The sequence below is a fragment of the Thermosynechococcus sp. QKsg1 genome, assembly GCF_031586415.1.
GTDB lineage: Bacteria > Cyanobacteriota > Cyanobacteriia > Thermosynechococcales > Thermosynechococcaceae > Thermosynechococcus.
Window position 1 is genome coordinate 342,003 of record NZ_CP134200.1, and the last position, 53,829, is coordinate 395,831.

The following is a 53,829-nucleotide window of genomic DNA, read 5'->3' on the forward strand; positions in this document are numbered from 1 at the left end:
GAGCCAGTATGAGTTTATGCCCTGCTATTACTCCTACTGGTTTGCCATTCAGGATACGGGCATCGGCATTTCGCCAACGGGCATGGCTCGCCTCTTTCAGCCTTTTATGCAAGTGGATGCCTCAACCACTCGCCACTACGGCGGCACAGGTTTGGGCCTTGTCATTTGTCAACGCCTTGTGGAGCATATGGGGGGGCAAATTTGGGTAGAAAGTAAAACGGCTACAGATCCTTTGGCCGTTGGCGGCACACCCCCAGCCAACTATGAATCGATCCCAATTGAAGAAAGTGGCTCTGTTTTTTACTTTACTGTCAAATTTCTCGTCAATCCGCGGGCCATTGCCAAAGAGAGCAGGGGGGTCGGCCATCTTGAAAATCGGCGCGTGCTCATTGTGGATGACAATGCCACCAACCGTCAAATTTTGGCCCTACAAACCAAAAACTGGAAAATGCACCCCCTTGTGGCTGAGAGTGGCCCCAAGGCCCTTGTGCTTCTTCAACAACAAGCCCTGCCGGATGTGGCCATTTTAGATCTGCAAATGCCGGAGATGGATGGCATTTCCCTTGCTCGTAAAATTCGCGCCACCTACACGCAATTGCCCCTGATTCTGCTGACCTCCCTGGGCAATACACTGCCAGAGTCGGAAACTGCTTTATTCTCTGCCCTGATCAGCAAGCCGGTCAAACAGTCCACACTGTACAATGTCTTTAACCATTTATTTGGCCAAGAGCCGACAACGGTATCGCCTAAGCCAGCGGCTGCCCTATCCTTTGAAGACTTAAAAGCTGGTCTGCCGCCGCTGCGGATTCTCATTGCCGAGGACAACAAAGTCAATCAAATGGTGGCACTGCGCATCTTAGAAAAATTGGGCTATCGCGGTGATATTGCTGCCAATGGTTTGGAGGTGCTGGATGCGGTGCAACGGCAGCCCTACGATGTGATTTTGATGGATATGCAGATGCCGGAGATGGATGGGATAACGGCTACCCGTGAGGTGATTAATCTGTTTCAACAGCTGAACCAACCCCGTCCGCGAATTATTGCCATGACCGCCAATGCCATGGAGAGCGATCGCCAGCTTTGCTTGGATGCAGGTATGGACGACTATGTGAGCAAGCCCATTAACCTTGAAGACTTGGTGCGTGCCCTCCGTCAGTGCCATCCCCTCCAGACCTCAACAACTTAACATTTAGCGATAGACTAAAGAGATAGATTAACGGGTTCTTAATTCCAGCTAGGAATAAATAATTATCTATGGTTACCCCTGAACAACTGACCACCTTAATTCAATCCAGCTTGCCCGATGCCTTTGTGCAAGTGCAAGATTTGACCGGGGGTGGCGATCATTACGAAGCTGTAGTGGTCTCTGCCGCCTTTGAGGGTAAGCGACTGGTGCAGCAGCACCAATTGGTCTATAGCAGCCTTAAGGATCTCATGGCCAGCAATGAACTCCACGCCCTTGCCCTCAAGACCTATACCCCCCAGCAATGGGCACAACGCCAGTGATTTAGAATGCAATCTATTGCTGTTCTTTTGTAACTTGTGAACTCAAGAGGGAAAGCCAACGATGACACCCGAACTCCACGCCAAAATTGATCACCTCGTCAAAAGCAACAAAATCATTGTCTTTATGAAGGGCAGCAAGCTCATGCCCCAATGCGGGTTTTCCAACAATGCGGTGCAAATCCTGAATGCCCTCGGTGTTCCCTATGAAACGGTGGATGTCCTTGAGGATTTTGAGATTCGCCAAGGGATTAAGGAGTATTCCAACTGGCCAACGATTCCCCAAGTGTTTATCAATGGTGAGTTTATTGGTGGCTCGGACATTCTCATTGAGCTATACCAAAGTGGTGAGTTGCAACAACTGGTTGAGGTGGCCTTCGCTTCATAGTTTTTGCTCACCTTCACTGACGCCCAAAATAAATCCCCCATTGCTGGGGGAGCTTCATCATCTGTTCAACAACCTTGACCGTTTGGCCGAGAGAATGGCGGATTAGCCAAGGTTCACTTTGACGACGCGGTTTTTCTCTTCTTCCGCTTTCGGCAGGGTCAGGTGCAAGATGCCATCTTTGTATTCGGCCTTGACATCGGTGTTTTGAATCCGCACTGGCAGAGGAATGACCCGTTGGAATTTACCGTAGCGGAATTCGGTGCGTTTGATACCATTGCTTTCGCTTTGGCTTTCAGATTTGCGTTCGCCACTGACAGAGACCGCATCCGCCGTCACTTGAATGTCGAGGTCTTTGGCCTCCATGCCGGGCAGTTCAATTTTTAGAAGCAAAGCATCAGGGGTTTCTTCGAGTTCGGCTGCCGGCAGGAAGCTGAGATCGCTGCGACGTTCGGTCAAGGGAATCAATTCATCAAATAGACGGTTCATTTGGCGTTGTAGCGCATCGATTTCGCGGAACGGTTCCCAACGAACGAGTGCCATACGCTTATCCTCCTGTATTCCTTAAGGTTTTAGATTGCCCACGGGATGATTTACAGAGAGAACAGCACCAACAATTAACTTTGTTTTTGTTTCCCTTGGTATTGCTTGGGCTTATTCCCTCTGCCTACCTTCACTATAGAGGATGCAAGTCTTGATCCAAGTGGGGTTTAACGATCTCTCCAAGTTCCTTTTCCCGAACCTGTATTATCCTGATGGGGAAATTAAGGAAACATTAAACCTTGTTAGCCAAAAGGTTATCAACAGGGATTTCTTGCAGAATGGCTTGGGCATTGGCGATCGCCAGTGTCCCCCGCAGAAAACCAATATTTGCCCCCGGACAGAGATAACTCAGGGACTTCTGCCGACAAAAGGCTTTTAATGTCTCAACACTGCGCAGTTGTCGAGGCCAGTGGAAGGTGGTCGCCGTTTTCATCGGTGCCAGTTCTCCCGTCGGCGTAGGGAGTAGGTGACGACCGCTAAAGAGAACACCCCCTTGGCCAGACCAATAGACACAGGCGCTGCCGGGGGAGTGACCGGGTGTCCAGAGGATTTCGAGGGTTTCACTGACTTGCAGATGGTTCCCAAAGGTGGTCACGGCCACTTGGGGCAGCAGGTAGGCCTCTTGGGCATGGATGATCACTTCACAGTTAAAGGTGCGCTGCAGCTCACGAACGCGGGCGATCGCCCCTCGATGGGTAAGGATGAGGCGCTGAACGCCACCCTGCTCCCTGAGCCAATTTTGGCTGCTCTCTGTCCAAGGGGGGGAATCAATAAGGGTATTGCCATCATTTTCTACAATGAGATAAGCAGTGCCTCCCAGCGTCTCGCGGTTTGGTGGAAACCCGTAAACCATGGGCAATACAAGGCGGGGCGGTTTCTGTTGTTGAGCCACAGGTATCGAAATCATGACATGGATTTCCCTTATTGTATTGGGTTTGATCTTGGTGTTTATTGTCCGCCAGAGTGCTGCCCGTGTCAGTCAAACCCCTTGGTGGCTCCTATGGCTGGTGCTGATGTTGCCAGCATTTTTTATTGGGGGTTGGATGCTGCTTTTAGGGAATACCCCTGTGCCGTCGGGATGGTTGATCCTTGTTTTTGTCACCAGTTCGGTGCTCTATCTTGTGCTTTTGCGCCGAGGCCAGCCCTCCTTACCAGCGGCACCACCCACACCCCCACCGCCCACACCGACGGAAAATGGCAAGCTCCTCAATCAGGATGAAGAAACGCAATTGCAGAGCTGTTTCCCTTGGGGCATGTACTATCTGCAACAAATTGAGTATCGTCCGCAGGCGGTGATCTGCCGGGGGCAAATGCGCGGGGATGCCAACCAAGTCTATGAAACCGTGGAGCGCAATATTGCCCAACGCTTTGGCGATCGCTTTCTGGTCATGTTTCAAATGGGTTTGAGTAATAAGCCCTTTTTTGCCTTGATTCCTCGCGATCGCCTGCCCCAGCCCCAACAGCTTTTTCGTCCCGGTCTTAGCCTTGGCCTACTTGCCTTAACCTTTCTCACCACCACCGTTGCTGGCTTGGCACTCGTGGCGCCTGATCTGACGGCGGCGGAACTGCGACTCAATCCCAGTTTGCTCTGGCAGGGGTTGCCCTACAGTGTCAGTCTGCTGTTGATTTTGGGCATCCATGAACTGGGACACTTTGCCACTGCGTGGTATTACCGCGTCAAAGCAACGCTGCCCTACTTTATTCCTCTCCCCTTTGCCATGGGCACACTGGGGGCCTTTATCCAGATGCGATCGCCCGTTCCCCATCGCCGTGCCCTCTTTGACATCAGTATGGCGGGTCCCCTTGCGGGATTGCTCGTGACGCTACCGATTCTAGTTTGGGGACTACAGCAGTCCGAGGTGGTACAACTGCCCGCCAATGCTTCCGAGCAGCCCCTCAATCCCCAAGTGTTTAGTCCCCGCATTTCGCTTCTCTTTGCCCTGATTGCCAAAGCCATTTTTGGCGCTGCCCTCAAGAGTGATAGTGCGCTACACCTCCATCCGATGGCAGTGGCGGGGGTGCTGGGCTTGGTGGTGACGGCTTTGAACTTGATGCCGGTGGGTCAATTGGATGGGGGGCACATTGTCCATGCGATGTATGGTCATCGGGCGGGGGCAGTCATTGGCCAAGTCAGCCGTTTACTGGTGCTGATTCTCTCCTTTATTCAACCGTGGCTCTTTGTCTGGGCCTTGATCCTCTTCTTTATGCCTGCCTTTGATGAACCTGCCCTCAATGATGTCAGTGAATTGGATAACTGGCGCGATGCCCTTGGCTTGATGGCACTGGTGTTGCTATTGCTCATTATTTTGCCGGTGCCGGCACCTCTGGGGGATTTGCTACTGCCGACACACCCAATGCCATAGGGGATGGCGTTGCCCCTGTTGACGAATGCGCAGGACTTGTTTTTCTAGGCGTTGCTGCCACTTGGGGGATCTGCCCCAGAAAATGTTGCGGGTCTGCCAGTAGAGAACGCTCAGGGTCATGCCAATGCACAGCGCCAAACCGATCGCCGGCAGCCGATTGAAGAGAATGCCATAACGCAACGCTGCCCACGTAAAATGCTCCCGCATCAGGCTAATTTCATAACGGAAGCCCCAGAGACTCAATGTGCCAACCGTCAGCCAAAGAAAGAGCACCACACTCCAGCGCATGAGAACGGTAAAGCGATGCAGGCGATCCACCTGCTGCCGAAATTCTGACTCAAGGCCTTGGGGCATTCGCGATCGCTCGTTAGCAGACATTTCTCTTCTCTATCGTATCTTTTTGCAGCTTTCTCATCATCTAATGTTGGTTTGAGAGGATCATTGGGCAGGGATTGCAAAGCCTCAATTTTATCTTTGTGGCACACTGTTGAGAAACAATGCCAGTGACAAGGAGCCTCCGATGCCAAGCGTGAGTTTACTGCGGGCAACATCCTATGACCTTGACCGTCTCAGTGCATCCCTTGAGGAACTCCTAGCGCCCTTGGGGGGAATGGCGGCGATCGTCAAACCGGGCGATCGCGTGCTGCTCAAGCCGAATTTACTCACCGGCGCACGACCAAAACACGAATGCGTCACTCGCCCAGAACTGGTCTATTGCGTTGCCAAAATGGTGCAGGCGGTGGGGGGACAACCCTTCCTAGGGGATGGACCTGCCTTTGGCTCGGCATTGGGGGTCGCCCGCAACAATGGCTATTTGCCCTTTATTCAGGAATTGAATTTACCGGTCATTGAATTCCATGGCGATCGCTATGCCACCGCCAATCCTGAATTTGCTCACCTGCGCCTGAGCAAAGAAGCGATGGCCGCCGATGTCGTCATTAACCTACCCAAGGTCAAATCCCATGTGCAACTCACCCTCACCCTTGGGGTCAAGAATCTCTTTGGCTGTGTCCCCGGCAAAATGAAGGCATGGTGGCATATGGAAGCCGGCAAGGATGCCGATCGCTTTGGCCGCATGCTCGTGGAAACTGCACGGGCGATCGCCCCCGACCTCACGATTGTGGATGGCATTATCGGCCATGAAGGCAATGGCCCCAGTGGGGGAACGCCGCGCCCCCTGAATATTTTGGGTGCCAGTCGCGATGTCTTTGCCCTCGATCGCGCTCTTGTGGCGGTTCTGAATGTTGATCCGGATCGCGTTCCCACCCAGCGTGCCGCCACCGCCCTTGGCTACAACTATGACCTCAGTGAGATTGACTTTCCCTTGGCACAGCCCCATGAATTGGCGATTCGGGATTGGCAACTGCCGCAGCAGATGATGCCCATTGACTTTGGCGCGCCGCGTGTCCTCAAATCCACCTTCAAACATCTCTATATTCGTTGGATCAAAGAACCCCTAACCGCCTATAGCCAAAAGGTCTAAGTTCTCAGGGGGGACGGCCTTTGATAAGCTAGGAAAATGCTGTTGGGGAGAACCGTCCTTGAGCTTTGACTACGATCTCGTCATTATCGGTGCGGGTGTGGGGGGACATGGGGCTGCCCTGCATGCCGTGAGTGTCGGTCTGAAAACGGCCATTGTTGAAGCCGCAGAAATGGGGGGCACCTGCGTCAATCGCGGCTGTATTCCCTCAAAGGCACTCCTTGCGGCAGCCGGACGGGTACGGGAACTGCGTCAAACCAATCATTGGCAAGCCTTAGGGATTCAACTGGGGCAGGTGAATGTGGATCGCGCGGGTGTGGCTGCCCATGCCGCCAATTTGGTACAAAAAATCCGCAGTGATCTGACAAACAGCCTCAAGCGTCTCGGTGTGGATACGCTCATTGGCCGCGGGAAAGTGGCGGGTTCCCAAAAAGTGAGCATCAGCACCCCCACAGGGGAAAAAATTGTTACCGCCAAGGACATTATCATTGCCACGGGGTCAGTGCCTTGGGTTCCCCCCGGCATTGAAGTGGATGGCAAGACCGTTTATACCAGTGATGATGCCATTAAGCTGGATTGGTTGCCGCAGTGGGTAGCCATCATTGGCAGTGGCTATATTGGCCTAGAGTTTGCCGATATTTACACCGCCTTGGGTTGCGAAGTGACCATGATTGAGGCACTGGATCAACTCATGCCCACCTTTGATCCAGATATTGCCAAACAGGCACAGCGGGTCTTGATTGCCCCTCGCGACATTGAAACCTACAGCGGTACCTTAGCCAAGCGGGTGATTCCCGGTAGTCCGGTGGTCATTGAATTGGCGGATGCCAAAACCAACGAAGTGGTGGAGGTTCTAGAGGTGGATGCCTGCCTTGTGGCCACCGGTCGCATTCCCGCCACTCAAGATATTGGCCTAGAGAGTGTGGGCGTCAACACCGATAAGCGTGGCTTTATCCCCGTCAATGAGTATTTGGCAGTAACGAAAAAAGGGAAACCCGTTCCCCACCTGTGGGCGATCGGTGACGCCACGGGGAAAATGATGCTTGCCCATGCCGCTTCGGCGCAGGGAATTGCTGTCGTGGAAACCATTGTTGGCCGACCACGCCAAGTGGATTATCGCAGTATTCCTGCAGCGGCGTTTACCCATCCAGAAATCAGTTTTGTTGGCCTGACGGAACCCCAAGCCCGCGAATTGGCGGAAAAAGAAGGTTTTGAAGTCCAAGTGGCACGCACCTATTTCAAGAGCAACTCAAAAGCGCTGGCGGAAACCGAAACCGATGGCCTTGCCAAGGTGATCTTCCGTGCGGATACCGGCGAGCTACTGGGGGCGCATATCTTTGGTCTCCATGCTTCGGATTTAATTCAAGAGGCCGCCAATGCCATTCGCGATCGCCAAACCGTGAGCCACTTAGCCTTTAATGTCCACACCCATCCCACCCTCTCGGAGGTCCTTGACGAAGCCTTTAAGCGTGCCCACGAGATGGTGAGCCACCGCTGAACTTGCTACGATAAAGTTTGGAGTCTTTCAGGAGTGGGTGATGACACAGGCCACACAGCCCGCCAAGGGAATCATGATGACCGAAGCTGCTCTCAAGCACGTGCTTGAACTCCGCGATAAGCACGGCAAAGACCTATGTTTGCGGGTCGGCGTCAAAGGAGGTGGTTGCTCCGGCATGTCCTACACGATGGACTTTGAAGACCCCGCCAATATCCGTCCCGATGATGAAGTCTTTGACTATGATGGCTTCAAAGTGGTCTCCGATCCCAAGAGTATGCTCTACATCTATGGCTTGGTGCTCGACTACAGCAACGCCCTCATTGGTGGCGGCTTTAAGTTTACGAATCCCAATGCCACCCAAACCTGTGGCTGTGGTACCTCATTTTCTGCCTAAGGAGTCCTGCCCTTGACCACATCTCAACCGGTGAGTGACGTTGAACGTCAATTTGAGGCGGCGATCGCCCGCTACAAAGAAGGGGCACCGCCGGCGGAACTGATTCCCACCTTCAAAGAGATTTGCCAGCGTGCTCAAAAAAGTAGCGCCGCTTGGACGTGCTTAGCGTGGCTCTATCTCCTCGATGACAAGCCCCAATCTGCCCTGAAGGCTGCCCAAAAAGCGGTCAAGCTAAATCCTGAAGACCCCCAAGCCCGCATTAACCTTGCGGTAGCGATGCTAGAAACAGGCCAAAAGGGGGTTCGTCCCCACATCGAATTGGCGCAAACCGTTGTTGCTGCTGTCGCTGAGCTGCGCCAAGAGGTCATCGATAACTTTGCCGACGGCCTGCAGCGCAAACCCAATTGGGAGAGCCTTGCCCGCGTCAAACAGTGGGTATTGGGGGGATAGCTATGGCACGGCTGCGGGACGTGATCAATTGGCTCTTGGTGGCGGATACCTTCTTTGTCTTGGCTAGCTTTGGCTGGTTTGTGGTTGCCCTTGTGGGGCGCTCCTTGGAGCTACCCCTTGGCTTTGAACTCTGGATCAGCCTCTGGGAACCCCTCTTTATGCCCGCGATTGGCATCTTAATGGCCGCCGCACTCATTAACGGTGGCCTGAGTTATGTGCAAAACCGCTGGCTGCTGCGCTCTGTTGGCAGTGACTTGCGATCGCGGGATTAATCCCTAAACTTGCTCTGCTTCCACATCTACGGTCGTGGTGAGGTTGGGCGATCGCCGGCTTTTAATCCGCTCCACCAGCAATTGCGTTAGCTCACTGGCAAGGATCACCATGACCGTGACATCATCCAATTGACCAACGATTGGCACTAGGTCTGGTGAAATATCCAGAGGACTGAGCAAATAGATCAAGCTGGCGGCAATGATAAACCAGCGATATTTAGGATGCCGCAACACATTCCGATACCAGTTGTAGAAGCCGCTCATGGCGTATCAACCTTGAACCCTGCTCCTATTCTGGCATAGGGACTCAATGGCCCTAGGTGGGGAAAACCGTCCGCGGTTAATCAAAGTAAAAGAGCGTCACCACCTTATGCTGCTCTTCCGCCAGTTCACAGGTTTGCAGCAGTGTGTGGCTATCGTGAAAAGCAAAACAAATCAGTTGCTGGCAGCGGGAAATAATTTCCTGATTGCAGAGGGAACTGGCTTCTGCGAGGGGCAGGTGATCGTTTTCGGGCTTCTCCACCAAGTGCATCACCTTATCCAGTTGTTGGCGGGACTCACGAGGCTGGCGCTCAAGACTTTGGGGCAAGATCACCGTTAGCAAATTGGGGTCTGCCCGCATGGCTCCCCGAATCGCAGCCGCATTGGTTCCAACGGCACCTGAGGTCATCAAGCGGTTACCCGCCAGCACGAGGGCATAGCTCATCATTTCAATGAGGTGCTGATGCGTAATCGGGACGTGACGCGAGCCAAGGAGCGCAATCCGCTTCGGACCAGAGTCTTGGATTGTCGCTAATTCCTGCAAAAACTCATCAATTTGGGGGGAATCAATGCCCGGAAGATTCGTCGCCTGCGTCAAGAGCGTGTCTCATGTGCTACGGAACGACGCTATTTTAGCATTTTGGCCTTCAATTCTAGTAGGGGTGAATCCAGTTACCAACTGCCCGAAGCCCCCCCACCTGAGGAATGCCCACCCTCATCATCACTGCGGCTCGAGTAACTGTCGTCATAGCTGGAGTAACTGTGGTAGCGATCGTCATCATCGTCGTAGGAGGGGCGAGAGCGATCCTGAGGCTGCGGCCAGTTGCCAAAAAAGAAATTGAAAATAAACTTGACGATCGCAGAAATGATGCTGGAAGGAATAAGAATGATCAGACCAACAATGATAAAGATGCCCGTAATAATGTTCCCCCCGGCAGTGCTGGTGTAAGTTGAGGGGACAGAGCTACTGGAGGTGGTCAACTGATTGGTCCCCAGTTCATTGAGCAGAGCACGCACCCCATTCATGATGCCCTGCGCCATCTGGCCCCGGCGAAAGTCCGGCAGCATATAGCGATCAATCACGGTTTGCATGCGTGGGTTCCAACCACTGCCATAGGCACTGCCCAATTCAATCCGCACCTTGCGATCGCCAGGGGCAACCAACATCATCACGCCATCATTGCGCCAACGGCTACCCACGCCCCGATGGTTAAATAAATCCGTGGCAAAGGCTTCAAAACTCGGGTGTTGGTTGCTGTAGTCGCGATAGGAAGGAATCGTTACCAGCAGGACTTGCTGATTCGTGCGTTGATGAAATGCTTGAAGTTCGGAGCGAACCTGTTCCCGCTGGGGATCCTCTAACACCTTCACTAGATCGTTGATGTAGGTATCGGGTAAATCAGGGAAGCGCACATAGGCTTGAATCGGCGACGGCGCCAGCGTCAACATCAAACCGGCCACCACAGAAAGGATCAGCAACAAAGGGCGGTTTCGCCAGCGCAAAGTCATCATTTTTCTGAAAGGAGTGCATCTTGGCTCACAGTATAGCTTTTCTGCTCAAAAACATTCACAAAATGTGTGTATTGATGACTAATTTATGACTAAGTTTCGTTTAAGAATAGATTAATTGTTTCTGATAGATAATTGACGCAGGCACTGGTCTGAGAGCATTAGAGAAATTGACAGGGTTGACGAATTGCCTGTGCCAATAACTGCCGATACTCGCGATCGCTGACAACATATGCCCCAAAGCGCTCAAGATGGGGATTTTGCAGTTGGGCATCAAACAGCAGAAAGCCGCGACGCCGCAGATACTCCACCAGTTTCACCATCGCCACTTTCGAGCCGTCGGGGATGCGATAGAACATGGACTCACCAATAAATGCGCCGCCAATCACAATACCGAGAATGCCCCCTGCCAGTTCATCCCCCTGCCACGTTTCAAAACTTACTGCCCAACCCGTGGCGTAAAGCAGATGGTACACCTCCTTGAGACGGGGTGTTATCCATGTACTCGGGCGATCGGCACACCCCTCAACCACAGCAGCAAAGTCCCGGTTAATCGCTACTTGAAAGCGATTTTGATTGAGCACCCGCTGCAAAGACTTCGGATAGCGAAACCGCTCATCGAGGGGAATCAATGCCCGCTGGCGGCTGGTGTACCACTCTAGGTGATCGCCTTCCCCCATGAGAAAGTAGCCTTCGGCATAGCCATCATCAATAAAGGTATCGCGTACCCACTCGGCCTCAGAAATCTCCATGCTGATAATCTGAACAATAGACACTTCACATTAACTCTAGTGTTGCCTATGCTACTCTCATCCTCAGCTGTCACGACAACCATTAGCCGTTACTGGCGCTGGTGTGTAGCATTGCTATTGGCCATCCTGTGGATTCTGCTCACCCCTACGGGGGCGATCGCCGAAGATTACACGAAAGAAGCCCTGATCAATATGGATTTTTCCGGGCGGGATCTGCGGGGGTCGGAATTCACAAAAGCCAACCTCTTCCACAGTAACCTCAGCCACACCAATCTTCAGGGGGTAAGCTTCTTTGGTGCCAACATGGAAACGGCTAACCTTGAAGGTGCCGATTTACGCTACGCCACATTGGACACCGCACGGCTGACCAAGGCCAATCTCACCAATGCCATCCTTGAAGGTGCCTTTGCTTTTAATACCAACTTTGACGATGCCATTATCACCGGTGCTGACTTTACCGATGTGGAACTGCGGGAAGACGCCCAACGCAAGCTCTGCAAGGTTGCCAGTGGCACTAATCCCGTGACGGGGCGCAAAACATGGGAAACGCTCCACTGTGAAGACTTTGCCACTTAATCCGTCTGCGTTTGCTCAGGATGATCCCCACGATTGTCCGTAGGACACGCTGCGCGATCGCCCGTGTCGGGAATTCTGATAAAGTATTACAAAAGTTAAGATTTATGACTAGAGTTTTTCATGAACGTTTTTATTGTTGGCGGTACGGGTACCCTAGGGCGGCAAATTGTGCGCCGCGCTTTAGATGAAGGACATCAGGTCTATTGTTTTGTCCGCAGTCCAGCCAAAGCCACCTTTCTGCGGGAATGGGGCGCCACCATTCTTCAGGGAAACCTCTGTGCTGCTGACAGTATTCTTGAGGCATTGCAGTACGCCAAAGCCTCAGTGGTCATTGATGCCTCTGCCACTCGCCCCACCGATACCCTAACCATCGAAGCAGTGGATTGGCAAGGCAAAGTCAACTTGATTCAGGCTGCCCAAGCTGCTGATATTGAGCACCTGATCTTTTTCTCGATTATGGGAGCGCAGGACTATCCCCACGTGCCCCTGATGCAAATCAAACACTGTACCGAAGACTTCTTGCGCGAATCAGGGCTAAACTACACGATCCTGCGTCCCTGTGGCTTCTTTCAGGGCTTGATTGGCCAATACGCGATCCCGATTCTGGAAAATCAATCCATTTGGGTTTTGGGAGAGTCCACCGCCATTGCCTACATGGATACTCAGGACGTGGCCAAATTTGCCGTGCGTGCCATTGATCGGCCAGCGACCTATGGCAAAACCTTTGATCTAGCGGGCACCCGCGCTTGGACAGCCGATGAAATTATTAAGCTATGTGAAAATCTCTCAGGGCAGGAGGCAAAAATTACCCGCTTGCCCATTGGGGTTTTGCGAGCCGCACGGCAGGCCACCCAGTGGTTTCAGTGGACATGGAACATTAGCGATCGCCTTGCCTTTACGGAAGTGATTGCCAGTGGTCAAGTCTTCAATGCCCCGATGGAGGAAGTCTATCGCACCTTTGACCTCGATCCCAGCGAAACCCTGACCCTTGAGGCCTATTTACAGGACTATTTCACCCGAATTCTGCGTAAACTCAAAGAATTGGATTACGAAAAAGCCAAACAGAAAAAATCTGGACGCAAAAAACGCAGTCCCTTTAAGTCCACCCCCTAGGAGTTGCTGTGAAGGCGGGGATCATCTACAACGAAGGCAAACCCCTTGCGGTCGAATTGGCTACCCATGTCCGTCAAATCTTAGAGCTTCAGGGCTGGGAAGTGCACATGGCCACGGGGATTGGTGGCATTCTTGGCTATTCCCGTCCCGATAGTCCCGTCTGCCATACCCCCATTGATCAACTGGTGCCCCCCGGCTTTGATGCTTCCATGGCCTTTGCGGTGGTTCTTGGCGGCGATGGCACTGTGCTTTCTGCCTTTCGCCAGTTGGCTCCCTGTGAGATTCCGCTGCTCACCATCAACACCGGCCACTTGGGCTTTCTCACCGAGGGCTATGTCGCCGATTTAGAACCTGCCCTTGATCAAGTGCTGCGCGGCGACTACACGATTGAAGATCGCACGATGCTCACGGTTCAAGTCCTGCGCGATCAAACCGTTATTTGGGAAGCCCTCTCCCTCAATGAAATGGTGATCCACAAAGAACCCCTGACGGGAATGTGCCACTTTGAAGTGGATGTGGGTGCCCATGCCCGCGTGGATATTGCTGCTGATGGCTTGATTCTCTCCACCCCCACCGGTTCTACGGCCTATGCCCTCTCGGCGGGTGGCCCTGTGATTACCCCCGGTGTGGCGGCTTTACAATTGGTGCCCATTTGTCCCCACTCTTTAGCCTCCCGTGCCCTTGTCTTTGCCAACAGCGAACCGGTGTGGATTTATCCAGCGAACCCCTTCAAGCATCTCATTCTGGTGGTGGATGGCAATGCGGGCTGCTACATTCAGCCAGAGGATCAAGTTTTTGTGCAACGTGCCCCCTACCGTGCCCGCTTCATTCGCCTGCGTGCGCCAGAATTCTTCCATGTGCTGCGGCAAAAACTGGGCTGGGGACTGCCCCATGTAGCCAAACCACGCCCCAAGAATAGTCCAAATCCCTAGGGCAAATGGTCTCGAAGGAACCCCCGATGACAACAGCAGCCGAACGGATTCAACAACTGCGGCACCTGCTTCAGCGTGCGAGCTACGCCTACTATGCCCTCGATCAGCCGATCATGGAAGATGAAGTCTATGACCAGCTCTATCGCGAACTGCAGGAACTCGAAGCGGCTCATCCTGAGTACATCACCCCCGACAGCCCTACCCAGCGGGTCGGCGAAGCTCCCGTCAGTCAATTTGAGAGTGTCAGCCATCGCATTCCCCTCTATAGCCTCGAAAATGCCTTTACCTTTGCCGATATGGTGGCGTGGCAGGAACGCTGGCAGCGCTATTGGCGTAGCCTACGGCAAGAGGAGCCAATTCCCCCGACGGAATATGTCTGCGAACTCAAAATGGATGGTGTGGCCCTTGCTTTGACCTATGAAAACGGGTTATTGGTGCGGGGGGCAACTCGGGGCGATGGCCAACGCGGTGAGGATATTACCAGCAATGTGCGCACGATTCGCACCATTCCCCTGCGGCTAGCCATCGAGAACCCACCACCAATCGTTGAAGTTCGTGGGGAAGCTTTTTTGCCTTTGGCGCGATTCCATCAACTCAACCAAGAACGCCAAGCCCAAGGAGAAGCTCCCTTTGCTAATCCCCGTAATGCCGCCGCCGGTACTCTCCGTCAACTGCATCCGCGCATTGTTGCCCAACGCCAACTGGACTTCTTTGCCTATGCGCTGCATTTACCTGAAGGGGGTAGCGTTCCTTGGGATGAGAAGCAAGCAGGGGAACCCCAATCGCAGCGGCAAGTGCTCAATGCGCTGCAACGCCTTGGCTTTCGGGTCAATCCCCACAATGCCGACTGCCCTGACCTAGAGGCGGTGAAAGCCTACTACGACCACTGGCAAACCGCCCGCCACCAACTGCCTTATCTGACCGATGGCATTGTGGTCAAGCTCAATGATTTAACGCTGCAACAGGCTCTTGGCTTTACGCAAAAGTTTCCCCGAGGTTGTATTGCTTGGAAGTATGAACCGGAACAGGCGATTACCGATGTGGTGACAATTACGGTTCAGGTGGGACGCACGGGTGCGCTCACCCCAGTCGCTGAACTGGTGCCAGTGCAATTAGCGGGTACCACGGTATCACGGGCAACGCTGCACAATGCAGACTACATTGCCGAATTGGATTTGCACATTGGCGATAAGGTGGTGATCCACAAAGCCGGCGAAATCATTCCAGAGATTGTGCGGGTCTTTCCCGAATTGCGATCGCCAACGGCTCAACCCTTTACGATGCCCACCGTGTGTCCTGAATGTCATCAGCCGGTGGTGCGCCCTGCCAATGAAGCGGTGAGTCGCTGTGTCAATCCGCGGTGTCCGGCGATCGTGCGCGGCCAAATCCTCCACTGGGCAAGTCGGGATGCCTTGGATATTCAAGGGTTAGGGGAAAAGCTAGTACAGCAATTGGTGGCCAAGGAGTTGGTGCACACCCCGGCAGATCTCTATCGCCTGACGGCAGCACAACTGTTGCGCCTTGAGCGCATGGGTCAAAAGTCCGCTGCTAAATTGTTGCAGGCGATCGCCGACTCGAAAGAACAACCGTGGCCACGGGTGCTCTATGGCCTAGGCATCCGCCATGTGGGGAGTGTCAATGCCCAAGTGCTTGCCGATCAATTCAAGTCTGTTGAGGAGCTGGCCGCTGCTACCGTCGCCGATCTGTGTGGGGTCTATGGCATTGGTGAGGAAATTGCCCAAGCGGTTCACGAGTGGTTCCAAGACCCAGCGCACCAAACCCTCATTGCTGATCTCAAAGCCTTGGGGCTACAACTGGCGGCGGCGATCGCCACTGCACCAACGACTGGGCAACCCCTTGCGGGCAAACGTTTTGTGATTACAGGCACCCTACCCAGCCTCACCCGTGAAGCAGCCAAAACGCTGATCCAGCAACATGGCGGTCAAGTGAGTGAGAGTGTCAGTCGGCAAACGGATTATCTAGTGGTGGGCGAAAAAGCGGGGAGTAAACTGCGACGCGCTCAAGAATTGGGCATCCCCTGCATCAGTGAAACAGAACTTATAGAAATGTGTCGTTAGACAAAAAATTAGTGGGAGTACGGCGTCACGACCCTGAAAAATCTTTTAGCCTAAAAAGTGTGGCTGCTTAGTACCTAACGTTCAAGCACAATAGGGGGCAATTCGCTGATCTATGGTTTCTGTCACGCCGTCTCGACCTGCTGGGAGTGCCAATGCTATGACCCGTGCTCAGGGCTATCAGCATCAGTTACACCAAACTCATCCGACGCGCACCAATCACTATAGCCTGCGGGACTATCTGCAATTTGATCGCCAACGGGGCAGCATTACCGACTGGTATGATCAGCGGATCGCTCTAGCGACAGAAGACTTTGTCATTGGCCTAGTGGAAGGTCTCGAAGAGGAAGTTGGCCCTGCTTCTGCCCTCGTCATGTACAAAATTGGCGAAGAGTGGGGCAAACGCGATGCGGTTGTCTTTAAGCAACACTTTGAGCAAGAGTACCAGCGCGAACTACGCAAGGCCGCCTTGACATTTATCCTTGAGGCTTGGTGGTGGCCCTTTACAACTCTAGGCTGGGGCAACTGGGAAGTGGATCTCACGGAGCAAAAGAATGGTTTTATGTTCATCAATATCTTTGACTCCGTGGTGGCGCGCACCCTTGGGGATGTGGGTAAGCCCGTCTGCTACATCTATGCCGGTCTGTTTGCGGGCTTCTTTACGGGATTGATTCAAAAGCCCCTGAGTTGTATCGAGTTGCAGTGCTATGCCATGGGGGAAACCTACTGTAAGTTTCTCGTCGGTAAACAGGATCGCATTGATGCTGCTGCCTTCTGGCAAAACGAAGGAGCCACGGCACGGGATATTGAAAAACGCCTGCGCCAAGGGGAGTTGGTGAAACGATAAGCTCCAGGTGAGTGTGTTCATTTATTTTCTAGCGAGGGTTGCCCTATGTTCCGTCAGTTGAATCACTTAACCGTTGTTGCCGATGGTCGCTATGCCCGTCCTGAGGAATTGAACTTTCTGCGGGATTATCTGGCCTCGGTGGAGAGTCGCATCAGTGCCTACGAAAAAATCCGCACTGAGGCGGAAATGATGGCGGATAAAATTCAATCCATGCAAAAGGCAGAAAATCCCCGCTGCTTCCAGTTCATCAATGGCGATCGCTCAGAAATTTGCCGTCGTGATTTAGTGGATACCATTCGTCTGTGTGCCTCGGCCATGCTTTTTGCGGAGTTGGACTTGCTGCGGGATAATTTCTTACTTTGGTACCGCACCATTGTCAAATCCTTTAACTACGAAGCAACTGCCTCCTCCACCTATGGCAAGTACCTGCCGAATATGATGAAGCAACTGCTCACGCCCGAAGAACAACGGGTGATGCAGCCTGTCCTTGCCCTCGGCAGTTCAATTTTGTCAGAATAGAGTTGTTGTGGGGTGGGACTGATGCTGCGTCAACTAGAAAAACTCAGCCTTGAGGCCGATGGCCGCTATGCCAGTGCCAAGGAACTGGAATTTCTCAGAAATTATCTAGCAGCAGCGGAGCAGCGCATTAGTGCCTACGAAAAAATCCGCGATGCTGAAGAGAAAATCCTAGATCAGGTGGAGCAGCAACTGCGCGCCAAAAGTCCCCATATTTTCCGTAAGGGCAATCACGACTATTCCGCCGTGTGTCGGCGCGATCGCAAGCATGTGCTGCGCCTAGCGGCAGCGGCGATGTTATTTGCCGATCTCGATAGCCTGCGGGATGGCTTCTTGCTGTGGTACCGCACGATCATTAAGGCCTTCAAGGATGAAAAGGTGGCACAAGTGACGTACCAAGTCCTGCCCCAAGCGGTCAATCAAGTGCTCTCGGGCGAGGAAACACCGTTAATGCAGCCTGTGATGGCACTGACCCAGTCCATCCTAGGGGAATCGGCTTGAGCACCTGAGCAGTGTGGCAAAAATGCGCTAGCCTAGAAGCACCGATTGCACGGGGCAATTTATCACTCCTGCGATCGCCTTTGGCGTACCATTGGTATTCGCCGCTATAGTATTACTAAGATTCATTGGGATACACAAAGGCATGACCATATCGGCGCAATTGCTGCAACGGGCAGATTTGATCGGTACACAGGTAATTACCCGTGATACTGGTCGGAAGTTAGGCGTCATTAATCAAGTTTGGGTCGATATTGACCAGCGGCAAGTGGTGGCCTTGGGGGTACGCAATACCCTCTTTACAGGGGAGCAACGCTACATTCTTCTCGACAGTATTCGCCAAATTGGCGATGTCATTCTCGTTGAGCACGATGATGATGTCACTGAAGCTCTCAATACCTACAACTACAGCACACTGATTGATAGTGAGATTGTCACCGAAACCGGCGAAGTGCTGGGTAAGGTACGGGGCTTTAAGTTTGATCCTGAAACGGGCGACATTACGGATTTGATTTTGGCTTCCATTGGCTTGCCTTGGATTCCGGCGCAACTGATTAGCACCTACGAGTTGCCCATTGAGGAAATTGTCAGCACCGGCCCTGATCGCATTATTGTCTTTGAAGGGGCAGAAACCCGCCTGCGGCAATTAACAGTGGGTCTCTTAGAACGGGTCGGCTTGGGGGCACCCCCTTGGGAAAGCGACGAGGACGAGTACTATCAACCCGTTACGCCGAGCAGTAATCAATTGCCCTCCGGAGCGCGATCGCCTGTCTATCCCCCCCAACGCAGCCGCAGTGATTACGAAGCCGATTGGGAAACCGCTCCCCGGCGGCGCCGTCGCCAGCCCGAGTATGTGGAGTATGAGGAGGAGTATGAGTACGAAGAGCGTCCCCGCTCGCGTCAAGTTAAACCTCCAGCTCCAGCCATGCCCGTAGAACTGCCGGAATCGGAACCCACTGCCGATCCTTGGGAAGAACAACAACCGATTCGCCTTGAGCAGCGGCAGAAGCAAGAGGAATACGATCACGAATAGTCGGGAATAGTCCACAATGGCCTATGTCCCACTGGCCACGGTACTTCAGCAATGGCAGCAGGCTCCTGAATGGCAACAGCCGCAACACTTCTTGCGTCTTTTGGAGCAGTGGCCGCAGCTCGTGGGGGCGGTCGTCGCTGAGCACGCTGTTCCTGTGGAACTCACCAGTCAAGGGGTTTTGCATGTGGCCGTTGCCAGTAGTACTTGGGCACATCATCTGATGTTCTCGCGATCGCCCGTCATGGTCAAAATTCAGCAGACCCTTGGTATTCCCCTCAGTGATATTCGCTTTTCCAATCGGGACTGGCAACCCCAACGCTCAGCGATCGCTAGCCATGAGGCCTTACCGAAAGTCGGGCATCTTCCCAGTGTGGCGCCTGCGGCCACTCCCCAAGAGGCTTTTCAACGATGGCAAGCCCAAGTGCGCCAGCGATCGCGAGACTATCCCCTCTGCCCCCGCTGTCAGTGCCCCACTCCCCTTGAGGAATTACAGCGCTGGGGGCGTTGTGGCCTGTGTTACACGCGATCGCTCTAAATACCAGAGCCGTTGAGAAACTCTTCAATGGGGCGATCGCTCAGGCGGCAGGCTTGACCTTGGGAGGCTTGCAAATGTCCTTGCGCCAGAGCAGGCACCTTTTCCTGCTGTTGCAGTGTTTGCACCTGTTTCTCTAGGAGTTCAATGCGATCCAAGAGATAGCGAATTGCTTCGGCCTCAGAGTCTGGCAGTTGACCGTGTTCCAAGGGGGCAATTTTGGCACCTGCACGATAGACAATTCGCCCGGGAATCCCCACCACGGTACAATCCGAGGGCACATCCCGCAGCACCACAGACCCCGCGCCAATGCGCACATTGTCCCCAATCGTGAGGTTGCCCAACACCTTTGCCCCAGCACCGACAACCACATTTTCACCGAGGGTAGGGTGCCGCTTTCCCGTTTCTTTACCGGTACCGCCGAGGGTCACTCCCTGATAAATCAAACAGTAATTGCCCACAATCGCAGTCTCGCCAATGACGACCCCCATGCCGTGATCAATGAAAACGCCCTTGCCAATCGTGGCGCCGGGGTGAATTTCAATCCCCGTCAGCAGGCGAGCAATGTGAGAAATAAAGCGGGGGATAAAGGGAATACCCCGCCGCCAAAGCCAGTGGCTCAACCGATGGAGAACAATGGCCTGAAGTCCGGGATAGCAAAAAACAACCTCTAACCAATTGCGGGCAGCGGGATCCCGCTCAAAGATAATTTGGAAATCTGCTTTGAGGGTGCTGAGCACACGCGGCTCCTTGGCAGTGATGCAACCTAAACAGCAGTTTTGATCTTAGCGGATTTTGCCAAGGTCTAAGAGGCTTCAGGAGGCCACCAAAGGGGAAGGTTGCGATCGCCGAGTGCGCTGTAGGCCATATTCGAGGGCTTCGGCAACTGCTTGGTAGGAAGCTTCAATGATATTGGCAGAGACACCGACTGTTGCCCAGCGATCGCGCCCATTACTGGATTCCACCAGCACCCGTGTTTTGGCTGCCGTGCCGGCATGGCCATCTAAAATCCGCACCTTGTAGTCCGTGAGGTGAAACTCGGCAATCTCTGGATAGAAGGACATCAAGGCCTTGCGCAGCGCCTGATCTAATGCTGAGACAGGACCATTGCCCTCTGCCGCCGTGAGCATCTCCTCCCCATTGACTTCAACTTTGACCGTGGCCAGAGACTGGCTGCGAATCGTGGCCTCTAGTTGGCGTGAATCGGTGCGGCAAAAAACATCAAAGCCCTTGAGGGTAAAGGGTCGCTGGCGTTGCCCTAGAACCTCCTGAATCAGGAGTTCAAAACTCGCTTCCGCCGCTTCAAATTGATAGCCTTCGCTTTCTAGGTGTTTAATCCGCTCCAAAATTGTCCGACTCAGGGGATGCTGCCGATCCAACTCAAAGCCAAGTTCACTGGTTTTCGCCAAAATATTGCTGATGCCCGCCTGCTCAGAAATAATAATGCGCCGTTGATTGCCCACCCAATGCGGCTCAATATGCTCGTAGGTACGGGGGTTGCGCTGCACGGCACTGACGTGAATTCCCCCCTTATGGGCAAAGGCCGACAGCCCCACGTAGGGCGCGTGATCATCGGGGGCAAGGTTGACAATTTCACTCACGTGGCGGCTCACTTCTGTGAGGGTTGCCAACTGCTCTGGGGTGACACAGTCATAGCCCAGTTTCAATTGCAGATTGGGAATCAGGGTGCACAGATTGGCATTGCCGCAGCGTTCGCCATAGCCATTGATCGTTCCCTGCACCATCCGCACACCACTTTGCACCGCCGCAAGGGCATTGGCTACTGCCGTCCCGGCATCATTGTGGGTGTGAATCCCCAGACAATCAAGGCCACCAAAGTGCGCCATTACGTCTGCCACTACGGCTTGAATTTGATGGGGGAGGCAACCGCCATTGGTATCACACAGAACGAGCCATTCTGCCCCAGCAGCCAAAGCCGTTTCAAGGGTTTGTAGGGCATAGTCTGGATTGGCAAGATAGCCATCAAACCAATGCTCAGCATCGTAGATCACCCGCCGTCCTTGGGAGCGGAGGAACTGGATTGAGTCGGCAATCATGGCGCAGTTCTCCGCCAATGTGGTCTTGAGACCGTCGGTGACATGCAGATCCCAAGATTTGCCAAAGAGTGTCACCCAGCGGGTACCGGCTGCTAGGATCGGCTCAAACATGGGCTCTTCTGCTGCCTTGCGGCCGGGGCGACGAGTAGCACAAAAAGCAACGATTTCTGCCTGTTGGAGGGGCGTTTCCTGCAACTGCCAAAAAAACTGTACGTCCTTGGGATTGGCGCCCGGCCACCCCCCCTCAATAAAGGGAATGCCAAGGCGATCCAGTTGACGGGCAATCCGCAGTTTATCCTCGAGGGAGAGGGAGAGACCTTCCCGCTGGGCGCCATCGCGGAGAGTGGTATCGTACAGCCAAATTTTCACCGTGCCGACTCTCCCTTGGGATGCTCATAGTCATTGGCGTAAGCCTGCAGCAAAGAACTGACTTGGGAAAAGACCTCTTTACCAGAGGTTTTGCCAATGGCCGATCGCTCCGGATGAAATTGTGGCCGTGCCATGCTGCGGTTAATGGCCTCTTGGACTTGGGCGCGAATCAGATCCATAAGTTCCTCTTCAGCCCGCTGGCGTTGATACTGTGCACCCTCTTCGGTTGTGGCGTAGAGCGGGGGAAGGCGGTTGAGGGCGTAGGCGGCAATATCTCCCAAATCAAGGGCGCATTCTTGCTCCGCTTCAATGGCAGCAATGCGGGTAATTGCCTCGGTGAGCACCAATTCTTCCATGACGTTGATAAATTGCTTGCGGGGAACCGCCACCACTTGCCCCGTCAATAGGGCACCCATAAGGCGATCCAACGCCATATAGTCTTCCACGGAGAGTTCGGTGGCTTTGTCGCAAATGCGTCCTACTTCTGCCTCCTGCGTTGGTGTGAGATAACCATTGCGCAGTGCTTGTTCAACAATCTCTTGAATCCCCATACGTGTTTCCGCCGTAATTGCTGTAGGGGCACTCCCCCACTCAAATTTAGTATATGCCGAGGAACTGCCAAGGGCAGGGGGAATTTTCCACTGTAGGTAGTCCATATTTTAGAAAAAGGCGGTAACGCTAAGATAACGATAAGAACTGTTGCAAAGAACTGCCAAATCCTACGAAATCTTTATACCTGTATAGCCAAGTGGTAAAATTGTCGTAGGAAATAATTAAAGGCTAGCAGTCGCCCACATCATTCTCATTTCTTCTTCTGTTGCAGCCTATGGTTGTTTGGTTGTCATCTTTTTTACATACCGTAGAGCCATTACTAGTCCCAATTTGTTTTTGTTTTGCTTGGCTGCTGCTGGCAATCATGGCGTGGAATGTGTGGCACTTCACACAGGAGGGGCTGGCGATCGCCCGCCGCTTACATCAAATTCCCTGTTCTCGCTGTCGTTTCTTTTCAGGAGACTATCGCCTCAAGTGTTCACTACATCCCGATTGGGCAGCAACAGAAGCCGCCATTGAATGTCCCGATTATCATTTTGAATAAAGGACTGAGAGACCGAATTTATTCCTACAGGGAGTTGGAAGAGGGATCACCTTGTTACCAGAGTATCCACAATTGGTCATCTCCACCGAGGCCAGCACCTATATCGTCCCTCTTACCCAAGGCAATTCATGGGTGATTGGTCGAGGTAAAGACTGCACAATTGTTTTGGCGGATCGCTGGTCTTCCCGTCGCCATGCCATGATTCAGCGTCTGGATAATGATGATTATTATCTCATTGATTTGGGGAGTCGTAATGGCTGTGTGCTGAATGGTCAAATGATTCAGGTGCCGACGCTCCTCAAAACGGGCGATCGCTTTATTATCGGCAAAACAACCCTTGAATTTCGTACCGATGAGGCTGTCTCCACCACCCCGCCGGCTGCCCCTCTTGCCCTTCAACCCACCATTCTCATCATTCAACCCCCCGGCATTCAAGTACAAATTTGGCAAGAATTGCTGCGCAGTCAGGGGTTAGAAGTTATCGTTGAATCGGGGCAAATCAATAGCCGCCGCATTATTAGTGATTTTGTGACCGTGATGCAGCGCAACCCTGACCTGTTGCTCCTTGATTCGCAACTGGAAACCCCGGATATTGGTAACCTTTTGAATTGGATCAAGGCAACCTATCCCAAGCTGCGCAGTTTCATTATTGACCGCTACGACAACCATATTTCCCCCATGCAGCGACAATGGGCAGTAGAACATGGGGCAATTGATTGGCTGCCCGCACTGCCCGATGAAAATCTCACCATGTTTGGGGCAGAAATTGCAGCTCAATTACGCCGCATTCTCAAGGCCTTGGGACGCAACAAACTAGAGCAAGACAGGCTCGCAGTGGCTCTTTTGAATCTGCAATTGGCGACCAATGATGATTTGCCCTCCCAGTTGCTCAGTGAGTATGTCAATCGCCCGCCCTTTCCCCCTGAATAGTTGGCAGTTGATCCACCTGAAAATACTGGTGAAAGCGCTCAGTGACTTGGAGGATGTAGGAGCGACTTTGGCTATCCCGCCGCCGCTGAATAAACCCAAGGGTGAGGAGTTCTTGAATGTGTTGGTAGGCACTGGATCCCCGCAGTTCAATCACCTCTGGTTGGCGAATGGGGCCACGAAAAGCAATCAGGGCTAATGTGCGCTGTGCCGCAACCCCCAATTCAACGGGGATAAGGGACTGAACCAATTCTTGAAAGGCGGGCTTGAGTTGCAGGCTGTATCTATCGTCAATTTGGACAATTTCAAGGGCCGTTTGGCGATGGGCATAGTCGTTGAGTAGCTCAATCAGTGCCATTTCAACGGCCTCAGGAGCAGTGGCGGCAAGGGTTGCTAGTTCAGCAAGGGTCAGGGGCTGCGCCTTCAGGTAGAGAATGGCCTCCACCCGCATCGTTAATGTACGCAGGTCAGTGTCCCCTTGCATAGGCTATTGCCAGCGGAACAGGGCCGCTCCCCAAGTTAACCCCGCACCAAAGCCAGCGGTGGCAATTAAGTCTCCGGGTTGAATATGCCCCTGTTGAATCGGAGCCGTCAGGGCAAGGGGAATCGAGGCGGCGGAGGTATTACCATACTGACCCACATTGCTAATCACCTTTTCCTGAGGAATGCCCAAACGCTGGGCAACCGCGTCCAGAATGCGTTGATTGGCCTGATGCAACACCAGCCAGTCAATTTCCTCAACCGTACACCCCGCGCGGTGCAGGGCTTTCTCAATGACTTCAGGGACTTGGGTGACGGCAAAGCGATAAACTTCACGGCCATTCATGGCAATGGGAGCAAATCCCCCTTGGGCGATCGCGAGATTGTCCCCTAAGGTCTGGGGAGTACCAGCAAAGGCAAGGGTAAGGTGCTCATTGAGGCGACCATCACTGCGCAATTCAAAGCTCAAGAGTTGATCAGCATCGCTGGCTTGCAAGACCATCGCGCCGGCGCCATCGCCAAAGAGAATGCAGGTGCGGCGATCGCCCCAATCCACCCAGCGCGACAGAATATCACCACCAATGACCAAGGCACTGCGGTAGGCACCGGTGCGCAAATACTGAGCTGCCGTAACCAAGGCAAAGAGAAAGCCAGAACAGGCAGCCGTTAAGTCAAAGGCCACGGCATTTATCGCACCAATGCGAGTTTGCACCAAGCAGGCGGTGCCAAAGAGATCATCGGGCGTAGAGGTCGCCAAGATGATTAAATCGACTGCTGTGGGTTCTAGGCCGGCCATCTGTAGGGCTGCGCCCGCCGCTTCGCTGGCCAAATCCACAAGACGCTGGTCAGGAGCTGCCACGTGCCGTTCTTGAATGCCCGTACGGGATTGAATCCACTCATCAGACGTATCCACAAGGGCACTGAGGTGGGCATTGGTCAAGCATTGACGGGGGATTGCCGCGCCCACACCGCTAAATTTAACGCCCTGCACAGTCACTAAGCCTGATCCTCAACGGCAACGGCATGCTGATAACAGGCCTGAATCCGCTCTGAAACGCGATGATCCACCGCTTCCTTGGCTAGGCGAATGGCATTGAAAATCGAGGGCGCTTGGGAACTGCCGTGGCTAATGATACAGATGCCATCCACCCCCAACAGCAAACCACCGCCATGTTCGGCATGATCAATGCGCTGCTTAATTTTGCGGAGATTGGGACGCAGCAGCGCCGTACCCAGTTGCCCGCGCCAGCCCCGAGGTAGCTCTTCACGGAGAATTTGGACAAGGACACTACCCAAGGATTCAGCAAATTTAAGCAGAACATTGCCAACAAAGCCATCACAGACCACGACATCAAATTGTCCCGACAGAACATCGCGGCCTTCGGCATTGCCCAAGAAGGAGATTTGGCGATTTTGCCGCAGGAGTTGATGTGCCTTTAGGGCCAGATCATTGCCTTTGCAGTCCTCTTCGCCAATGTTAAGCAAGCCCACTTTGGGATCTTCGACATCCAAGACGTACTGGCTGTAGATCGAACCCATGACCGCAAATTGCTCAAGGTATTTCGGGCGGCAGTCCACATTGGCACCGACATCGAGGACAAGAACGGATTTGCCGGGGATGAGGGTGGGTAAGACGGCACCAATGGCGGGGCGATCAATGCCAGGGAGTCGACCCAAGCGCAATAGTGCCGCAGCCATCGCTGCCCCTGAGTGACCAGCGGAAACAACCGCATCAGCCGCACCCGCTTTGACCAGATCCATCGCCACGTTAATTGAGGCCTTGGGTTTCTTTTTCAGGGCGGTCAGGGGTTCTTCCCCCATTTCCACAACATCACTCGCTTCGACAATTTGGGGCTTGGCTGTGGGGGCATGTTCATTGAGGTAGCGCTGAATGGGCACCGGATCACCCACAAGGAGGATATCGGCATCTAATTCTTCACTGGCTCTGAGGGCACCGGCAACAATCTCATCGGGAGCATAGTCACCCCCCATGGCATCCACAGCAATCCGTGCACGAGTCATTGGCTGAACTCTTACGAGAAAATCCTTCAGAATTTTAGCAGATGACAGCCCTTTTCCTAAGAATGGCGGACACTGAACACGCTGAGGGGCAGTTTAGGACAAACTTCTACGGATAGAACCCTAGATCGGTGCCTGTGCCACTGTGGACATGGGCCAGTTGTTCATACTTACGGGCATGCTGACGTAGATCGGCGGCCTCAGTGTCACTCACTTCCCGCACCACTTTAGCGGGAATGCCCACAACCAAAGAGCGTGGGGGGACATCTTTGCTCACCACTGCCCCTGCACCGACAATACTGCCCGCTCCAACTCGAACGCCATTGAGAATCACGGCGCCAATGCCAATTAAGCAGCCATCTTCAACGGTTGCCCCATGAATAACCGCGCGATGCCCGACCGTCACCTCTTCCCCAAGGATCGTGGGTTGTCCCGGATCACCATGGAGGATGGCGCCATCTTGAACATTGGTGTGGGCACCAATCTCGATGTACGCCACGTCACCGCGTAAAACAGCGCCATACCAAATGCTACAGCCTTCACCCAAGCGGACATCGCCAACAAGGGTGGCATTGGGGGCAATAAAAGCAGCGCGATCGCCGGCAACGGGGGGCCAAAAAGCACTAGGGGCAGTGATTACCATGGTTGATTCCAAGCATTAAAAAGCTAAACGACAGTTGCCAAATTGCGGGTAGGCCTGAAATGGGCTTACGGATTCGGGGTTGCTGGTGTCGTGGGTGCCGGTGAGGGTGTGACGGCTTCGGGGGTGGGGGGCATGGCTTCCTCTTCGGGGGGACGGCGTTCGGGCACTGGTAGATGGAAAAAGATCGCAGCCATGACGGCTAAGCTAGCAGCGCCAATACCCAAAGGCATCAGTTGTTTGCGCAAAGGCACAGCAGGGGCGATCGCCCGCCGGGGGAGGGAATGGAATGTCGGTATCAGGGTAGGCAGTGTTTGGCTATCACTACAGAGTTGATCCAGTGCCTCCACTAAATCAGCCAATTGCAACCATGTCAGATGAACTTCTAGGGTTTCCCCTGCTTCATCGTTGGCGGGTGGCTCTGCATTTTCTTCTGGAGATACTTGCAGTAGCTTGCGCGGAATATGGAGGGATACTTGATTAGAGGCCTGAATCTCGACCTGAATCGGGTACTGGGGCGATCGCCGTAACTTAACACCACTCAACCACGTTTGCGCTGCTGCGGGCACACTATTGAGCAATGCCACAAGGAATTCTTTCCCGCCCTTGACCCGCTGATTCTGGCCAATAATCTCCCACTCGCAGAGGGTGACAATATCCAACTGCTCTGCGCCGGCTTGACCACTCAGCCCTTCAATTCGCAGTGTGCAATTGGGCAATGAATACTGGCGTTGCAGCAGCATTAACTTACTTCCCCGTCAAATAAACTAAACCAAAGGCGTTCCATGCCCTTTGTGCCTGCACAGAGCAGAAGTTGTGCCAACAGCTTTAGACCCAACTCATTGAGGGCTTGGTTATTTTTGTAAAGAAAGAGACCCGATCGCTGGAGGTTCATGCGTTTGCGAAAATGGCGGCGAAAGCGGTCTAAATACTCCGCCAAGGGGGCATAGGTTTCCGGGGGCAAATTTTGCGCCTGCAATTGATCCAACACCAAAAGTAAATGCCGCAGGATTGCCGTCTGCCGCCGCGCCACTTGCACAACCACTGCGGTGAGTGCCTTTGTTTCCGCTAAGGGCAAGGGGGTACGCTGGGTAATTTGGCGAAAGGGATTGGTGCAGCGAATTTGCCAAAATACGACCCGATTGGGGATCATCCCTTGCAGTTGCAGATCTCGCAGCACTTGCAACATCAACTCAGAGGCATGCAAATCAACGCACTCTAGGGCAAGCAACAATAAGTCTAATTGCCAACGTGCCCGCCGAGGACACACACTCACCCCTTGGGGGTCGGGCAGTGCTGCCAACATCGGAGGTAATAGCTCAACTTCAGGGGATTCGATTGTTGCTGGCATTGAGTTTGCCGTTTCCATACTCTCTAGAGTGCTCACTATACAGCAATAATGACAGGACTCATGGTGAAATAGGCCTAAACGATCTTAGCCGTTTCTTCGCTGACGACTGCCGCCTATCTTTATGTTGCCCCCTAGGCTAATTTTTCGAAAAGCAGGCTAGACTTGAGGGGAACCACAGGATTGTGAGGTTGCAATGAGTCAAGAGATTCCCCCCCCAGAAGCCTATGTGGTGCTTGGACTGGCTCATTGTTTTGTGCAGGTGGAGGGAAAACTCCAGCCCGTAGAGGTGATTGAGCCGATTCCCTCAGCGGCGTTGGAAGCCTTGCTCCATGGCTTGCCCACTTCCTATAGTGAAGCCCATGCCCTCACCTATGGTACAGCCCAAGATCCGCAGCAGGTGCAGCAGCAGTTTCCCCCCAGTGCCCATCTGTGTGATGACTATGGCGATCGCCTTGCAGCAGCCGCACGCACCTACATTGCCCGTCCCCAAAGTACCCGCCATATTCCCCTTGGCCAAACCTACCGCAACTTTAATACTTCCACGGAACGCAAACGGGTGCTCAACTCCGAGCGTATCGTTACCGCTGCCGACAATGTCAAACAACACGCCTACACCCACCAAGTCCTCTAACAAGTTGTCCTGATTCACGAAAGGAATGACCATGGTCAGTGAAGTGCAGCCCGTCCCCGCAACATCCCTTGACACGCCCCCAGAAAATGCGGTTGAGATTATTGAAACGGTGATTTCTAGTCTCCATCAAGGGGACGCCCCCCTCGTTGGCCAAACGGACAGTGGCAAAATTTGGATGTTTCGCTATGGCAGTGCCGAGGTCTTTGTACAGTTGAGTGGCCATACAGCGGAAGACTTTCTCACCATTTGGTCACCGGTACTGCCTCTGCCCGTAGCGGATGAATTGGCACTCTATCGTAAGCTCCTGACGTTGAACTGGCTCACCACCCTCGAGGCACACTTTGCCATTGCTGAAGACCAAGTCCAAGTCGTGGCTACCCGCACCCTAGGGGGGATTACTGCGGGTGAAATTTCCCGCCTAATTACGATTGTGGCGACACTCGCTGATGACTATGATGACGCCCTCAGGGCTGAGTTTAAGAGCTAATGAGGGCTTTCATATCCCGTACGGCTTGCACCATGCCCACAAGAACAGCGCGGCTAATAATCGTGTGGCCAATATTGAGTTCTTCAATGCCTTCAAGGCGGGCGATCGCCCCCACATTGGTGTAGGTCAGGCCATGGCCTGCATTCACCCGCAAGCCTAAGGATTTTGCTTGTTGGACACCATGAGCTAAAATCGCTAACTCCTGTTGTTGCGCCGCTTCCCCCTTGGCTTCAGCATAGCGACCGGTGTGCAGTTCAATAAATTGAGCCGTGGTTTTGGCGGCGGCTTCCAGTTGGGCCGGATCCGCGTCAATGAATAAACTCACAGGAATTCCTGCGCCTTGCAACGTTTGCACCACTTGGGTCAAGGGTTCCTGCTGACCCACCACATCTAGCCCGCCTTCGGTGGTGACTTCTTCGCGCCGCTCAGGTACCAACGTCACGTAATCTGGCCGAATGTCAAGGGCGATCGCCACCATTTCGGAAGTGGCAGCCATCTCTAGGTTCAAATGGGTGCGTACCGTTTGCCGCAGGAGGCGCACATCTCGCTCTTGAATATGGCGACGATCTTCCCGCAGATGTACGGTAATGCCATCAGCTCCCCCCAGTTCTGCCAAAACGGCTGCGGCTACGGGATCGGGTTCAACTGTGCGCCGCGCTTGGCGAATCGTTGCCACATGATCAATGTTGACCCCTAGGGTTGCCACTGCGATCGCTCCTTGTCGGAATAGAAGCTCAACCCTTCGGATAATACACCAAGGCAAGGTGCCATGTCGGTTGTCCGCGCTGGCCGTTTGCAACCTTTTGAGTCAGCCGATAGACTAACCCCCTAGGAGAGACAGGACAGTGGCTGATGACTTGGCGAGTACCCCGACGGCGGACTTTTGGCTGGTTTTATCCATGGCGAGGCGTGGATTGGCTGCTGTTGGGGGCTGTTTGGGCAACCACGGTCATTGGGGCGGTCTTCATCCACAGTAGTCAACTACACCTAGAGGAAAACGATAGTCTCCAGCATTTATTGGTGGGGGGGATGGGTACGATGCTTGCCCTGATCCTTGCCCGCGTTCCGGAATCGGTCTTTATGGGCAGTCATTGGGTCATCTACGGCCTGAGCTGTGCCCTGCTGCTAGCGGTTGATCTCGTGGGGGTAGAGGCCAAGGGAGCAGAGCGCTGGTTGGCGATTGGCGGCTTTAACCTGCAACCCTCGGAGTTTGCCAAAATCTCCCTCATTCTTACCCAAGCGGCACTGTTGCACCGCATTTCAGGCCACTCTCTGAAGGGCATTCTCAGTGTCTTTGCAGCCACCGCCCCCCCCTTTTTCCTGGTTTTGACGCAGCCGGATTTGGGCACGTCCCTTGTTTTCATTGCCATTACATTGACGATGCTCTACTGGGCGAATACCCCCGGCAGTTGGATTATCTTGATGCTTTCCCCTTTGGTGGCGGCAATTCTCGTTGCCCTGCCCCTACCCTACCAACTGAATATCGGCCTCTGGTTGGTGTGGACACTGGCGATGGCAATCGTTGCATGGCGGAGCTTGCCCTTGGGCTGGGTCGGTGGCTTGGGAGGACTGGTACTCAATCTCGGGGGGGCTGGCTTGGGGCAACTGCTTTGGAGCGTGCTCAAGGACTATCAAAAAACCCGTATTCTCATGTTTCTTGACCCCGACAAGGATCCCCTTGGGGCTGGCTACCACTTGATTCAATCGCGGATTGCCATTGGTGCTGGTGGGCTATGGGGGCGGGGCATTTTTCAAGGCACCCAGACCCAGTTGGGATTTATTCCCGAACAGCATACAGACTTTATTTTTTCAGCGATCGCTGAGGAGACGGGGTTCATTGGCAGTTTAGTTCTCCTATGCCTTTTTTGGTTAATCGGTTTGCGCTTATTGCAAATTGCCAATAGTGCAGGTCATGACTTTGGCTCGTTGCTGGCGATCGGTCTATTTGCCATGATCCTGTTTCAAGTGGTGGTGAATATTGGCATGACCATTGGTCTGCTCCCCGTGACAGGAATGCCGTTACCACTGGTGAGTTATGGCCGCTCAGCCCTGCTGGCGACCTATCTTGGCTTAGGTATGGTGCTCTCCGTGGCGAATCATCGCCCGCGATCGCGCTACTAACCGAGGCGCTAGCGTCCTAGTTTATTCGGAATGCCCTCACAGCCACCGGGAATCGTTTCACGGGAGCGGCTACCACTCCAAGCACAGCAATAGTAGCGTTGTTCTTCGGAGAGGTTCTTGACATTGGTAAAGTTGACATCCTCGACCACTGCACCCGTCTGCGCCCCAGTGCGAAAGTTGGGAGGATTCAGGCGATCGCGGGGGCTGGCCTGATCAGCGGTGCCATAAAAGAAGCGAACCCGACTGAGATCGGCATTGGTGAAATCCGCCCCCTGCAAAATTGCCCCTGCTAGGTTGGCTCGCGTCAAATTACAGTTGCGAAAGAGGGTGCCTGTGAGATTGGCATCACTCAATTCGGTCCAGCGCAAATCGGTACCACTGAGATCAGCGCCCGCTAGCATACTGCCAAGGTTAATCACCCGCACACCATACTCAACGTCTTCCTCATAGCCACCCAGCCCATCAAAAATCGCCCGTCCCAGTCGGCGATCGCGCTTCAGCGGCGAGAGTAACTTTGCGCCTGACAAAAAGCGAATGATTTTGGCCTTGCCTTCGGCATCGAGCCCCCCCAAGATGGCAGCAGTGCGTCCCTCGGCGATCGCCCGCTCCGGCGGCCAATCCTCCAATAACCCCTCATCGTCAAGAATGAGATCGGCAATCCCTTGGAAATAACTGTCAATCGTTTGCTGTTGGGTGATGCGGTTTTGTTGCGTCGTCAAATCCCGCGAGATCACGTATTGTCGCCAAGCCACATAGGCGGCCAAGAGCGCCACCAAAATTTGTCCCAAGGCACCGAAGCCCTCCGCCAGTGCCCCCACCGCATCCCAATTCGTACCTTGAAAGCGTCCTCGAATCCAGTCCATGGCGCCAGTCATGGCAATGAGTGCCACCACCGTCAAACTCAGACCCAGTGAGGCCAAAATGAACTGCCGTTGCTGTTCCGTGAGATCTTCAGTAAACCAGTGATAGGTCGAAGTCCAGACCAAGGGGAAACTCAGTCCCCCCAGCACCAAAGCAGCCACCACACCCACCGCATCCCAATCGAGTCCCCAAGCCACCAAGACAGTGACCATGGCGATCGGCATCAACACCGAACGCAGAGACTGCCAACCCGTGCGCCAACGATTACGAGCGGCTAACACTTTACTGAGACGCAAAGCAGCCGCCGTTTGGTTGTCACGGAGGGTCATTTTGTCTTCGCCCATCAGGATTTGGCCTACAGTTCAGGAATTAACCCAATCATAATCAGATTTTTCTTCGTTACATCCATAGAAAGTTCCCCTTCTCTCCTTAGAGAAGGCTGTACAATAATTCATAAAGTTTTCAGAAAACGTTTTGGGAGGTTATGGGTATGGATTGGCGTGTCCTGATTGTCCTGTTACCTGTCCTACTGGCTGCGGGTTGGGCAGTTCGTAACATTCTGCCCTATGCTGTCAAGCAGTTTCAAAAGCTCCTGCAAAAAGCCAAAGCAGCCTAGGACATTGATACGGCTGTATCCTCTGTAGAATTGTTGGGCAAGCGCTCCCCAAGGAACCAGACCGAGTGTGATCTTGGTTTTACTTCGGGGAGACTTTTTTATAATAGGAAGTATATTGTTAACTTTTGTAAATTAGCTTTCAGGTTACTGCCATGCCTTCCCTCGAACAGCTTGCCCATCAACTGGAAAGTCCCAATTCCCGCGATCGCCTGCTGGCGCTAGCCGCGCTACGGGATGTCCCCTCTGCGGATGCCGTACCCCTGATTAAAAAAGTTCTTTGGGACGAAAATCTACAGATTCGCTCAATGGCTGTGTTTGCCCTTGGGGTCAAATCCACACCGGAGTGCTTTGACATTCTGGTGCAGTTGCTCGAGAGTGAACCGGATTATGGTATTCGTGCCGATGCTGCGGGTGCCTTGGGCTATCTCGAAGATGGGCGTGCCTTTGAACCGCTAGTGCGCGCCTTTTATGAAGACACCGATTGGTTAGTGCGCTTTAGTGCCGCTGTGGCGCTGGGCAATCTTAAGGATCCCCGCGCGGTGGATGTATTGCGCTCGGCGCTGAAAAGTCAGGAAGTCGTGATGCTCCAAGGGGCGATCGCCGCTCTGGGGGAAATTGGCGATCCCAGTGTTGTCGAAGATATTTTGCCCTTTGTGACCGCAGAGGATTGGTTGGTACGGCAACGGCTCGCTGAAGCTCTGGGCAATCTCCCTAGCCCGAAAACCCAAGCCGCTTTGGAATACCTCGCTAAAGATGAGCATCCCCATGTGGCGACGGCAGCCCAGATTTCTTTGCAACGCTTGCAAGAGCGACTTTGCTCCGAAGTTCAGGGCACTGGCAATTGAGATCAAACTTTTTTGCCCACTGCGGTTTCTGCCACAACTCTCTAAACTGGAAAGAAAGGCGCGGCATCCGCAGTAACCTATCTCTATGTCTATCCGAATTAAATTTCTTCCTTACCTCGTGGCAGTGCTGGTCGGGGTGATGGGTGCGATTATTCTTTCACAACTACATTTTGCGCTCTGGTGGGAGCCAGACCTGCTGACCCAACCGCCCCCCATTGTCGAGGCAGAACCAGAAACCACTACTGTTCAGCCCTTACCCCCTCCCCAAACGCCAGCCAACCCGCAACCGAATGGGCTACGCATCAGTAATCAAACGGCCTTTCCGGTGCGCGTGGTGTTGCTCGCTGCCCGCGATCGCGCCCATCCTGATCAGGGCGCCGTTCACTGGGATTTTGCTCCTATGGAAGGCAATATTAAGGGATTACTATTAACGCTGCCCGAAGGTAAGCTCACCCTCCAATCGGGGGATATTGTCTTGGCCTTTACCCTCGATGGTTCCAAACGCTACTGGGGGCCCTATGTGATTGGTGAAAATAGCGAACTTCAGCGCGATCACCAGACCCAAGAGTGGCAACTCACCCTCCGCCCCTAGCAGCAGGAAAACCAGAGGCAGAGGGCATCCCTTTTGTGATTGCTGTTTGAGTGTGGTTCTAGGGTGCTGCCTTAGCTATGGGTTTAGCCGCAGGGTGATGATTTTCTTGCGAGGTGGGGCGGGGTTGAATGACGCCATAGCCCCCATGATTCCGTTCATAGACCACGTTGATTTCTCCCGTATCGCGATTGCGGAAGACATAGAAGTCGTGATCCACCATTTCTAGGTGCTCAAGGGCTTCTTGGATCGTCATCGGCGGCATGGCAAAGTATTTCATGCGCACCACTTGTTCGGGCAGTTGCGGTGTGCGATCGCCCACTAAGTCGGTCACCACTGCGGGCTCCACCACACTATTGGTATCTTTGGCACGGGATTTGTCTTGCCGTTTTTCTTTGAGTTTGCGCAGTTTGCGGGCAATTTTGTCGGCAACGAGATCAATACTGGCGTAGAGATTTTCACTGCTTTCTTCGGCGCGAATGACGCAGCCATTAACAAAGAGGGTTACTTCAGCGGTTTGCTTGGGAGCAGTGCTACGGTTACGAGCCACGGACAGATGCACATCAACTTCGTTAATCACATTTTGGAAATGACTGGTGGCTCGCTCAATTTTTTGGTTCACATAGCTGCGAATGCCATCCGTAATATCAATGTTTTTACCGTGAATCACTAGCCTCATAGGGTTGCCTCCCCTGAGCAAAACAGATACATCTAAGGCTGATCTACTTCCACCCTAACATCTTCGTATCGGGGATTACAGGGCATCCTGAGGCTCTTCACCTTTATTCGTGTTCTGTGATAATTCTTATCCTCTAGCTCTTGACAATCTGGCACCCCCTATGAAAACTGCCCTTGGTTGGCATTGTGCCTTGGGGATCATTCCCTACCGCGATGCTTGGCGCTGGCAACAGCAACTGGTGGCTGAGCGCTGCCACAATCCCACTGCCCGAGATGTCCTACTCACTTTGGAGCATCCCCCCATCTACACCCTTGGTCAAGGGGCAACCACCGCCCACCTTCACTTTGATCCTGTGGCTACGGGCATTGAGGTATTGCGCATTGAGCGCGGAGGCGATGTCACCTACCACTGCCCCGGCCAATTGGTCGCCTACCCGATTTTGAATTTACGCCGCCACCGCTGCGATTTGCATTGGTATCTCCACCAGTTGGAGGAAGTCGTGATTCAAACCCTAGGGCACTATGGCATTAAAGGGGAACGCGTTGCTGGCCTTACGGGTGTTTGGGTAGAGGGGTACAAGGTGGCCGCAATTGGGATCAAGGTGACCCGCTGGATTAGCTTCCACGGCATTGCCCTCAATGTGGTGAACGATTTGCAGGGCTTTGGGCGTATTGTCCCCTGTGGCATTGGCGATCGCCCCGTCGGGAACCTACGGCAGTTTTGTGCCGACATTACCTTAGAGGAGGTGCGCCAGCAGTTTGTTGCTGCCTTTGGCCGTGTTTTTGCCCTCGAATTTGCCCCCAAAGCCCTTGCCGATCTCCTGATCCCCGTCTCTAGTTGACAAACTTTAATCTTTATTTCAGGAATCGGCTGTTATGAATTGGCAACTTTCGGGGCACAATTTAAGTCTAAGTAGATTAGGATACAGGCCAACTCCCTCTCACCTGCTAGGCTAACGCTATACAAACCTCAGCTTCATCAGTGCGAGTCGTCATCTTCATCGCGATAAATCTTTTATCTACATTCTTCCTTGCCAAATACTGTTTAGAATCTGAGCCGCTATGATGAACTCCGCTTCCAAAACCCCATCCCCTACACCCACTGTTAGCACCGATATGGTGCGCACCTACCTACAGGAAATTGGGCGCGTGCCGCTGCTGACCCATGAGCAGGAAATTATTCTGGGTAAACAGGTACAGCAAATGATGGCACTGCGGGAAAAACGCGAGGCTCTCACCAAAGAACTGGGACGTGAACCAACCTTTGAAGAATGGGCGGCGGCCTCTCATCTCACGCCGACGGAATTGCGCAATCTCCTTAAGCGCGGCGAACGCGCCAAGCAAAAAATGATTGAAGCCAACCTACGGCTGGTGGTTTCGGTGGCCAAGAAGTATCAAAAACGCAACCTTGAATTGCTGGACTTGGTGCAAGAGGGCACCCTTGGCCTTGAACGCGGTGTGGAAAAGTTTGATCCCACGCGGGGCTATAAGTTCTCTACCTATGCCTACTGGTGGATTCGTCAGGCCATTACGCGGGCGATCGCCCAACAGGCGCGGACAATTCGGCTGCCCATCCACATTACCGAGAAGCTGAACAAGATCAAACGCACCCAACGCGAATTGGCGCAAAAATTGGGACGGAGTGCCACCCCTGCTGAGGTGGCAGCAGCCCTAGAACTCGAACCGGAGCAAATCCGTGAATACCTGACCCTTGCGCGCCAACCCGTTTCCCTTGATCTGCGCGTTGGGGACAATCAGGACACTGAACTCGGTGAACTGCTCGAGGATGATAGTCTTTCGCCAGAGCAATTTACCACGGTGGAGTCCCTCCGCGATGATGTCAACCTGTGGCTGGCGGAACTCACCCCGCAACAACGGCAAGTCCTCACCCTGCGCTACGGCTTGGGGGATGGCCAAGAACTGTCCCTTGCCAAGGTGGGTGAGCAACTCAACCTCAGCCGTGAACGGGTGCGGCAACTGGAGCGGCAAGCCCTCGATCACCTGCGGCGGCGGCGGCAGCAAATGTATGAATACTTGGCCAGCTAAGGCGTGGATTGAGGCACTTGATCTGCAACCCCATCCAGAGGGGGGCTATTTCCGTGAGGTCTATCGCTCAGCAGGGAGGCTTCCCGCCGCGGTTTTGCCTTCAGGCTTTCAGGGGGGCGATCGCGCCTACTGTACGAGTATTTACTTTTTGCTCCCCTCCACGGCTTGTTCGCGACTGCACCGCATTGCCAGTGATGAACTGTGGCACTTTTACACGGGCAGTAGCCTAACGATTTATGTGATTCTACCAACGGGCGAGTATCAGCCCCTGCGCTTGGGGATGAATATCGATCAGGGGGAGCAATGGCAACAGGTGGTACCAGCGGGGGCATGGTTTGGAGCAACGGTGGATGCGCCAGACAGTTTTAGTCTTGTGGGGTGTACGGTGGCGCCGGGATTTGACTTTCGCGATTTTGAATTGGGCGATCGCCAGCAATTGCAGCAGCAGTTTCCTCAGCACCAGAGATTAATTGAACGCTTGACGCCCTAGACATTAAAGAGCGTTTGCAAACGGCGACGAATCCACTGCAAGGGGGGCAGGCTTTTGATTTCTTGGGAGTTCACGAGGCCGAGTTCTTGAAGAACCTGTTGTCGTGCCGCTAGCTCGTGGGCAATATCTTCCGCCAATTGGGGTTGGGCTTGCAGCAGTCGCTGTACGGCTGAACGATGCACCACAAATAGAACTGTTTCTTCCAAGGCTCGCACCGTGGCCGATCGCGGCATCCCCGTCAGCACGGCAATTTCACCAAAAAACTCCCCCTCATAGAGGGTGGCTAAAATCTGATTCAGGTGCTCGGAGCGGACTTCCACGGATCCCTCAAGGACAATGTAAAAGGCATCCCCCGGATCGCCCTCAGAGCAGATAATTTCCCCGACACCATAAAATTGACGATTGCCCAACTCAATCAGCATTTGCAATTCCGCATTGGAGCAGCGAGAGAAACAACTGATATTGCGCAGTAAATCAGCAAGGGAGGGTTCGGTTTTGACCATTTCAGGAGCTACTGGCTCACTCACCGCTGCGGTTTCGGGCACACTGGCCACAGAACGGTGGTAGTAATGAGCCAAGGAGCGCAGTTCCCCCAAGTCGCGCAACCGCAAATCCAACTGGGGAAAAGGCACTTCAATCTGCCGCTGCCGTAATTCCTGCTCAATGAGAAAATTGAGGGCGCTTTTAATGGGTTCAGAATCTTGGGGGCGGTTAATCCACACCAGCAATTCAAAGAGGTAGGCATTCTCGCCAAAACCGCGAAACCAAACGCTGGGGGGTGGGGTGAGCAGGACGCGCGGATCCTGACGGGCGGCACTGAGGAGTGCTTCGGTCACCAGAACTGTATCACTGCCATAGGCGACACTCACAGGGATATGGATACGGCTATCGGGACTACCGTAACTCCAGTTAACGACGTTCTTTTCAATAAAGCGGTTGTTGGGGACAATCACGTACTGGCTATCGTTGGTGCGGATAATCGTAGCGCGAATTGAAATTTTCTCCACCGTGCCCAGCAGGCCATCCACTTCAATAAAATCTCCGACTTTAATCGGATGTTCGAACAAAATCGCTAAACCGCTAATAAAGTTACTGGCGAGGGTTTGCAAACCAAAACCAAAACCGATCCCCAAGACCCCCGCCAACACCGTCAGGGAACTAAGGTCAATGCCCGCGGTTTGCAGAACAACAATAAAGCCAATAAAGCTGAGGCTATAGCTAACCACACGGGTGATGGTTTCTTGGCTACCGCGATCCACCCGCAACTGCATGAGAACCCGACTCTTGAGCCACTCGCTCACCCAGCGGGAGATAAAAATCACCGCGAGGGACAAAAAGAGAATTAGGAAGAGAAAGTTCAGCGTGACCTTGGTGCGCCCCAACTCCATAAAGGGGGTGTTAAACACCACGGCCACCCGTTCGAGGAGAAACTGAATTGTGCTATCGATGCGCTCATGCCAAGGGGAAAGACTTTGAACCGATTGCAGAATCCAAGATAAAACGAGTGCCCAGAGTAAAATCCGCAGCGTCAGGCGCAATAGACTAGCGCCAAGGGAGAGCCAAGGCTGGGATTGTTGGCTGGCTTTTTGGTCAAGCCGCTGTTGCAGTTGATGAATCCCCAAGTTCAGCAGGAGCCAGTCTGTGAGAATCGCAATGCCGACAATCCCCACAATTTGAGCCGCTTCAATGAACGCGACCCGCAGCCGTTGAGTTCGCGCCAGTTGAGCAATGAGAATACTTGAAGGGGCTGCTGCTAAAAATAAACTGAGGTACTTAATCATGGTCCTAAAGATTGTGCGCGAGCGGCTTTAATGACTGCCACCACGTCGGCATGTTTCCCATCCAGCGCCCACACCAAAGCTGTCCAAGAATTCTGATCCTTGGCGTTGAGATCTGCACCTGCTGCAATCAGTTGTTTGACCGTAGCTGTTTGTCCCTTAGCGGCTGCGGCCATTAATGGGGTCAGACCAAAGGCTGTTTGAGCATTGACATTGGCACCGGCGGCTAGCAGTTTCTCCACAATGGCGGTATGTCCACCGCCGGCAGCAGCCATCAATGGTGTCCACCCCTCGCTGTCCCCTTGGTTGACATCGACGCCTGCGGCAATCAAGGCATTGACAATTTCAGTGTGCCCCAGTTCTGCTGCCAGTGCCAGCGCTTCCGTTTTCATCTCGATACCGCTGGCGATCGCCTCCTGGACAGCGGTCAGGTCTCCTTGCTCAATGGCGGTTTCAATTGCTGTCATCCCCTGCGTCATTGCCTGTAGCCTGCCTCTAATAAAGAAAAGATAATCTATCTGAGTTAAAATGAGGTCTGCATTGAGTTTAGGATCGCATGCAATGGATATTATCACGCTCGGTTGGGTGGGTGTTCTCAGTGTCTTTACGCTCTCGATCGCCTTTGTGGTGTGGGGTCGCCACGGCATGTAGCCACCTAGGACTGGGGCAATGACGGTTTCATTGGCGGATCTTCTGGTTCTGGTGGCCTTGCTGCTGCTGATTGTCGTCACTGGTGGCATTGGCTATCTGACTTTTGCGGAGTGGCGCGATCGCCGGCGGCTGCAAGCGGAGCAAAAACAACAACGGCGGGGGCGCAAACGTTAATGGTTGCTCCTCTAAGACTTTTGGGCGATCGCCTCTTCAGTGCTCTGCAAACCGCACTTCCTTTAGATACCTATCCCCAGCCGCTCCTGCTGCCGGCCAGTCAACCCAAGTTTGGCGACTATCAATCCAATGTTTGCCTGAGCCTCGCCAAGCAGGTGGGCAAAGCACCCCGTGAGCTAGCCCAAGAGGTGGTGGCACATCTCAACGTTGAGGATCTCTGTCAACCCGTCGAAATTGCTGGCCCGGGCTTTCTCAATTTTCGTCTCAAGCCGGACTTTCTGGCGTGCAGCCTGCAAGCCGCTATTGGGAGCGATCGCTTGGGGATTCCGCCAGCACAAGAGCCACGCCGGGTGGTGGTTGATTTTTCTAGCCCTAACATTGCCAAGGAAATGCACGTGGGTCACCTGCGCTCCACGATTATTGGTGACTGCATTGCCCGCATTCTTGAATTTCAAGGCCACGATGTCCTGCGGCTCAACCATGTGGGGGACTGGGGGACACAGTTTGGCATGCTCATTACCTACCTTGAGGAGGTTTATCCCGACGCCCTCACGACTGCCAATGTCCTTGACTTGGGCGACTTGGTGACATTCTACAAAAAGGCCAAGCAACGCTTTGACAGCGATCCAAACTTTCAACAAAAGGCACGGCAGCAGGTGGTGGCGCTGCAGCAGGGGGAAGAACACAGTCGCCGCGCTTGGCAACTTCTGTGTGAGCAATCCCGCCGCGAGTTTCAAAAGATCTACGATCTGCTAGATATTCAGCTTACGGAGCGGGGAGAGTCCTTCTACAATCCCTTTCTGCCCGCGGTGATTGAGGACTTAGCCGCATGCGGCCTCCTCGTGGAAGATCAGGGGGCAAAGGTCGTTTTCCTAGAGGGTTTTACAAACAAAGAGGGGCAACCCCAGCCCTTGATTATTCAAAAGTCCGATGGTGGCTACAATTACGCAACCACGGATTTAGCTGCCCTGCGCTATCGCATTGAAAAGGATCAGGCGGACTGGATTATTTACGTCACCGATGTTGGGCAGTCCACCCACTTTGCCCAAGTCTTTCAAGTGGCGCAGCGCGCGGGTTGGGTGCCGCCCCATGTCACCCTCACCCATGTCCCCTTTGGCTTAGTGTTGGGGGAAGATGGCAAACGCTTGAAAACCCGTTCTGGGGAAACGATTCGCCTGATGGATTTGTTGACGGAGGCGATCGCCCGCAGTCGAGCGGATTTAGAACAGCGCCTTGCCAGTGAAGGCCGTAGTGAATCTCCAGAATTCATTGACACCGTGGCACGGGCGATCGGTATCGGTGCTGTCAAATACGCAGATCTTAGCCAAAACCGCAACAGTAACTACGTCTTTAGCTACGACAAGATGCTCTCCCTACAGGGGAATACTGCTCCCTATTTGCTCTATGCCTATGTGCGTGTCCAAGGACTGACACGGCGCGGCGACATTGATTGGCGCACCCTCTCACCAGATACCCCCCTCTTCCTAGAGGATGAGACCGAGCAAAACTTGGCCAAGCACCTTGTGCAACTGGAGGAAACCCTTGACCTTGTGAGCGCTGAGCTATTGCCCAACCGCCTCTGCCAATACCTCTTTGAACTGAGCCATCTTTTTAACCAGTTCTACGATCGCTGTCCCATCCTTTCGGCAACTGAGCCAACGAAGCAATCCCGCTTGACCCTCGCCTATCTCACTGCTCAGACCCTGAAGCTAGGGCTATCCCTACTGGGGATTCGGGTTTTGGATCGGATTTAGCGCCTTCTCGCTATACTGGGGCGCAGCACCACTGTTGTTTCTGGAATTTTCTAGAGTGTGGGAGGCCTATTCTCTAGTCTCTTACTGGCGGTTATCTTCCTGCTGACGTGGCCGCATCTCTACCTCATGCAGTTTTATTTTTGGCTATTTCGCCGCGAGTTGCCTAGCAAGCTAGAACTGGGGGGCTTGTTCATCATGCTTGTCATGGCAGGGGGAACAGGTCTTGGCTTCCTCATTGGTCTCGCCGCTGGATTTGTTCTGTTGCCGTGGCTTTGGCCTGAGTTGGGTCAACTATGGCAAGGGTTAACGGTGGTCGCGATCTATTTTGTCAATTCGCTGATCTGGTTTGAACTCGGCTATCGCTGGGGTCAGTGGGAAGCAAAGCGTTAAGTCTCTTCACAGTGTTGAGCGTGTTCTATTCATGGGAAAAGGGCTGTAAGATACATTGGTTGTTTGTGCGATCGCGACAGCACAATGATTAAAAATGACATTTGGATTCGGGCCATGGCGGCTCAGGGCATGATTCAGCCTTTTGAACCGACACTGGTGCGGCGGGTGGCTGAGCAGCCCGTGATTAGTTTTGGCCTTTCTTCCTACGGTTACGATATTCGCCTCAGCCCGAAGGAGTTTCGTATCTTTCGCCATGTGCCGGGGACGGTGGTGGATCCGAAGAACTTTAATCCTGCCAATTTAGAATTTGCCCCCCTCCATGAAGATGCCAATGGTGCCTTCTTTATTTTGCCCGCCCATTCCTACGGTCTTGGGGTGGCGCTAGAACGCCTACAGGTTCCCGAAAATGTCACGGTTCTGTGTATTGGTAAAAGCTCCTATGCCCGTGCGGGGATTATTGCTAACCTGACACCGGCAGAGGCGGGCTGGCGAGGCCATCTGACCTTAGAATTCTCAAATTCTTCCAGTGCAGACTGTCGCATCTACGCCAATGAGGGAGTGGTGCAATTGCTCTTTTTTGAGGGTGAACCCTGCGATGTCAGTTATGAAACGCGGCGGGGCAAATACCAAGATCAGCCGGAGGCCGTCACATTGGCACGGGTTTGAGTGAGTTGCTGCAACAGCCGTTGGGGTCCATGGTGTCCCCATTGATAGCCCTGCTGAAGATAGGGGTCTAGGCGGCGGCGAATCTGTTGGTAGCCCCAGAAGATCACTCCCCCCTGGAGGACAACAGTCGTATTGACTCCCCAGAGTTCACTGCCGAAGGTCAAGCCTTGCCAACTAGAAAGATAAATCGCCGCATACCACAGTAAGACAAACTGACTCAGACTCCCAAAGGCCGGTAGGGGAAAGGGCACGGCATAGGCTTGGCACGCTTTGCGGATATAGGCAAGGGTACTGATTATCGCCAGCACGACATCGAAAAATCCCCCCGGCAGCAGCAGGCTACCCACCATCTGTGCGGTTAACCAAGACCATGCCGACGTGTCTTGCCTGCCAAGAGCTGCCCCGAGGTTCTGTTCAACTTGGCTGGCTTGGTGGAGAATTCGCAGGGCACGGGCTTGGGGAGCCTCCTGTTGTAACCACTGCTGAAGAAGCTGTCGCAGTTCTGGAATGCCCTGACCTGTTGTGCTGCTCACGGCAATACCTTCGGCCATTGGCGGGTAGAGATCCGCCTTGGTGAGAATCAGCTTGTGGGGAATCCTAAGGGTGTTTAGGCGATCGCGGGCTTGGCATTCGACGGGGGTAAGGCTGTCTTGGGTCACAAAAAGGACAAGATCGGCAGTCTCAACGGCACTCCATGTCATGCTTTCGCGGTTACTACCCGCTACTTCATCCAGCCCAGGGGTATCAGTGAGATCGACGATTTGATCTTGACAGTGCCAGCGAACCGTTCGCGGCCATTGAGTCGTGCCATGAAGGGCGCCCACGGGAAAAATCGCTTCGCCATAGAGGGCATTCAAAAGGGCGGACTTGCCGCGGCTCACTTGACCCAAGACAACAATGTGCCATGCGCTCTGGTGGAGGCGATCGCGCAACTCATAGAGGGGCTGCCATTGGGCACTCAATTGCGGATGGTGCACCTGATGCCACGCGAGGAGTTCCTCTAGACATTTAGCCGTTATGTCTAGGATAGGGAGGCTACTCACGGCGAAGGAGCGACCAATTGGAGGCCACCACTAAACCAACCGCAGCAATTAAGACGACAGGAAAGGGAATTACCCACTGCCGTAGGTGCAATACGGCTTCGCTGAGCAGGAACAAAATAATAAAGCTGGCGATCGCAATCCCCATAGGCTAGCGGCCAGTTGGTTCTTCGAGAAAGAGCGCCTTTTGACCATTGAGCAAGGTGGCATCGCGGAATGTCCGTACCCGTGCTAGGCGATCGCGCCCCCCGAGAATCGCATCCACTAACTTCGCCCCCACGAGAATGGCTCGATCCAAACGAGTGATGAGTAGGCTTGCCCCGCTGAGGTTGGCATTGGTGAGATTGGCCTTCGTTAAATCAGCATTATTGAGGACAGCCCCGCTGAGGTTGGCGCTGCTCAGGTTGGCACCGCGTAAATTGGCAGCATTGAGGTTTGCCCGCCGCAGATCCGCTCCCTGAAGATTCCGACCCCGCAAGCGGGCATAGCTGAGATCACAGTTGGGGCAGTTGCCCGTGCGCCGCAGTTGTTCTAAATGGGCTGGATTGGCAGCCCAAGCAGGGGTACTGACTAGGAGCAGGCAAAGGGCAGGCGCAACCTTGACAATCATCGCACTCTCTCAACGGTGTCTATACTGGACATCCTAACCTACGCCGGTTGTATCAGATTTTCAAGGCCCTCCACCACCTTAGCCGAGAGAATTTTATCTCCTTGGCGCAATTGCCGCAGGGTTTCTTCTCCCTCTACGACATAGCCAAAGACGGCATAGCGACCATCCAAGAGATTTAGGCCGGCGGGCGTCAGTTCGGGTTCAAAGAGCAAAAAGAAAAATTGTGACGAGCCACCATTGGGATCATCGTTGGGACGCGCCAAGGCGACAGTGCCATAGGCGGAAAAGGGGAGCACGGGATGTTCTAAGTAACGCCCTGCATCCTCAAGGGTGATGCCATAGAGGGGATACTTGTCGCCCTCCACCAGAATTTCAAGGGGAATGGCACGGTACTGCTGGGTTTTGGGGTCAATGAAGCCCACCTCTGGCCCTGGGGGATCCCCTGCTTGCAGCACATAGGATTCCTCAGCACGGGTAAAGGGGAGGCCATCGTAGAAGTGGCGTTGTACTAAGTCCACAAAGTTGCCGGCGGTCAGGGGGGCACTGTAACCATCGACAACAATCGTCAGGTTCCCCTTAGTGGTTTCCATTTCCACGGTGGCACGGCCCAGCAATCGCGGCAGGTTCTCGTAGCCCTTGGGAGGCGTATAGCTCACGTTTTGTACCATCATGGCCTCCAAGTCCCCCACTTTGTCGAGGGCAGCGGCTTTAGCGGGTAAGAGTTGGCTGCGATCTTTGGCTTTGGCGGCTTCCTGAAGTGTATCGAGGGAGGTCTCTAACTCCGCCAAGAGGGTTTTGGCCGCCGCCTGTTTCTCGGCAGGGATACTTTTGAGCAGTTCATCGGCGCGATCGCGAACAATGGCTTTCGCCTTGCTGATGTTACTGGCAATTTTTGACCACTGTTTGCCCCGCACCCAAAAAGAGATTTGTTCCAGATCCTTTTGCAGTTCTCGTACCGTTGGATTGTCAATCGGTAAGGCCCAACGGAGCAGCGCTTTGGGATCAGTAATGGCATTCCCTTGGGGCAGGGCAGCAATTAACGGATGTTCAACAGGCAGCGCGATCGCCAGCGGCGGCAGCAGGAAGGTTCCCAACCAGAGGAGCAGTATCACCAAAAGAGCGAGCCAGCGTTTGCGTCGTTTCACCGTTTTTTCCCATGACTTCGTCTCCCCTCAGTGTATCGGACGGGGCGATCGCCCTCCAAGGGGGAGCTTTTCATTTTTATTTCATTTTCTTGAAGCTTCTGTGTTAGCCTGAGAATTATGAAAGGATTATGAAAATGCAATGCGGAAACTGAGTTGGTTATTGGTGGGAGTACTCGTAGTGGGGGGATGTGCCGCTCTTGCGCCTGAGCAGCGGGAAACAACTGGTCAAATGCAAACCGACCGGGATGAACGCCCCTTGGTGCTGACCACGTTTACAGTCCTTGCGGATATGGCGCAGCAGGTGGCGGGCGATCGCCTGCGGGTGGAATCCCTCCTTAAACCGGGAGCGGAAGTCCACAGCTATGAATTTACTCCCAGTGACTTGGTGCGGGGACAGGAAGCCGCCCTCATTTTAGAAAATGGCCTTGGCCTCGAACGCTGGGGCGATCGCTTCTACAGCAGCCTACCGAATGTGCCCCGCGTCACGCTCACAGAGGGGATTACCCCCATTCCCATTCAAGAGGATGCCTACCGCGGACAACCCAACCCCCATGCTTGGATGTCACCCCAAAATGCCCTGATTTATGTTGACAACATTCGCAAAGCGCTCACAGAGCTCGATCCTGCTGGCGCGGAGATCTATGCCGCCAACGCCGCAGCCTATAAAGCCCAAATTCGCGCCCTTGATCAAGAGCTACGTCAAGCCCTAGCAGCCCTCCCCGCCAACAAACGCTACATCGTCACCTGTGAAGGCGCTTTCTCCTATTTAGCACGGGACTACAACCTCACAGAAGTTTATCTCTGGCCTGTGAATGCCGATGAGGAAGGGACGCCGCGACAAATGACACGGGTGATTGACATTGTGCGACGGCAACAGATTCCCGCTGTCTTTTGCGAAAGTACGGTTAATGCAGGTCCGCAACAACAGGTGGCACGGGAGTCTGGCGCTACCTTTGCCGGCATTTTCTATGTGGATTCCCTATCGCCCCCTGAGGGCAATGCACCCACCTATCTTGAACTCCTGCGCTACAACATCCACACCCTGATTCGCGGTCTTACCGGGAGGACAGCCTCATGATTTCTAGCCCTGCCATTGATTTACAAGATGTGACGGTGGCCTATCATCGCCATCTTGCCCTCCATGGGGCAACGCTGCAACTGCCCGCCGGCACGATCTGTGGGGTCGTGGGGATGAATGGGGCTGGTAAATCCACCCTTTTCAAGGCCATCATGGGGTTTGTCAAGCCGATCCGAGGTCAGGTACGCATTCATGGCTTACCCCGACAGCAGGTACAACGGCAGTCCCTTGTGGCCTATGTACCCCAAAGTGAAGATGTCGATTGGCAGTTCCCGCTGCGGGTCTGGGATGTCGTGATGATGGGGCGCTATGGCAAAATGAACTGGCTGCGCCAACCAACCGCGCGCGATCGCCAGCGGGTAGGGGAAAGTCTAGAACAGGTGGAATTGTGGCCTCTGCGGCACCGCCAAATTGGCGAACTCTCCGGCGGACAAAAGAAACGCATGTTCCTTGCCCGCGCCTTTGCCCAAGAAGCACAGGTGTTGCTCTTGGATGAACCCTTTGCGGGTGTGGATGTAAAAACGGAGAAACTGATTATTGATCTCCTCATGGCGGAGCGGGAGAAGGGGCACACAATTCTCATCTCCACTCATGATCTCTCCTCGATTACCACCTTTTGTGATCAGGTGGTGCTGGTGAACCGCAGCATCCTAGCCTATGGCCGCACCAGTGAGGTCTTTACCCCTGAAAATCTCGCGCGAGCCTTCGAGGGATCCCTGCGGATCCCCCGCCGCTGTGACTAGCCCCGACGAATCGGTGTACCACAGGGATAGGTGGCTACAGGTGCTGCAGGGGGCAGGTCTTTCACCTTGTGCTGAAGTTGCGCTTGCAGGTAGAGCTGTTGGAGGCGTTCGACCATTTCGCCGCGGCGATCGTAGAGGCGTTTGAGGGGACGGGGTTGACAGCGATTGAGGCAGTAGGCGGTAAGGATGGGAAGAGCGATCGTGCTATCGGTGTAGCAGACCACGGTATCCCGCAACCCTTGGGGATCCACCTTGCCCCAACTGACGGCTTCACTGGGCACAGCGCCCGAGAGGCCACCCGTATCCGGCCGCGCATCGGTAATCTGAATAAAGTAATCGTGCCCCCGTTCCTCTAATCCCAAAACCTCGTGGATCTGTGGCTGGGTTTGCAGCAGGAAGTTTTTCGGACTCCCGCCACCAATAATGAGAGCGGCACTCTTACCATTTCCTTCAGCGGCTTCGCGGGCAAAGTAGGCAATCGCAGCGGTTTCATTGACATCAATGGCGGGGTCAATGATCAGTTTCGACCCTTCGAGGGCGATCGCCGCCACATTCATACCAATGGAGCTATCACCGGGGGAGGAGGTGTAAATGGGCACCCCACACTCATAGGCCGTGGCCAAGAGACAGGAATGGGTTTGTCCCCGCTGCACTTCCAGTTCGCGGACATAGCGCCCTAGGTGATAGTGAAACTCGGCGGTGCCCATGCGGCGTTGGAAGGTTTCACTGCGCAGCACTTGCCGCAAAAAGGCGTCAGTTTCAAGGAGCACATCGTAGTCAAAGATAATGTCATAGATGCGGATTTTGCTTTCCTTGCGCAGTTGCACATCATCGACAAAAGGATGCGCCGCATAGAGATCCATGCCGAGGGCATAGTGAATATCGTGGTAGAGGTTTGCCCCAGTGCTAATAATGTAATCAACAAATCCCGCCCGCACTAAAGGCGCTAAGGCAGAGATGCCCAATCCCGTGGGGGTCATCGCCCCTGAGAGGCTGAGGCCAACCGTCACTTCTGGCTGGAAGACCCGTTGGCTCAGAAGTTGGCAGATTTCCCGCAAGCGTGCCGAGTTGTAGGCGGTAAAGTATTTATCAATAAGTTCTGTTAAGGTGATATTGTCGGGAATGGGCGCAGGGGTAATGGGGGTAGCAAATGCAGACATTGGTCGTTCCTCGCAAGCTAATTCCACAGCAGGGGCAGCCGCCCAGTCAGGAACATTCCTAACCGCAACATGACTAGACCCGCTGAGGGGTGTCTAATGGGTTGAAGTTGTTAAAAACTTGAAGTGCAGTAACAGTGATGAACACGCTCAACACTTCTGATCGACCCAGTTCACACAGGGGTGAACACTTGCAGGCCGATCAGCTCATACTCGGTCCTTCGCAATTATCCACAACCGAGAGTGCAGGGATGGCTGCTCGCCGTTGGCGCAACCCCATTTCGAGATACCAAGTGGTGATGTTGGGATAGCCCATCAACGTCAATTGTTTCACTGTTGACAAGTCCCATGCCCTTACATTACGAGATCACTATAACACTTCATTACCTAATTTGCCGTGCGCCGTGCCTATTATGCTTTTGGTACTTGTTTCACCGTCTTCCTCATTCTCTACCTCTTGCGAGGAACTGGTTGGCTGACGATGCTGCCGGGGGGAATTTTCTTAATCCTTGCGATTGCCAGTTGGTTTACAGGACTTTGGTCGCTGCTCACCTTCTTGAAGCAGCGCTATTGACGCTTTGATAGCCTCGCTCTATAAGGCCACCGCTAGTTGCGGGGATTCTAGGGGCAGCGGTTGCAGGGGGACGGTCGTTGGTGTACTTGGCAATAGGGCGGTACGAAACTGGGGTGAGTTTCCCTGCCAAAACTCGGCCATAAAGGCAGTGGCGTTGTTGGTGACGACATTGACCACAGGATGCAAGCCCAAAAACATGCCGCCAAAGGTAACGGCTAAATTGGGTAGAGAAATCAAGGCGACATTTTGATAGGTGCGCTCTAGGGCATCGCGGGCAATGGCCATGCCACGGCCAAGGGCAGACCAGTCGCCATCCAAGAGAACGACCACTTTGGCATTGGGGGCAAAGGTAGGGGGCTGCCAGCGAATCGGTAGCCATGTGGATTCAGGACAGGAGCAGGTTTCACCAAAGCTAATCCAACCCACCCGCCGCCGCTTACCCACGAGGTAGGCCTGCAGATCGGTGAGGCGATCGCTCGTGAGATCGGTGGTGCCCTCAAGGGGCGAGCCTTGATCTTGCAGCAGATAGATATGAAGGCCAAGGTGTCGCAATTGCTGAATCAGGATTTGTGCCCGTTCGGGCTGGGGAAGACCTGCGCGAGCATCAATCACCAAGCTCTCTAGTTGTGCCAGTTGCTCTAAGGTACCAGCGGTGGGTAAATAGATCCCCTGTTGCACAGCAAATACCTGCGCCGAGAGCATTACCGTCCGCAGCGACAGTTGCACACCACTGCCAAAGTCAAATTGTAGGGGGGCGATCGCTGGCCCATAGGCTCCCGTAGCCAACCAGAGGGCACCACTGAGGGCAAGGGTTGGCAGCACCGCATGGCGGGCAAATTCCCCCTGTTGGTGAGCAAGAGCACTGTCATAGACCGGTTCAGTGTGTAGCAGATCCGTAATGAGACCAAGGCGCGTTTGCCAACCGGTGCGCATCACCCGCAGCTGGACTTGTCCTGTCAGGATTTGACAGCCGGCATAGAGAGCATCGCCGGGGCGACAAACCCGCACCTGTCGAGAGAATTCAAAATGGGCAGGCTCCACTTCCGCCAATCCAGCAACAACACTGCCATCTACGGGCACAACATCCCCCGGCCGCAGCCACAGGAGATCTCCCACTTGTAACTCCTGACTTTCAATCGTCAGGGAATGTCCTTGGCGTTCCACCGTCAGGTGTTCGTAGTGAGCCATCAAGACACTGGGATATCGATGCAACTGTTGTCGTCGCTGGCGATCGCGCACGTCTGCCCGTACCCCCACTAGGGCAGTCTTCAAGGCAGGCGCTAAGAACTGGCCATTGACGGTATGCAGTGCCATCCAGAGGCTATCGAGCAAATCCACATTGGGGGGATGTCCCTGATACATCTGATGCCCCACCCGCTGAAACCAAGGCCAAGCACTGGCCAAGACCGTAGCCCCAACCACCGCGAAGGGCAATTCCAAGGGCACACTGAGGAGCGAGACCCCCAAGGCCACCAAGGGCAGTCCCAAGCGTTCCCAATCGCTTTCAAGGCGAGCATCGGCCTCTACTTGTGCTTCGTAATCTTCAAGGGCGATCGCATCCGCAGGAGCCGCACTATCCGGCAAGGGCTGCGGCATGGCCACCATGGCTTGCTGAAAACAGTGATTCAAACTTTCATAGACCGCCGCTTCATGGAGCAAATGGGGTTGATACTCCACCACCACCGTTGCCGCTTGGGGATTGAGCCGTACCCGCTCGACAATGGCCAAAGACTCCAGCAACTGCACCAATAACTCTCCGTAGGCCGAATCTCGCTGCACACGCGGCACGCGAAAGCGCACCCGTCCTGTTGTGGCATGGACAATTTGCTGCTCCATCAACGCTCCCGTGAAGTTCAATCAAGACCGGTGACGCACCGTTTCTCGTGTGGCGTAATCCATAAAGCCATAGGCTAATGTTTCCAAAATCATTTCCCACCCTTCAGGTCTCGACAAATCAATACCTCTAACATCTACGATATAGATTGGATTTCCCTCTCGATCAAAAGCAATTGTATTTTCTTTTTCTGCTAAAATTATTTTCGGTGTTAGGCATCCTGTTACTTTTAATTTGTAGCCCGCTTTTTCACATATTTCCTCAAGTGTATAAATCATTTCATAGGAGTAACACCTTTTCTCATATTTTGGCGGTGGTATAAAAACGCGATATAGTTTTCTCATACTTCTAAATCGAGCAAAATTTGACTATTTTTCTGTGTTGACTTACGTAATGCACTTGCTTGTTGAGAATTGTTTTTGCACATTTCTAGATACTTTGAATTATCACTAATTGCCAATTTAATAAGTTTTATTTTTTCTTGATCTAAGTAGTTTTTCAAAATATCAATTCTTGGACTTTTCATCATGTTTAAGATGCGAATAATATCTCGCTTATCTTTATCGCCTTTTGATGAATGAAACCTGTCAGAATAAGCATCTAACTTAAGAATTAATAGATGCTCTAAGCACGCACAGGGCAAATTATCAATAACTATTTTTTCTGCATTGACCTCACAAAAGGGTATAGCGAGATGATTATTTCTTTCAACATAGACATCAAATTCCCATCCATTCTTAATGAGCTGATACTTATTTAAGCGCCGGTTTGGTGTGATCTCTTCCAAATCTCGTAAATCTGCAAAATCAATAAGGGAGATGTAGAAGTCTCCATCATGACTGCTTTCAGCAAGATGCAATAGACCTTGGGATTTGCTATGCAGATAAACTGCGATTCCGCCAATAAAAATCGCACCGTCAGGGAACAGTTCAGCTAATTCTTGGCTGGTTTTAAGCAGTTCTTCCATCAGAAGCTCGCCAAAGGTTGTGGTCGTAATCGTACGCTGAGTAAGTCTACCTGTACGATAGCAAACTTGAGTCAAACCACAAAGTTTTCCAAATAGCCTGTCAATCAGGAGACCCTATCAGAAGGCTGTAGATCACTTCCTAGGTTAGAGGGGAGCACCTGAGATCAAAAACGAGCCATTGTCGCTTGACAAATCAAAGTCATAACGATTACACTTTAGGAAGTAAGGTTATGTAGAGGACTCCACCATGCTACCCAACCGTGAAGGGCAACGTGTTCCCGAAGTCACCTTTGGCACCCGTGAAGGCGATCAATGGGTCAATGTCACCACCAATGATTTGTTCAATGGCAAAACCGTTGTTGTGTTTGCTTTGCCGGGCGCTTTCACCCCTACCTGTTCTTCAACCCATCTCCCCGGCTACAACGAATTAGCACCCCTATTTCGTAACTGTGGCGTGGATGATATCCTCTGCATTTCCGTGAATGATGCCTTTGTCATGAATGAGTGGGGCAAAACCCAGCAAGCCGAGAATGTGCGCCTCATTCCCGATGGTAATGGTGAGTTTACCGCGGGCATGGGAATGCTTGTCGATAAGGAAGACCTTGGCTTTGGCAAGCGCTCTTGGCGTTATTCAATGCTGGTGAAGGATGGCGTCATCGAGAAAATGTTCATTGAACCCGAAGAACCCGGCGACCCCTTTAAGGTCTCGGATGCGGAAACGATGCTCTGCTATCTCAACCCCGGCTACAAGCAGCAATGTGTTTCCCTATTTACGAAGCGGGGCTGTCCCTACTGCGCCAACGCCAAAACCATGCTTGCGCAAAAGGGTATTCACTACGATGAGATTGTCATCGGTGAGGCGGCTAGCCTGCGATCGCTCCAAGCAGTGACAGGGGCAACAACGGTTCCTCAAGTCTTTATTGACGGCCAATACATTGGCGGTTCGGAGGCACTGGCAGAGTACCTAGCGACCAATTGTTAAGGATCTTCGCTAAAGCAGCGGCAGGCAAGGATTTCACCCAAAAATGGAGAATGAACTGCCTGCATCCCCGCCATCTATGACAAAGCCACGCTTTTGGACACGCTTTTTCCTGTGCCTATTGTTCACTTTTTTACTGGTGGTGGGGCAGGCACAGTGGCCTTTAATGGCGCAAGATGCCCAAGTACCCCCAGCGGCGGCTGAGATTCAGGAATACCTAGTGATCCTCGATGGCGAAGTTTTGTTTGAGGTGCGTGAAGGCATTGGCTCCTTTACCCCCGAGGAACGGGCGGCAGCGATTCAACGCCGTATCCTGCAAGTGGCAGAGGATGAAGATATTCCCGTTGAGAGCATTACCATCAAAAGAGTGGGCGATCGCGACAATGTCAGCGTGGTTCAAGACAACCGCCCGCTCGTCACCATTACAAAAGCCGATGTGGGCGATCGCCTAGAA

Annotated in this window: 69 protein-coding genes (2 of these 69 running past the window's edge); 39 read left to right on the forward strand and 30 right to left on the reverse strand. The window is 53.4% G+C overall.

Features of this window, described 5'->3' with window-relative positions:
- The 3 genes from RHP47_RS01660 to grxD form a co-directional block, all read left to right on the forward strand.
- Positions 1-1,186, forward strand: partial view of a response regulator gene (locus RHP47_RS01660; RefSeq protein WP_302679738.1) — the 3' portion only. Its footprint begins 1,910 nt before the window's first position; 1,186 of the gene's 3,096 nt are visible here — the last part of the coding sequence; its start codon lies off the left edge, out of view; the stop codon is at positions 1,184-1,186.
- Positions 1,187-1,254: 68 nt separating this feature from the next.
- The gene (locus RHP47_RS01665) at positions 1,255-1,506 is read left to right on the forward strand and encodes a BolA family protein (protein ID WP_149817589.1); all 252 of its coding nucleotides are present in this window, start codon (positions 1,255-1,257) and stop codon (positions 1,504-1,506) included.
- A gap of 61 nt (positions 1,507-1,567) precedes the next feature.
- Positions 1,568-1,891: a Grx4 family monothiol glutaredoxin gene (grxD, locus tag RHP47_RS01670; RefSeq protein WP_149817591.1), complete on the forward strand. Its 324-nt coding sequence runs from the start codon at positions 1,568-1,570 to the stop codon at positions 1,889-1,891.
- 102 nt (positions 1,892-1,993) lie between these two features.
- Here the strand turns inward: grxD and RHP47_RS01675 are convergent, their stop codons facing one another.
- Both RHP47_RS01675 and RHP47_RS01680 read right to left on the reverse strand, forming a co-directional pair.
- Positions 1,994-2,431, reverse strand: coding sequence for an Hsp20/alpha crystallin family protein (locus RHP47_RS01675; protein ID WP_206201444.1), 438 nt, complete (start codon positions 2,429-2,431; stop codon positions 1,994-1,996).
- Positions 2,432-2,663: 232 nt separating this feature from the next.
- Complete coding sequence (locus RHP47_RS01680) at positions 2,664-3,338, reverse strand: MBL fold metallo-hydrolase (protein WP_149817593.1); 675 nt, start codon at positions 3,336-3,338, stop codon at positions 2,664-2,666.
- Between RHP47_RS01680 and RHP47_RS01685 the strand changes: the two genes are divergently transcribed.
- Positions 3,337-4,794 (forward strand): site-2 protease family protein, encoded by a 1,458-nt coding sequence (locus RHP47_RS01685; protein WP_286626317.1) that lies wholly within the window; start codon positions 3,337-3,339, stop codon positions 4,792-4,794. The genes RHP47_RS01680 and RHP47_RS01685 overlap by 2 nt on opposite strands.
- On the opposite strand, the gene RHP47_RS01690 is transcribed toward RHP47_RS01685, so the two are convergent.
- Positions 4,768-5,172 carry a hypothetical protein gene (locus RHP47_RS01690; protein WP_149817595.1) on the reverse strand — a complete coding sequence of 135 codons (405 nt, stop codon included), beginning with the start codon at positions 5,170-5,172 and terminating at the stop codon, positions 4,768-4,770. The two genes, RHP47_RS01685 and RHP47_RS01690, sit on opposite strands and share 27 nt — an antisense overlap.
- 142 nt (positions 5,173-5,314) lie before the next feature.
- Between RHP47_RS01690 and RHP47_RS01695 the strand changes: the two genes are divergently transcribed.
- The 5 genes from RHP47_RS01695 to RHP47_RS01715 are packed head-to-tail and all read left to right on the forward strand — an operon-like array spanning position 5,315 to position 8,888.
- Entirely contained in the window at positions 5,315-6,277 is a 963-nt protein-coding gene (locus RHP47_RS01695) for a DUF362 domain-containing protein (protein WP_286626318.1), read from the forward strand.
- Positions 6,278-6,335: 58 nt separating this feature from the next.
- Entirely contained in the window at positions 6,336-7,772 is a 1,437-nt protein-coding gene (gene lpdA, locus RHP47_RS01700) for a dihydrolipoyl dehydrogenase (protein WP_310840888.1), read from the forward strand.
- A gap of 40 nt (positions 7,773-7,812) precedes the next feature.
- Positions 7,813-8,166: an iron-sulfur cluster assembly accessory protein gene (locus RHP47_RS01705; RefSeq protein ID WP_206201439.1), complete on the forward strand. Its 354-nt coding sequence runs from the start codon at positions 7,813-7,815 to the stop codon at positions 8,164-8,166.
- A gap of 12 nt (positions 8,167-8,178) precedes the next feature.
- Positions 8,179-8,616, forward strand: coding sequence for a M48 family metallopeptidase (locus RHP47_RS01710; protein WP_226971983.1), 438 nt, complete (start codon positions 8,179-8,181; stop codon positions 8,614-8,616).
- Between the two features lie 2 nt (positions 8,617-8,618).
- Positions 8,619-8,888 carry a hypothetical protein gene (locus RHP47_RS01715; protein ID WP_310840891.1) on the forward strand — a complete coding sequence of 90 codons (270 nt, stop codon included), beginning with the start codon at positions 8,619-8,621 and terminating at the stop codon, positions 8,886-8,888.
- 3 nt (positions 8,889-8,891) lie between these two features.
- Here RHP47_RS01715 and RHP47_RS01720 read toward each other — a convergent pair whose 3' ends face one another.
- From RHP47_RS01720 to aat, 4 genes are all read right to left on the reverse strand, one after another.
- Positions 8,892-9,152, reverse strand: a complete 261-nt coding sequence (locus tag RHP47_RS01720; RefSeq protein ID WP_149817599.1) for a YkvA family protein — start codon at positions 9,150-9,152, stop codon at positions 8,892-8,894.
- A 76-nt stretch (positions 9,153-9,228) separates the two neighbouring features.
- Positions 9,229-9,747 (reverse strand): hypothetical protein, encoded by a 519-nt coding sequence (locus RHP47_RS01725; RefSeq protein ID WP_024125793.1) that lies wholly within the window; start codon positions 9,745-9,747, stop codon positions 9,229-9,231.
- 74 nt (positions 9,748-9,821) lie between these two features.
- The gene (locus tag RHP47_RS01730; protein WP_286668880.1) at positions 9,822-10,661 is read right to left on the reverse strand and encodes a YgcG family protein; all 840 of its coding nucleotides are present in this window, start codon (positions 10,659-10,661) and stop codon (positions 9,822-9,824) included.
- A 158-nt stretch (positions 10,662-10,819) separates the two neighbouring features.
- Positions 10,820-11,410 carry a leucyl/phenylalanyl-tRNA--protein transferase gene (aat, locus tag RHP47_RS01735; protein ID WP_190278157.1) on the reverse strand — a complete coding sequence of 197 codons (591 nt, stop codon included), beginning with the start codon at positions 11,408-11,410 and terminating at the stop codon, positions 10,820-10,822.
- A 48-nt stretch (positions 11,411-11,458) separates the two neighbouring features.
- Between aat and RHP47_RS01740 the strand changes: the two genes are divergently transcribed.
- The 9 genes from RHP47_RS01740 to RHP47_RS01780 all read left to right on the forward strand — a co-directional run bounded on the left by RHP47_RS01740 (position 11,459) and on the right by RHP47_RS01780 (position 19,535).
- The gene (locus tag RHP47_RS01740) at positions 11,459-11,986 is read left to right on the forward strand and encodes a pentapeptide repeat-containing protein (protein WP_190278158.1); all 528 of its coding nucleotides are present in this window, start codon (positions 11,459-11,461) and stop codon (positions 11,984-11,986) included.
- A 120-nt stretch (positions 11,987-12,106) separates the two neighbouring features.
- A complete protein-coding gene (locus RHP47_RS01745; RefSeq protein ID WP_149817603.1) occupies positions 12,107-13,099 on the forward strand; it encodes an NAD(P)H-binding protein in 993 nt (330 codons plus the stop codon).
- 8 nt (positions 13,100-13,107) lie between these two features.
- On the forward strand, positions 13,108-14,031 hold the full coding sequence (locus RHP47_RS01750) for an NAD(+) kinase (RefSeq protein ID WP_149817604.1): 924 nt from the start codon (positions 13,108-13,110) through the stop codon (positions 14,029-14,031).
- 26 nt (positions 14,032-14,057) lie between these two features.
- Positions 14,058-16,109 (forward strand): NAD-dependent DNA ligase LigA, encoded by a 2,052-nt coding sequence (ligA, locus tag RHP47_RS01755; protein WP_310840893.1) that lies wholly within the window; start codon positions 14,058-14,060, stop codon positions 16,107-16,109.
- Between the two features lie 112 nt (positions 16,110-16,221).
- A complete protein-coding gene (locus tag RHP47_RS01760; protein WP_149817608.1) occupies positions 16,222-16,953 on the forward strand; it encodes a V4R domain-containing protein in 732 nt (243 codons plus the stop codon).
- Positions 16,954-16,998: 45 nt separating this feature from the next.
- Positions 16,999-17,472: an allophycocyanin gene (locus RHP47_RS01765; protein ID WP_149817610.1), complete on the forward strand. Its 474-nt coding sequence runs from the start codon at positions 16,999-17,001 to the stop codon at positions 17,470-17,472.
- Between the two features lie 21 nt (positions 17,473-17,493).
- Complete coding sequence (locus RHP47_RS01770; protein ID WP_310840895.1) at positions 17,494-17,970, forward strand: allophycocyanin; 477 nt, start codon at positions 17,494-17,496, stop codon at positions 17,968-17,970.
- A gap of 142 nt (positions 17,971-18,112) precedes the next feature.
- The gene (locus RHP47_RS01775) at positions 18,113-19,000 is read left to right on the forward strand and encodes a PRC-barrel domain-containing protein (RefSeq protein ID WP_190278159.1); all 888 of its coding nucleotides are present in this window, start codon (positions 18,113-18,115) and stop codon (positions 18,998-19,000) included.
- A 16-nt stretch (positions 19,001-19,016) separates the two neighbouring features.
- On the forward strand, positions 19,017-19,535 hold the full coding sequence (locus tag RHP47_RS01780) for a DUF721 domain-containing protein (protein WP_310840896.1): 519 nt from the start codon (positions 19,017-19,019) through the stop codon (positions 19,533-19,535).
- On the opposite strand, the gene cysE is transcribed toward RHP47_RS01780, so the two are convergent.
- The 3 genes from cysE to RHP47_RS01795 form a co-directional block, all read right to left on the reverse strand.
- The gene (gene cysE / locus RHP47_RS01785) at positions 19,532-20,272 is read right to left on the reverse strand and encodes a serine O-acetyltransferase (RefSeq protein ID WP_149817618.1); all 741 of its coding nucleotides are present in this window, start codon (positions 20,270-20,272) and stop codon (positions 19,532-19,534) included. The genes RHP47_RS01780 and cysE overlap by 4 nt on opposite strands.
- Positions 20,273-20,347: 75 nt before the next feature.
- Positions 20,348-21,958, reverse strand: a complete 1,611-nt coding sequence (gene cimA / locus RHP47_RS01790) for a citramalate synthase (RefSeq protein WP_149817620.1) — start codon at positions 21,956-21,958, stop codon at positions 20,348-20,350.
- A complete protein-coding gene (locus RHP47_RS01795; protein WP_286627150.1) occupies positions 21,955-22,509 on the reverse strand; it encodes a late competence development ComFB family protein in 555 nt (184 codons plus the stop codon). Before RHP47_RS01795 ends, cimA begins: the two co-directional genes overlap by 4 nt.
- 365 nt (positions 22,510-22,874) lie before the next feature.
- Here RHP47_RS01795 and RHP47_RS01800 point away from each other — a divergent pair, with 365 nt between their 5' ends.
- Both RHP47_RS01800 and RHP47_RS01805 read left to right on the forward strand, forming a co-directional pair.
- Positions 22,875-23,054 carry a hypothetical protein gene (locus RHP47_RS01800; protein ID WP_286626342.1) on the forward strand — a complete coding sequence of 60 codons (180 nt, stop codon included), beginning with the start codon at positions 22,875-22,877 and terminating at the stop codon, positions 23,052-23,054.
- Between the two features lie 51 nt (positions 23,055-23,105).
- The gene (locus RHP47_RS01805) at positions 23,106-23,984 is read left to right on the forward strand and encodes an FHA domain-containing protein (RefSeq protein WP_286626344.1); all 879 of its coding nucleotides are present in this window, start codon (positions 23,106-23,108) and stop codon (positions 23,982-23,984) included.
- On the opposite strand, the gene scpB is transcribed toward RHP47_RS01805, so the two are convergent.
- The 6 genes from scpB to RHP47_RS01835 form a co-directional block, all read right to left on the reverse strand.
- Complete coding sequence (gene scpB / locus RHP47_RS01810) at positions 23,956-24,465, reverse strand: SMC-Scp complex subunit ScpB (protein WP_149817624.1); 510 nt, start codon at positions 24,463-24,465, stop codon at positions 23,956-23,958. The two genes, RHP47_RS01805 and scpB, sit on opposite strands and share 29 nt — an antisense overlap.
- 3 nt (positions 24,466-24,468) lie before the next feature.
- Positions 24,469-25,458 carry a beta-ketoacyl-ACP synthase III gene (locus RHP47_RS01815; protein WP_149817626.1) on the reverse strand — a complete coding sequence of 330 codons (990 nt, stop codon included), beginning with the start codon at positions 25,456-25,458 and terminating at the stop codon, positions 24,469-24,471.
- Positions 25,458-26,483, reverse strand: a complete 1,026-nt coding sequence (gene plsX / locus RHP47_RS01820; protein WP_149817628.1) for a phosphate acyltransferase PlsX — start codon at positions 26,481-26,483, stop codon at positions 25,458-25,460. Before plsX ends, RHP47_RS01815 begins: the two co-directional genes overlap by 1 nt.
- A gap of 106 nt (positions 26,484-26,589) precedes the next feature.
- Complete coding sequence (locus RHP47_RS01825) at positions 26,590-27,123, reverse strand: gamma carbonic anhydrase family protein (protein WP_310840897.1); 534 nt, start codon at positions 27,121-27,123, stop codon at positions 26,590-26,592.
- Between the two features lie 65 nt (positions 27,124-27,188).
- Complete coding sequence (locus RHP47_RS01830; RefSeq protein WP_310840899.1) at positions 27,189-27,863, reverse strand: DUF4335 domain-containing protein; 675 nt, start codon at positions 27,861-27,863, stop codon at positions 27,189-27,191.
- Positions 27,863-28,471, reverse strand: a complete 609-nt coding sequence (locus RHP47_RS01835) for a DUF3038 domain-containing protein (protein WP_286649810.1) — start codon at positions 28,469-28,471, stop codon at positions 27,863-27,865. Before RHP47_RS01835 ends, RHP47_RS01830 begins: the two co-directional genes overlap by 1 nt.
- 193 nt (positions 28,472-28,664) lie before the next feature.
- Between RHP47_RS01835 and RHP47_RS01840 the strand changes: the two genes are divergently transcribed.
- The gene (locus RHP47_RS01840) at positions 28,665-29,102 is read left to right on the forward strand and encodes a hypothetical protein (RefSeq protein WP_149817636.1); all 438 of its coding nucleotides are present in this window, start codon (positions 28,665-28,667) and stop codon (positions 29,100-29,102) included.
- A 25-nt stretch (positions 29,103-29,127) separates the two neighbouring features.
- Positions 29,128-29,589: a YbjN domain-containing protein gene (locus RHP47_RS01845; protein WP_149817638.1), complete on the forward strand. Its 462-nt coding sequence runs from the start codon at positions 29,128-29,130 to the stop codon at positions 29,587-29,589.
- On the opposite strand, the gene RHP47_RS01850 is transcribed toward RHP47_RS01845, so the two are convergent.
- On the reverse strand, positions 29,579-30,295 hold the full coding sequence (locus tag RHP47_RS01850) for a pyridoxine 5'-phosphate synthase (protein ID WP_149817640.1): 717 nt from the start codon (positions 30,293-30,295) through the stop codon (positions 29,579-29,581). The genes RHP47_RS01845 and RHP47_RS01850 overlap by 11 nt on opposite strands.
- A gap of 146 nt (positions 30,296-30,441) precedes the next feature.
- On the opposite strand from RHP47_RS01850, the gene rodA reads away from it, so the two are divergent.
- Positions 30,442-31,710, forward strand: coding sequence for a rod shape-determining protein RodA (gene rodA, locus RHP47_RS01855; protein ID WP_149817642.1), 1,269 nt, complete (start codon positions 30,442-30,444; stop codon positions 31,708-31,710).
- An 8-nt stretch (positions 31,711-31,718) separates the two neighbouring features.
- Here rodA and RHP47_RS01860 read toward each other — a convergent pair whose 3' ends face one another.
- Complete coding sequence (locus RHP47_RS01860; RefSeq protein WP_310840901.1) at positions 31,719-32,915, reverse strand: pentapeptide repeat-containing protein; 1,197 nt, start codon at positions 32,913-32,915, stop codon at positions 31,719-31,721.
- Positions 32,916-33,055: 140 nt separating this feature from the next.
- On the opposite strand from RHP47_RS01860, the gene RHP47_RS01865 reads away from it, so the two are divergent.
- From RHP47_RS01865 to RHP47_RS01875, 3 genes are all read left to right on the forward strand, one after another.
- Positions 33,056-33,187 (forward strand): photosystem II protein Y, encoded by a 132-nt coding sequence (locus tag RHP47_RS01865; RefSeq protein WP_149817644.1) that lies wholly within the window; start codon positions 33,056-33,058, stop codon positions 33,185-33,187.
- Positions 33,188-33,339: 152 nt separating this feature from the next.
- The gene (locus RHP47_RS01870) at positions 33,340-34,032 is read left to right on the forward strand and encodes a HEAT repeat domain-containing protein (protein ID WP_310840902.1); all 693 of its coding nucleotides are present in this window, start codon (positions 33,340-33,342) and stop codon (positions 34,030-34,032) included.
- Between the two features lie 139 nt (positions 34,033-34,171).
- Positions 34,172-34,624 (forward strand): hypothetical protein, encoded by a 453-nt coding sequence (locus RHP47_RS01875; RefSeq protein ID WP_310840903.1) that lies wholly within the window; start codon positions 34,172-34,174, stop codon positions 34,622-34,624.
- Positions 34,625-34,682: 58 nt separating this feature from the next.
- Here RHP47_RS01875 and hpf read toward each other — a convergent pair whose 3' ends face one another.
- A complete protein-coding gene (gene hpf / locus RHP47_RS01880) occupies positions 34,683-35,300 on the reverse strand; it encodes a ribosome hibernation-promoting factor, HPF/YfiA family (RefSeq protein ID WP_149817650.1) in 618 nt (205 codons plus the stop codon).
- 160 nt (positions 35,301-35,460) lie between these two features.
- On the opposite strand from hpf, the gene lipB reads away from it, so the two are divergent.
- The 3 genes from lipB to RHP47_RS01895 all read left to right on the forward strand — a co-directional run bounded on the left by lipB (position 35,461) and on the right by RHP47_RS01895 (position 37,835).
- Positions 35,461-36,141, forward strand: a complete 681-nt coding sequence (lipB, locus tag RHP47_RS01885) for a lipoyl(octanoyl) transferase LipB (protein WP_310840905.1) — start codon at positions 35,461-35,463, stop codon at positions 36,139-36,141.
- Between the two features lie 220 nt (positions 36,142-36,361).
- Complete coding sequence (locus RHP47_RS01890) at positions 36,362-37,345, forward strand: RNA polymerase sigma factor, RpoD/SigA family (protein WP_149817655.1); 984 nt, start codon at positions 36,362-36,364, stop codon at positions 37,343-37,345.
- Positions 37,326-37,835, forward strand: a complete 510-nt coding sequence (locus RHP47_RS01895; RefSeq protein WP_310840906.1) for a cupin domain-containing protein — start codon at positions 37,326-37,328, stop codon at positions 37,833-37,835. The genes RHP47_RS01890 and RHP47_RS01895 overlap by 20 nt, the downstream gene beginning before the upstream one ends.
- Here RHP47_RS01895 and RHP47_RS01900 read toward each other — a convergent pair.
- A complete protein-coding gene (locus tag RHP47_RS01900; protein ID WP_149817659.1) occupies positions 37,832-39,616 on the reverse strand; it encodes a mechanosensitive ion channel domain-containing protein in 1,785 nt (594 codons plus the stop codon). The genes RHP47_RS01895 and RHP47_RS01900 overlap by 4 nt on opposite strands.
- Entirely contained in the window at positions 39,613-40,080 is a 468-nt protein-coding gene (locus RHP47_RS01905; protein WP_310840908.1) for an ankyrin repeat domain-containing protein, read from the reverse strand. The genes RHP47_RS01900 and RHP47_RS01905 overlap by 4 nt, the downstream gene beginning before the upstream one ends.
- A 94-nt stretch (positions 40,081-40,174) precedes the next feature.
- Between RHP47_RS01905 and petN the strand changes: the two genes are divergently transcribed.
- The 5 genes from petN (at position 40,175) to dcd (ending at position 43,248) form a co-directional block, all read left to right on the forward strand.
- The gene (petN, locus tag RHP47_RS01910; protein ID WP_011056671.1) at positions 40,175-40,264 is read left to right on the forward strand and encodes a cytochrome b6-f complex subunit PetN; all 90 of its coding nucleotides are present in this window, start codon (positions 40,175-40,177) and stop codon (positions 40,262-40,264) included.
- Positions 40,265-40,282: 18 nt separating this feature from the next.
- A complete protein-coding gene (locus RHP47_RS01915; RefSeq protein ID WP_300872845.1) occupies positions 40,283-40,438 on the forward strand; it encodes a hypothetical protein in 156 nt (51 codons plus the stop codon).
- Positions 40,438-42,192, forward strand: coding sequence for an arginine--tRNA ligase (gene argS, locus RHP47_RS01920; RefSeq protein WP_310840909.1), 1,755 nt, complete (start codon positions 40,438-40,440; stop codon positions 42,190-42,192). The genes RHP47_RS01915 and argS overlap by 1 nt, the downstream gene beginning before the upstream one ends.
- 57 nt (positions 42,193-42,249) lie before the next feature.
- The gene (locus tag RHP47_RS01925; protein ID WP_190278161.1) at positions 42,250-42,582 is read left to right on the forward strand and encodes a hypothetical protein; all 333 of its coding nucleotides are present in this window, start codon (positions 42,250-42,252) and stop codon (positions 42,580-42,582) included.
- Between the two features lie 84 nt (positions 42,583-42,666).
- Complete coding sequence (dcd, locus tag RHP47_RS01930; RefSeq protein WP_149817667.1) at positions 42,667-43,248, forward strand: dCTP deaminase; 582 nt, start codon at positions 42,667-42,669, stop codon at positions 43,246-43,248.
- On the opposite strand, the gene RHP47_RS01935 is transcribed toward dcd, so the two are convergent.
- From RHP47_RS01935 to RHP47_RS01950, 4 genes are read right to left on the reverse strand one after another with little or no spacing between them, the layout of a single operon-like run.
- Complete coding sequence (locus RHP47_RS01935; RefSeq protein ID WP_286668882.1) at positions 43,215-44,291, reverse strand: Era-like GTP-binding protein; 1,077 nt, start codon at positions 44,289-44,291, stop codon at positions 43,215-43,217. The genes dcd and RHP47_RS01935 overlap by 34 nt on opposite strands.
- Positions 44,284-44,436, reverse strand: coding sequence for a hypothetical protein (locus tag RHP47_RS01940; RefSeq protein ID WP_190278162.1), 153 nt, complete (start codon positions 44,434-44,436; stop codon positions 44,284-44,286). Before RHP47_RS01940 ends, RHP47_RS01935 begins: the two co-directional genes overlap by 8 nt.
- Before the next feature lie 3 nt (positions 44,437-44,439).
- Positions 44,440-44,898, reverse strand: coding sequence for a pentapeptide repeat-containing protein (locus tag RHP47_RS01945; protein ID WP_149817671.1), 459 nt, complete (start codon positions 44,896-44,898; stop codon positions 44,440-44,442).
- A 38-nt stretch (positions 44,899-44,936) separates the two neighbouring features.
- Positions 44,937-45,992 (reverse strand): peptidylprolyl isomerase, encoded by a 1,056-nt coding sequence (locus RHP47_RS01950; RefSeq protein WP_399363169.1) that lies wholly within the window; start codon positions 45,990-45,992, stop codon positions 44,937-44,939.
- 190 nt (positions 45,993-46,182) lie between these two features.
- Here RHP47_RS01950 and RHP47_RS01955 point away from each other — a divergent pair, with 190 nt between their 5' ends.
- Positions 46,183-47,121, forward strand: a complete 939-nt coding sequence (locus tag RHP47_RS01955) for a metal ABC transporter substrate-binding protein (protein ID WP_149817675.1) — start codon at positions 46,183-46,185, stop codon at positions 47,119-47,121.
- On the forward strand, positions 47,118-47,864 hold the full coding sequence (locus RHP47_RS01960; protein WP_149817677.1) for a metal ABC transporter ATP-binding protein: 747 nt from the start codon (positions 47,118-47,120) through the stop codon (positions 47,862-47,864). Before RHP47_RS01955 ends, RHP47_RS01960 begins: the two co-directional genes overlap by 4 nt.
- Here RHP47_RS01960 and speY read toward each other — a convergent pair.
- Both speY and RHP47_RS01970 read right to left on the reverse strand, forming a co-directional pair.
- Entirely contained in the window at positions 47,861-49,024 is a 1,164-nt protein-coding gene (gene speY / locus RHP47_RS01965) for a homospermidine biosynthesis protein (protein ID WP_149817679.1), read from the reverse strand. The genes RHP47_RS01960 and speY overlap by 4 nt on opposite strands.
- A 199-nt stretch (positions 49,025-49,223) precedes the next feature.
- Positions 49,224-49,355, reverse strand: a complete 132-nt coding sequence (locus tag RHP47_RS01970) for a hypothetical protein (RefSeq protein ID WP_255451698.1) — start codon at positions 49,353-49,355, stop codon at positions 49,224-49,226.
- Positions 49,356-49,418: 63 nt separating this feature from the next.
- On the opposite strand from RHP47_RS01970, the gene RHP47_RS01975 reads away from it, so the two are divergent.
- Positions 49,419-49,595, forward strand: a complete 177-nt coding sequence (locus tag RHP47_RS01975) for a hypothetical protein (RefSeq protein WP_310801617.1) — start codon at positions 49,419-49,421, stop codon at positions 49,593-49,595.
- A gap of 18 nt (positions 49,596-49,613) precedes the next feature.
- On the opposite strand, the gene RHP47_RS01980 is transcribed toward RHP47_RS01975, so the two are convergent.
- The 3 genes from RHP47_RS01980 to RHP47_RS01990 all read right to left on the reverse strand — a co-directional run bounded on the left by RHP47_RS01980 (position 49,614) and on the right by RHP47_RS01990 (position 52,396).
- Positions 49,614-51,431 (reverse strand): HMA2 domain-containing protein, encoded by a 1,818-nt coding sequence (locus tag RHP47_RS01980; protein WP_149817683.1) that lies wholly within the window; start codon positions 51,429-51,431, stop codon positions 49,614-49,616.
- Between the two features lie 21 nt (positions 51,432-51,452).
- A complete protein-coding gene (locus tag RHP47_RS01985) occupies positions 51,453-51,707 on the reverse strand; it encodes a hypothetical protein (RefSeq protein ID WP_149817685.1) in 255 nt (84 codons plus the stop codon).
- 62 nt (positions 51,708-51,769) lie between these two features.
- Positions 51,770-52,396, reverse strand: a complete 627-nt coding sequence (locus RHP47_RS01990; RefSeq protein WP_149817687.1) for a hypothetical protein — start codon at positions 52,394-52,396, stop codon at positions 51,770-51,772.
- 247 nt (positions 52,397-52,643) lie between these two features.
- Between RHP47_RS01990 and RHP47_RS01995 the strand changes: the two genes are divergently transcribed.
- Together RHP47_RS01995 and RHP47_RS02000 are read left to right on the forward strand one after the other, a co-directional pair.
- Positions 52,644-53,378: a glutathione peroxidase gene (locus RHP47_RS01995; protein WP_310840913.1), complete on the forward strand. Its 735-nt coding sequence runs from the start codon at positions 52,644-52,646 to the stop codon at positions 53,376-53,378.
- Positions 53,379-53,454: 76 nt separating this feature from the next.
- On the forward strand, positions 53,455-53,829 hold the start of the coding sequence (locus tag RHP47_RS02000) for a mechanosensitive ion channel family protein (protein ID WP_302679044.1). 1,299 nt of this gene lie beyond the right edge of the window; the window shows 375 of its 1,674 coding nt (coding positions 1-375); it begins with the start codon at positions 53,455-53,457; the stop codon falls past the right edge of the window.

Bases quoted from the DNA above. Each gene is read 5' to 3' on its own strand.
- RHP47_RS01715 (WP_310840891.1), top strand. From the start codon at position 8,619: ATGGCACGGCTGCGGGACGTGATCAATTGGCTCTTGGTGGCGGATACC.
- RHP47_RS01770 (WP_310840895.1), top strand. From the start codon at position 17,494: ATGCTGCGTCAACTAGAAAAACTCAGCCTTGAGGCCGATGGCCGCTAT.
- RHP47_RS01740 (WP_190278158.1), top strand. From the start codon at position 11,459: ATGCTACTCTCATCCTCAGCTGTCACGACAACCATTAGCCGTTACTGG.
- aat (WP_190278157.1), bottom strand. From the start codon at position 11,410: ATGGAGATTTCTGAGGCCGAGTGGGTACGCGATACCTTTATTGATGAT.
- plsX (WP_149817628.1), bottom strand. From the start codon at position 26,483: ATGACTCGTGCACGGATTGCTGTGGATGCCATGGGGGGTGACTATGCT.
- RHP47_RS01780 (WP_310840896.1), top strand. From the start codon at position 19,017: ATGGCCTATGTCCCACTGGCCACGGTACTTCAGCAATGGCAGCAGGCT.
- RHP47_RS01680 (WP_149817593.1), bottom strand. From the start codon at position 3,338: ATGATTTCGATACCTGTGGCTCAACAACAGAAACCGCCCCGCCTTGTA.
- RHP47_RS01990 (WP_149817687.1), bottom strand. From the start codon at position 52,396: ATGGAAGAACTGCTTAAAACCAGCCAAGAATTAGCTGAACTGTTCCCT.
- RHP47_RS01695 (WP_286626318.1), top strand. From the start codon at position 5,315: ATGCCAAGCGTGAGTTTACTGCGGGCAACATCCTATGACCTTGACCGT.
- RHP47_RS01675 (WP_206201444.1), bottom strand. From the start codon at position 2,431: ATGGCACTCGTTCGTTGGGAACCGTTCCGCGAAATCGATGCGCTACAA.
- RHP47_RS01665 (WP_149817589.1), top strand. From the start codon at position 1,255: ATGGTTACCCCTGAACAACTGACCACCTTAATTCAATCCAGCTTGCCC.
- RHP47_RS01830 (WP_310840899.1), bottom strand. From the start codon at position 27,863: ATGCTGCTGCAACGCCAGTATTCATTGCCCAATTGCACACTGCGAATT.
- RHP47_RS01985 (WP_149817685.1), bottom strand. From the start codon at position 51,707: ATGATTTATACACTTGAGGAAATATGTGAAAAAGCGGGCTACAAATTA.
- RHP47_RS01870 (WP_310840902.1), top strand. From the start codon at position 33,340: ATGCCTTCCCTCGAACAGCTTGCCCATCAACTGGAAAGTCCCAATTCC.
- petN (WP_011056671.1), top strand. From the start codon at position 40,175: ATGGATATTATCACGCTCGGTTGGGTGGGTGTTCTCAGTGTCTTTACG.
- RHP47_RS01875 (WP_310840903.1), top strand. From the start codon at position 34,172: ATGGGTGCGATTATTCTTTCACAACTACATTTTGCGCTCTGGTGGGAG.
- RHP47_RS01955 (WP_149817675.1), top strand. From the start codon at position 46,183: ATGCGGAAACTGAGTTGGTTATTGGTGGGAGTACTCGTAGTGGGGGGA.
- RHP47_RS01995 (WP_310840913.1), top strand. From the start codon at position 52,644: ATGCTACCCAACCGTGAAGGGCAACGTGTTCCCGAAGTCACCTTTGGC.
- RHP47_RS01865 (WP_149817644.1), top strand. From the start codon at position 33,056: ATGGGTATGGATTGGCGTGTCCTGATTGTCCTGTTACCTGTCCTACTG.
- RHP47_RS01890 (WP_149817655.1), top strand. From the start codon at position 36,362: ATGATGAACTCCGCTTCCAAAACCCCATCCCCTACACCCACTGTTAGC.
- rodA (WP_149817642.1), top strand. From the start codon at position 30,442: ATGACTTGGCGAGTACCCCGACGGCGGACTTTTGGCTGGTTTTATCCA.
- argS (WP_310840909.1), top strand. From the start codon at position 40,438: ATGGTTGCTCCTCTAAGACTTTTGGGCGATCGCCTCTTCAGTGCTCTG.
- RHP47_RS01730 (WP_286668880.1), bottom strand. From the start codon at position 10,661: ATGATGACTTTGCGCTGGCGAAACCGCCCTTTGTTGCTGATCCTTTCT.
- hpf (WP_149817650.1), bottom strand. From the start codon at position 35,300: ATGAGGCTAGTGATTCACGGTAAAAACATTGATATTACGGATGGCATT.
- RHP47_RS01685 (WP_286626317.1), top strand. From the start codon at position 3,337: ATGACATGGATTTCCCTTATTGTATTGGGTTTGATCTTGGTGTTTATT.
- RHP47_RS01720 (WP_149817599.1), bottom strand. From the start codon at position 9,152: ATGAGCGGCTTCTACAACTGGTATCGGAATGTGTTGCGGCATCCTAAA.
- RHP47_RS01690 (WP_149817595.1), bottom strand. From the start codon at position 5,172: ATGTCTGCTAACGAGCGATCGCGAATGCCCCAAGGCCTTGAGTCAGAA.
- RHP47_RS01940 (WP_190278162.1), bottom strand. From the start codon at position 44,436: ATGGGGATTGCGATCGCCAGCTTTATTATTTTGTTCCTGCTCAGCGAA.
- RHP47_RS01835 (WP_286649810.1), bottom strand. From the start codon at position 28,471: ATGCCAGCAACAATCGAATCCCCTGAAGTTGAGCTATTACCTCCGATG.
- scpB (WP_149817624.1), bottom strand. From the start codon at position 24,465: ATGCAAGGGGACACTGACCTGCGTACATTAACGATGCGGGTGGAGGCC.
- grxD (WP_149817591.1), top strand. From the start codon at position 1,568: ATGACACCCGAACTCCACGCCAAAATTGATCACCTCGTCAAAAGCAAC.
- RHP47_RS01905 (WP_310840908.1), bottom strand. From the start codon at position 40,080: ATGACAGCAATTGAAACCGCCATTGAGCAAGGAGACCTGACCGCTGTC.
- RHP47_RS01845 (WP_149817638.1), top strand. From the start codon at position 29,128: ATGACCATGGTCAGTGAAGTGCAGCCCGTCCCCGCAACATCCCTTGAC.
- RHP47_RS01795 (WP_286627150.1), bottom strand. From the start codon at position 22,509: ATGGGGATTCAAGAGATTGTTGAACAAGCACTGCGCAATGGTTATCTC.
- RHP47_RS01745 (WP_149817603.1), top strand. From the start codon at position 12,107: ATGAACGTTTTTATTGTTGGCGGTACGGGTACCCTAGGGCGGCAAATT.
- RHP47_RS01800 (WP_286626342.1), top strand. From the start codon at position 22,875: ATGGCGTGGAATGTGTGGCACTTCACACAGGAGGGGCTGGCGATCGCC.
- RHP47_RS01915 (WP_300872845.1), top strand. From the start codon at position 40,283: ATGACGGTTTCATTGGCGGATCTTCTGGTTCTGGTGGCCTTGCTGCTG.
- RHP47_RS01775 (WP_190278159.1), top strand. From the start codon at position 18,113: ATGACCATATCGGCGCAATTGCTGCAACGGGCAGATTTGATCGGTACA.
- RHP47_RS01945 (WP_149817671.1), bottom strand. From the start codon at position 44,898: ATGATTGTCAAGGTTGCGCCTGCCCTTTGCCTGCTCCTAGTCAGTACC.
- RHP47_RS01705 (WP_206201439.1), top strand. From the start codon at position 7,813: ATGACACAGGCCACACAGCCCGCCAAGGGAATCATGATGACCGAAGCT.
- RHP47_RS01825 (WP_310840897.1), bottom strand. From the start codon at position 27,123: ATGGTAATCACTGCCCCTAGTGCTTTTTGGCCCCCCGTTGCCGGCGAT.
- RHP47_RS01895 (WP_310840906.1), top strand. From the start codon at position 37,326: ATGAATACTTGGCCAGCTAAGGCGTGGATTGAGGCACTTGATCTGCAA.
- ligA (WP_310840893.1), top strand. From the start codon at position 14,058: ATGACAACAGCAGCCGAACGGATTCAACAACTGCGGCACCTGCTTCAG.
- RHP47_RS01860 (WP_310840901.1), bottom strand. From the start codon at position 32,915: ATGGGCGAAGACAAAATGACCCTCCGTGACAACCAAACGGCGGCTGCT.
- lipB (WP_310840905.1), top strand. From the start codon at position 35,461: ATGAAAACTGCCCTTGGTTGGCATTGTGCCTTGGGGATCATTCCCTAC.
- RHP47_RS01760 (WP_149817608.1), top strand. From the start codon at position 16,222: ATGGTTTCTGTCACGCCGTCTCGACCTGCTGGGAGTGCCAATGCTATG.
- RHP47_RS01840 (WP_149817636.1), top strand. From the start codon at position 28,665: ATGAGTCAAGAGATTCCCCCCCCAGAAGCCTATGTGGTGCTTGGACTG.
- RHP47_RS01765 (WP_149817610.1), top strand. From the start codon at position 16,999: ATGTTCCGTCAGTTGAATCACTTAACCGTTGTTGCCGATGGTCGCTAT.
- RHP47_RS01960 (WP_149817677.1), top strand. From the start codon at position 47,118: ATGATTTCTAGCCCTGCCATTGATTTACAAGATGTGACGGTGGCCTAT.
- speY (WP_149817679.1), bottom strand. From the start codon at position 49,024: ATGTCTGCATTTGCTACCCCCATTACCCCTGCGCCCATTCCCGACAAT.
- RHP47_RS01980 (WP_149817683.1), bottom strand. From the start codon at position 51,431: ATGGAGCAGCAAATTGTCCATGCCACAACAGGACGGGTGCGCTTTCGC.
- RHP47_RS01900 (WP_149817659.1), bottom strand. From the start codon at position 39,616: ATGATTAAGTACCTCAGTTTATTTTTAGCAGCAGCCCCTTCAAGTATT.
- dcd (WP_149817667.1), top strand. From the start codon at position 42,667: ATGATTAAAAATGACATTTGGATTCGGGCCATGGCGGCTCAGGGCATG.